The organism is Psychrobacter sp. DD43, from assembly GCF_904846555.1.
In the GTDB taxonomy this organism is placed as follows: domain Bacteria; phylum Pseudomonadota; class Gammaproteobacteria; order Pseudomonadales; family Moraxellaceae; genus Psychrobacter; species Psychrobacter cryohalolentis.
Genome location: NZ_CAJHBE010000003.1, coordinates 173,015 through 215,106, shown reverse-complemented (window position 1 = coordinate 215,106; position 42,092 = coordinate 173,015). Strand labels below are relative to the sequence as shown.

33 protein-coding genes and 1 pseudogene (1 of these 34 cut by a window edge) are annotated in these 42,092 nt (G+C 42.2%); 22 read left to right on the top strand and 12 right to left on the bottom strand.

Features of this window, described 5'->3' with window-relative positions; translation table 11 throughout:
* Positions 1-109: 109 nt before the first annotated feature.
* The gene (gene ppk2, locus JMX89_RS02895) at positions 110-1,123 is read right to left on the bottom strand and encodes a polyphosphate kinase 2 (protein WP_011513404.1); all 1,014 of its coding nucleotides are present in this window, start codon (positions 1,121-1,123) and stop codon (positions 110-112) included.
* A 281-nt stretch (positions 1,124-1,404) separates the two neighbouring features.
* Entirely contained in the window at positions 1,405-3,021 is a 1,617-nt protein-coding gene (locus JMX89_RS02890) for an acetyl-CoA C-acetyltransferase (protein ID WP_133104158.1), read from the bottom strand.
* A 642-nt stretch (positions 3,022-3,663) separates the two neighbouring features.
* Between JMX89_RS02890 and JMX89_RS02885 the strand changes: the two genes are divergently transcribed.
* The 4 genes from JMX89_RS02885 (at position 3,664) to JMX89_RS02870 (ending at position 8,526) form a co-directional block, all read left to right on the top strand.
* Complete coding sequence (locus tag JMX89_RS02885) at positions 3,664-5,064, top strand: 3-oxoacyl-ACP reductase (RefSeq protein WP_133104159.1); 1,401 nt, start codon at positions 3,664-3,666, stop codon at positions 5,062-5,064.
* Between the two features lie 298 nt (positions 5,065-5,362).
* Positions 5,363-6,280 carry a MaoC family dehydratase gene (locus JMX89_RS02880; RefSeq protein ID WP_201550810.1) on the top strand — a complete coding sequence of 306 codons (918 nt, stop codon included), beginning with the start codon at positions 5,363-5,365 and terminating at the stop codon, positions 6,278-6,280.
* 49 nt (positions 6,281-6,329) lie between these two features.
* Positions 6,330-6,887 carry a beta-lactamase hydrolase domain-containing protein gene (locus tag JMX89_RS02875; RefSeq protein ID WP_201550808.1) on the top strand — a complete coding sequence of 186 codons (558 nt, stop codon included), beginning with the start codon at positions 6,330-6,332 and terminating at the stop codon, positions 6,885-6,887.
* Positions 6,888-7,053: 166 nt separating this feature from the next.
* The gene (locus JMX89_RS02870) at positions 7,054-8,526 is read left to right on the top strand and encodes a serine hydrolase domain-containing protein (RefSeq protein WP_201550807.1); all 1,473 of its coding nucleotides are present in this window, start codon (positions 7,054-7,056) and stop codon (positions 8,524-8,526) included.
* Between the two features lie 57 nt (positions 8,527-8,583).
* Here the strand turns inward: JMX89_RS02870 and JMX89_RS02865 are convergent, their stop codons facing one another.
* The 3 genes from JMX89_RS02865 to JMX89_RS02855 form a co-directional block, all read right to left on the bottom strand.
* Positions 8,584-9,831 carry a cation:proton antiporter gene (locus tag JMX89_RS02865; RefSeq protein ID WP_201550806.1) on the bottom strand — a complete coding sequence of 416 codons (1,248 nt, stop codon included), beginning with the start codon at positions 9,829-9,831 and terminating at the stop codon, positions 8,584-8,586.
* Positions 9,832-10,044: 213 nt separating this feature from the next.
* On the bottom strand, positions 10,045-11,955 hold the full coding sequence (ilvD, locus tag JMX89_RS02860) for a dihydroxy-acid dehydratase (protein WP_011513411.1): 1,911 nt from the start codon (positions 11,953-11,955) through the stop codon (positions 10,045-10,047).
* 180 nt (positions 11,956-12,135) lie between these two features.
* Positions 12,136-12,909, bottom strand: a complete 774-nt coding sequence (locus JMX89_RS02855) for a hypothetical protein (protein WP_201550805.1) — start codon at positions 12,907-12,909, stop codon at positions 12,136-12,138.
* 238 nt (positions 12,910-13,147) lie between these two features.
* On the opposite strand from JMX89_RS02855, the gene JMX89_RS02850 reads away from it, so the two are divergent.
* The 4 genes from JMX89_RS02850 to JMX89_RS02835 all read left to right on the top strand — a co-directional run bounded on the left by JMX89_RS02850 (position 13,148) and on the right by JMX89_RS02835 (position 18,073).
* Positions 13,148-13,588 carry an HIT family protein gene (locus JMX89_RS02850; protein ID WP_201531298.1) on the top strand — a complete coding sequence of 147 codons (441 nt, stop codon included), beginning with the start codon at positions 13,148-13,150 and terminating at the stop codon, positions 13,586-13,588.
* A 220-nt stretch (positions 13,589-13,808) separates the two neighbouring features.
* Positions 13,809-15,857 (top strand): BCCT family transporter, encoded by a 2,049-nt coding sequence (locus JMX89_RS02845; protein ID WP_201531299.1) that lies wholly within the window; start codon positions 13,809-13,811, stop codon positions 15,855-15,857.
* Between the two features lie 131 nt (positions 15,858-15,988).
* Positions 15,989-17,020, top strand: coding sequence for a tRNA dihydrouridine synthase DusB (gene dusB / locus JMX89_RS02840; protein WP_133104166.1), 1,032 nt, complete (start codon positions 15,989-15,991; stop codon positions 17,018-17,020).
* A gap of 165 nt (positions 17,021-17,185) precedes the next feature.
* Positions 17,186-18,073, top strand: coding sequence for an SDR family NAD(P)-dependent oxidoreductase (locus JMX89_RS02835; protein ID WP_020443284.1), 888 nt, complete (start codon positions 17,186-17,188; stop codon positions 18,071-18,073).
* Between the two features lie 388 nt (positions 18,074-18,461).
* Here the strand turns inward: JMX89_RS02835 and JMX89_RS02830 are convergent, their stop codons facing one another.
* Positions 18,462-19,463: a TerC family protein gene (locus JMX89_RS02830; RefSeq protein ID WP_201550793.1), complete on the bottom strand. Its 1,002-nt coding sequence runs from the start codon at positions 19,461-19,463 to the stop codon at positions 18,462-18,464.
* A 384-nt stretch (positions 19,464-19,847) separates the two neighbouring features.
* Between JMX89_RS02830 and JMX89_RS02825 the strand changes: the two genes are divergently transcribed.
* Positions 19,848-20,477: a DedA family protein gene (locus JMX89_RS02825; RefSeq protein WP_133104168.1), complete on the top strand. Its 630-nt coding sequence runs from the start codon at positions 19,848-19,850 to the stop codon at positions 20,475-20,477.
* A 162-nt stretch (positions 20,478-20,639) separates the two neighbouring features.
* Here JMX89_RS02825 and JMX89_RS02820 read toward each other — a convergent pair whose 3' ends face one another.
* The 3 genes from JMX89_RS02820 to lipB all read right to left on the bottom strand — a co-directional run bounded on the left by JMX89_RS02820 (position 20,640) and on the right by lipB (position 22,814).
* The gene (locus JMX89_RS02820; protein ID WP_149492709.1) at positions 20,640-21,104 is read right to left on the bottom strand and encodes an LMBR1 domain-containing protein; all 465 of its coding nucleotides are present in this window, start codon (positions 21,102-21,104) and stop codon (positions 20,640-20,642) included.
* A gap of 135 nt (positions 21,105-21,239) precedes the next feature.
* Positions 21,240-21,770, bottom strand: coding sequence for an inorganic diphosphatase (locus JMX89_RS02815; protein WP_020443289.1), 531 nt, complete (start codon positions 21,768-21,770; stop codon positions 21,240-21,242).
* 186 nt (positions 21,771-21,956) lie between these two features.
* Positions 21,957-22,814, bottom strand: a complete 858-nt coding sequence (gene lipB, locus JMX89_RS02810; RefSeq protein WP_149492708.1) for a lipoyl(octanoyl) transferase LipB — start codon at positions 22,812-22,814, stop codon at positions 21,957-21,959.
* Positions 22,815-23,249: 435 nt separating this feature from the next.
* On the opposite strand from lipB, the gene JMX89_RS02805 reads away from it, so the two are divergent.
* The 5 genes and pseudogenes from JMX89_RS02805 to pncB all read left to right on the top strand — a co-directional run bounded on the left by JMX89_RS02805 (position 23,250) and on the right by pncB (position 32,002).
* A complete protein-coding gene (locus JMX89_RS02805; protein WP_201550792.1) occupies positions 23,250-24,722 on the top strand; it encodes a coniferyl aldehyde dehydrogenase in 1,473 nt (490 codons plus the stop codon).
* A gap of 263 nt (positions 24,723-24,985) precedes the next feature.
* Positions 24,986-26,926: a glycine betaine ABC transporter substrate-binding protein gene (locus JMX89_RS02800; RefSeq protein WP_201531305.1), complete on the top strand. Its 1,941-nt coding sequence runs from the start codon at positions 24,986-24,988 to the stop codon at positions 26,924-26,926.
* A gap of 109 nt (positions 26,927-27,035) precedes the next feature.
* Positions 27,036-27,950: an ATP-binding cassette domain-containing protein gene (locus JMX89_RS02795; RefSeq protein WP_201531306.1), complete on the top strand. Its 915-nt coding sequence runs from the start codon at positions 27,036-27,038 to the stop codon at positions 27,948-27,950.
* Positions 27,951-28,519: 569 nt separating this feature from the next.
* Positions 28,520-30,355 (top strand): annotated as a pseudogene (msrAB, locus tag JMX89_RS02790) (bifunctional peptide-methionine (S)-S-oxide reductase MsrA/peptide-methionine (R)-S-oxide reductase MsrB).
* A 405-nt stretch (positions 30,356-30,760) separates the two neighbouring features.
* Positions 30,761-32,002 carry a nicotinate phosphoribosyltransferase gene (gene pncB / locus JMX89_RS02785; RefSeq protein WP_149492704.1) on the top strand — a complete coding sequence of 414 codons (1,242 nt, stop codon included), beginning with the start codon at positions 30,761-30,763 and terminating at the stop codon, positions 32,000-32,002.
* Between the two features lie 39 nt (positions 32,003-32,041).
* Here the strand turns inward: pncB and xseB are convergent, their stop codons facing one another.
* The 3 genes from xseB to JMX89_RS02770 all read right to left on the bottom strand — a co-directional run bounded on the left by xseB (position 32,042) and on the right by JMX89_RS02770 (position 34,458).
* Positions 32,042-32,287, bottom strand: coding sequence for an exodeoxyribonuclease VII small subunit (gene xseB / locus JMX89_RS02780; protein ID WP_201531307.1), 246 nt, complete (start codon positions 32,285-32,287; stop codon positions 32,042-32,044).
* A 58-nt stretch (positions 32,288-32,345) separates the two neighbouring features.
* The gene (gene xseA / locus JMX89_RS02775) at positions 32,346-33,890 is read right to left on the bottom strand and encodes an exodeoxyribonuclease VII large subunit (RefSeq protein WP_201550790.1); all 1,545 of its coding nucleotides are present in this window, start codon (positions 33,888-33,890) and stop codon (positions 32,346-32,348) included.
* Between the two features lie 199 nt (positions 33,891-34,089).
* Positions 34,090-34,458 carry a hypothetical protein gene (locus JMX89_RS02770; protein WP_011513429.1) on the bottom strand — a complete coding sequence of 123 codons (369 nt, stop codon included), beginning with the start codon at positions 34,456-34,458 and terminating at the stop codon, positions 34,090-34,092.
* A gap of 366 nt (positions 34,459-34,824) precedes the next feature.
* Here JMX89_RS02770 and JMX89_RS02765 point away from each other — a divergent pair, with 366 nt between their 5' ends.
* The 8 genes from JMX89_RS02765 to JMX89_RS02730 form a co-directional block, all read left to right on the top strand.
* Complete coding sequence (locus JMX89_RS02765) at positions 34,825-35,484, top strand: alpha/beta hydrolase (RefSeq protein WP_201550784.1); 660 nt, start codon at positions 34,825-34,827, stop codon at positions 35,482-35,484.
* 240 nt (positions 35,485-35,724) lie between these two features.
* The gene (gene zapE / locus JMX89_RS02760; protein ID WP_020443299.1) at positions 35,725-36,831 is read left to right on the top strand and encodes a cell division protein ZapE; all 1,107 of its coding nucleotides are present in this window, start codon (positions 35,725-35,727) and stop codon (positions 36,829-36,831) included.
* A gap of 182 nt (positions 36,832-37,013) precedes the next feature.
* Positions 37,014-37,673, top strand: a complete 660-nt coding sequence (locus JMX89_RS02755) for a nitroreductase (protein ID WP_201531309.1) — start codon at positions 37,014-37,016, stop codon at positions 37,671-37,673.
* A gap of 198 nt (positions 37,674-37,871) precedes the next feature.
* The gene (locus JMX89_RS02750; RefSeq protein WP_201531310.1) at positions 37,872-39,167 is read left to right on the top strand and encodes an NAD(P)H-dependent glycerol-3-phosphate dehydrogenase; all 1,296 of its coding nucleotides are present in this window, start codon (positions 37,872-37,874) and stop codon (positions 39,165-39,167) included.
* 99 nt (positions 39,168-39,266) lie between these two features.
* A complete protein-coding gene (sixA, locus tag JMX89_RS02745) occupies positions 39,267-39,725 on the top strand; it encodes a phosphohistidine phosphatase SixA (protein WP_201531311.1) in 459 nt (152 codons plus the stop codon).
* Between the two features lie 117 nt (positions 39,726-39,842).
* Positions 39,843-41,156 carry a type II secretion system protein GspL gene (gene gspL / locus JMX89_RS02740; protein ID WP_201531312.1) on the top strand — a complete coding sequence of 438 codons (1,314 nt, stop codon included), beginning with the start codon at positions 39,843-39,845 and terminating at the stop codon, positions 41,154-41,156.
* Positions 41,157-41,158: 2 nt separating this feature from the next.
* Positions 41,159-41,719, top strand: a complete 561-nt coding sequence (gene gspM / locus JMX89_RS02735) for a type II secretion system protein GspM (protein WP_201531313.1) — start codon at positions 41,159-41,161, stop codon at positions 41,717-41,719.
* 252 nt (positions 41,720-41,971) lie between these two features.
* Positions 41,972-42,092: the 5' end (the start) of a DUF4870 family protein gene (locus JMX89_RS02730; RefSeq protein WP_227500764.1), read on the top strand. It continues 281 nt past the right edge of the window; the window shows 121 of its 402 coding nt (coding positions 1-121); it begins with the start codon at positions 41,972-41,974; its stop codon lies beyond the right edge, outside the window.

Genomic DNA, 42,092 nt, shown 5'->3' with positions numbered 1-42,092 from the left:
CCTGCTTAATACAAAAAAGCCAGATACTCAGGGTATCTGGCTTAGCAAAAACTATCAATCTATTTTAGGACGAGACACAATATTTTCTGGATAGTGTGAATGCTAATAATTAATAGCGCGGCGGCACATACATATCATCAGGAATAGGCTCGCGATAATATTCATCATCACGCTTACGATCAGGTAGCTCCACCTCATCGCGTGGCACTTCTTTATAAGGAATTTGCTCAAGTAAATGGGCAATACAATTGAGCCTTGCACGTTTTTTATTATTGCCCTCAACCACCCACCAAGGCGCTTCAGGAATGTGCGTACGCTCAAACATCGTCTCTTTTGCTTTTGTATAATCTTCCCAGCGTCGCCGTGATTGCAAATCCATCGCTGACAGCTTCCACTGTTTCAGTGGGTCATGAATCCGGCTCATAAAACGAGAATGCTGTTCATCATCAGTAATTGAAAACCAATATTTTACCAAACGTATGCCCGAACGTACCAGCATACGCTCAAACTCTGGTACTGATTGAAAAAACTCTTCGTACTGCGCATCCGTACAAAACCCCATGACACGCTCGACGCCCACGCGGTTATACCAGCTACGATCGAATAAGACAATCTCGCCTGCAGCAGGTAAATGCGCCACATAACGTTGAAAATACCACTGTGACTGTTCACGTTCAGTAGGTGCGGGTAGCGCAGCCACTCGACAAACACGGGGGTTTAATCGTTGGGTGATACGTTTAATCGCCCCACCTTTACCCGCAGAATCACGTCCTTCGAATATCACCACAATGCGCTCACCGCGATCAACGACCCAATCTTGCAGTTTAATCAGCTCACGTTGTAAACGTACCAGCTCTTGAAAGTAGGTACGTCGATCTAACCGCTCTTGCTCACTCATCTCGCGACCATCAAACCGGAAATCGCGTACATAATCGTCTATTTCATTCTCAAGCTCTTCATCGTAACTGTCAATTAAGTCTTGATGCATCTTGCGTTTTAACTCATCGTTCAAAAGATCTTTATCCATACGCTCTATGAATGTCACTTGCTCAGGTGTGGTTAATTTACTGCGTTCTTGCTCGGTTAAAGATGTCGGGTCAATTATTAAGGGTTTTTTACCCATGATGCGCTCCTGATAAATATTTTTATTATGCCGTTACTATCTTATAGTCCATTAAATCCAAAACTACGTCGATACAAGTGTTGTTTTGACAAATATTTTTATTCTGTTTTATACCCATCTTTACTTTAGCATAGCACGCTCAATTCTATGAGTAGAGAAGGCTTCATTATTGTGTTAATAAAGTAGCCAATATTTATTTAGATAAAAAAATACCCTCTAATCAATAGATTAAAGGGTATTTTTAAAACTGAATCAGTCTTACACGTTGTATTTACATATCACTATTTTTCTAGGATACAGGTCACACCTTGACCGCCAGCGGCGCAAATAGAGATAAGCGCACGACCTGAGCCTTTTTGATCTAATAGTTTGGCAGCAGTGGCTAGGATACGACCACCGGTTGCAGCAAATGGATGACCTGCAGCAAGTGATGAGCCGTTGACGTTTAGCTTACTACGATCGATAGAGCCTAATGGCGCGTCAAGACCTAGACGCTCTTCACAGAACTTCTCGTCTTCCCATGCAGCAAGCGTTGATAATACTTGTGAAGCAAAAGCTTCATGGATTTCATAAAAATCGAAATCTTGTAGCGTCAAACCAGCACGCTCAAGCATACGCGGTACGGCATAGGCCGGTGCCATGAGCAAGCCTTCTGTATCACCAGATTTACCGATGAAATCAACAGCCGCTGTTTCTTGATGGACGATATAAGCCAATGGTTTTAGACCATGTGCTGCCGCCCACTCATCAGTACCTAATAGGATACAAGATGCACCATCAGTCAATGGGGTAGAGTTAGCAGCAGTCATGGTTGGCTTAGCATTCTTCTTACCAAAAACAGGCTTGAGCTTAGCTAGCTTCTCTAAAGTGGTATCTGGACGCAAGTTGTTATCGCGGGTCAGACCTTTATATGGGGTAATTAAATCATCAAAGAAGCCTTCGTCATAAGCGCGTGCTAGGTTTTGATGACTATTGAAGGCAAGCTCATCTTGCGCTTCACGGCTGATGTTCCATTCAAGCGTAGTGATCGCTTGATGGTCGCCCATGGATAAACCAGTACGTGGCTCACCATTTTGCGGCGTATCAAGTAAATCTTTCGGGTTTAGACCCATCAATGCTTTTAGGCGTTGTTTATTGTCTTTAGCTGCGCCCAATTTAATCAATACTTTACGTAAGCCATCGCCGACTGCGATAGGCGCATCAGAAGTAGTGTCAACACCGCCAGTAATAGCTGAATCGATGATACCAAGCGCGATTTTATTGGCAGAAGCAAACGTCGCTTGCAAGCCAGTACCGCAAGCTTGAGAGATATCATACGTTGGGGTATGTGGGTTAAGTGCAGTATTTAATGTCGCTTCACGAGTCAAGTTGATATCGCGGCTCAGTTTCATAACTGCACCAGCAACGACTTCACCGATTTTTTCATCTTGTAAGTTAAAACGCTCGACCAAACCATCTAACGCAGCAGTGAGCATATCCGTGTTGCTAACATCAGCATATGAGCCGTTTGAGCGAGCAAATGGGATACGGTTGCCACCTAGGATAGCCACACGGTTCTGACCTGAGCTAAGCTTAGTCGTACTTGCTTTTTTAGCCACAGTATTTGTTTTCTTAGCAGGAGTCGCGTCAGCCTTTTTAGATGCTTCTTTTTTATCACTGTTACTTTTTGCCGCACTTTCTTTAGCTGCGTTATCATCTTTCGTAGCAGTGGTTTTACTATCTTTTGCTACGGTTTCTTTTTTAGCGCTATCAGCTTTTGGTTCTGCTGCTTTGGCATCTGTTTTTTTAGCATCAGTGATGTCTGATTTTACAGCAGTATCGGTGCTCTTAGCATCACTGGCTTTTACCACGGTGGTCTCAACAACAGGACTATCTGGGTGATTGCTTTTGTTACTCATAATATTATCCTTAAAAAATATGGGTAGAAATAGAAAAGGGAAGTTATCAAAAAAATATTTAAATAATAGAAGTCTTTATTCTAAAAACACCTAAAATACTTTAGATACGTATTACCATTTATTGCGATATATATTACACATTATTGTCATACAGCATAAGACGCTTTTTATAACCTTACTGTATATCTTTAGCAAACGATGTGACGCTTAACCATGGATATTGCAGTGTTTACAAGGATAAATACAAGCTTTATAAACTGGCTAGTACTGATTAAAAGCATTGCATAATCGTAGGTTTGATAATATATTGTTATCGATAAATGGATTTGCTATAACTTATAGGTCTTAGTTTAGCACAAACTAAAATCCTTTAACGGCAGAAAAATAGTCCATCTTGTATACTGGCTTGTCTACATATTGCTATGGACATTAGTGGTTTTTGGACTTATTCGGTATGAATGTGTATAGTTAAGACCGTTTCTAACCTATTTAATAAGTACTTATTATTTATAAATGATGATATTAATGCCGCTTTATACAGGTGTTTTTTATAATCAATGCACTTTAATAGCGCGCATTTCATCATAGATACATTTTATTCTTGTTTACTATTATTTTATTCATCAATTAAAGGATTATATTATGTCAGACCGTTATGGTGATTTTGTTCAGTCGTCTATTGGTAAAAAGGTTGCAAAGAATTTAGGCTTACCAATGCCAGTAGATCTTGACCGTTTTGATAGTGGTCAACCTTTGGTACGTGGCAGCGTGCTGGTTGGTCGTGCTAATGGTGGCGATAACGCAGTTAGTGCGTCAGTGGCTCGTATTTTGTCAGAGCTGCATACGGAAATCTTTGTAAATAGTGGTGATGACGTAAAAGATACCCTGTCGGATGCAGGCGTTAAAGCCAAAGCCAATACTGGCAGTGATGATAAGTTTAAAGTTTTATTGTTTGATGCCAGCAATATTAGCAGTGCTGAAGAGCTCAAACAAGTGTACGAGTTCTTTCATAGCGTTGCGCGCCGTGTCGAAAAATCAGGTCGAGTGATCGTCATTGGTCGTCCACCAGAAGCGTTGACTGATATCGAAGCCGCATTGGCGCAGCGTGCCCTTGAAGGTTTTGTAAAATCAGTTGGTAAAGAGTTTAAACGTGGTATTACCGCACAGCTTATCTATGTTGAAGCAGGCGCAGAGCAGAATTTAGACTCAACGCTACGTTTTTTTACGTCAGCGCGTTCAGCTTATGTGTCAGGACAGGTCGTACGTGTCAGTAATGGTTCTAATGTCGATGTCGATTGGAACCAACCACTAGGTGGCAAAACCATGCTAGTCACTGGCGCAAGTCGCGGTATCGGCGAAGCAATTGCCCGTGTATTGGCTCGTGAAGGGGCACATGTTATTTGTTTAGATGTACCACAGCAGCAAGCTGACTTGCAGAAAGTGGCAAATGAAATTAGTGGTTCGGCTTTGACAGTGGATATTACCAGTGCTGATGCTGGTAAAGAAATCGCAGAAGCTGCACAAAAACGGGGTGGTTTGGATTCAGTGATTCATAATGCTGGTATCACACGCGATAAAACACTAGCAAATATGGATGATAAACAGTGGGATATGGTGCTCAATATCAATTTGGGCAGCATCGCTAAGCTTAACCGTTATTTACTAGATAACGATGTACTAAAAGATGCTGCACGTATCGTTTGTGTGTCTTCAATCTCAGGTATCGCTGGCAACTTGGGTCAAACCAACTATGCGACTTCAAAATCTGGTGTCATTGGTTTAGTCAATGCAACCGCCAAGCAGCTAGAAGATAATGCAAAAGGCATGACCATCAATGCAGTTGCGCCAGGATTTATCGAAACGCAAATGACTGAAGCGATTCCATTTGCTATCCGTGAAGCAGGTCGTCGTATGAACTCGATGAGCCAAGGCGGTTTACCAGTCGATGTTGCAGAAACCATCGCATGGTTTGCCTCACCTGCTTCTGGTGGTCTAAATGGCAACGTTGTCCGCGTTTGCGGTCAAAGCTTATTAGGTGCATAATTGTTCTTATATCAGATGAAAATGCAGATGATAAAGAAGGCTATGTGAGCCATAAAGTTGGTCGCTGATTGCCTTTATTATACAAGGTATTGACGTTACTTCACATATGCTTACGAAAAAACTGCTCATAAATTGTAATAAAGCTGCCCAAGGGTGGCTTTTTTATGATAAAAACAAAGTGACAATAAGCCAAACACCGTTATGCCTATTTTAGGATTTCATCTTATATTTTAGTCAGCGAATTCATAGCATATTAAATGCCATCAAAAAACTACTCAATCCCAACTTAGGATGTATTATGTCAGACAAACATTATGATGCGTTGCCCAAAGCGCATACTACCTATGCAAATATTGTCAAAAGCCTATTGCCTATCGGCAATAATGGTAAAGTTAGCCGCGATGAGTTGCCGCAAGCAACGTATTTTGTAGATGATTTGCATGTCGATCAAAGTAATCTAAATGATTATCGTAAAATTTGCGGCTTTGCAGACGATGGCAATGTGCCAATTACGTATTTTTCGGTGCTTTCACAGGCGTTACAGATGAATATGATGGTCAAAGAGCCATTTCCATTTGCTATGCTAGGACTGGTTCACGTCGATAACAGCGTGACCCAGTATCGTGCCATTAAGCAGAGTGAAACGGTTGCTATGTCAGTGATGTTTGATAATTTGCGTGACCATGCCCAAGGTCAGCAGTTTGATTTTGTCACCACGGTAAAAGCAGCAGACGAAATCATTTGGGAAGGCACGTCGACTTATCTATCACGCAGCAAAAAACCTGCCAGCAGTAAGGACAAAAAGAGTACGCCGCGTCCAGTAGCCGTTAAGCCATCAATCAATGAAGAGGGTGTTCACAGTATTTTTGAAGTGCCAGAAGATATCGGTCGCCGTTATGCGTTTGTCTCTGGTGATTTTAACCTGATACATTTGCATCCATTATCAGCGCGTGCCTTTGGTTTTCCAAAAGCTATTGCTCATGGTATGTGGTCGAAAGCTAAGTGTTTGGCGATGATGGGCGAGCTGCCTGATGCTTGTACAGTTGAGGTGTCATTTAAGCTGCCTATTTTCTTACCATCTGAAGTAGAACTTATCGCTGATCCACTTGTTCAGTTAGAAGGCGCAGAAGATACTTGCCAGTTTGGTTTGTTTAGTGCAAAAAATGACAAGCCGCATCTTGCTGGTGTGATTACCTTGCAGGATGAAGCGAAGTAAAATATAATTTTTATATCAAAAATCATTACTATTGAACACATTTATCCTTATGACTTTACATGAAAATTCAAAAAGCATCGAATGCTCTACTCATTCAGCTGCGGTAGACAAAGCAGCAGTTGGTGATGCTAGCAGTGCCGACACTAGTAGCAACGATAATGGCATCCATCTTGCCACCATATTTGAGCCATATTTTCGTCCTGATGAAAATACCATCGTATGCGGTGCGCTTGATGATGAAAAGGTGGCCGCATTGGCAGCAGCTGGAGTTGAGTTGGTTATTAACTTGCAGCCTGATGAAGAGCTGAAATTCGATGAAAGTACAGCTGTAGAGCAGGCAGGCATGCAATACGAGCATTTACCTATCAATGGCGCTGCTGACTTGAAACAGCTTAAAATACTGGCGTTTGATAACATACTACGTCAGCATCATGGCAAAAAAATTGCCATGCATTGTGGCTCTGGCAATCGTGTTGGCGCTGCCATAGCCTTACGAGCTGGTTGGTTACGTGGACGTAAAATGGATACGGCTATGGAGCGTGGGCGTAGTCATGGTTTGACTAAACTTGCAGAAGAGGTTCATAATCGATTGCTAGTACCGCGTTAAATCATAAATATCCCTAACAATAAAAAAGGCGACCTTAGGGTTGCCTTTTTTATTGTGTGATACATTATAAAAATATTTTGGAGGATAGAGATTTTTTATCCTGATAAGATGTATGACAGGCTTTAAACTGAATAACTTCATAAATATAAAATAGAACAGGGCACTTATGAACAATAATAATGAAAGCATCTCTACAACTACCCATCAAAACGCTACCGTAGGTACATATACTGACAATCATATTCAACGTCGGCTTCAACAACTGCTAACAGATTTGCAGCTTGATGATGCGCCAGCAGGCGGTGCATTAGTGGTTTATAAAGCTGGCAAATGTATCGCACAGGTAAGTGTGGGACTGGCACGTGCTGATTTATCATGGAATCCAGATACTTTATCATTGAACTTTTCGACTGGCAAAGGCATCTTGGCGACACTGGTTCATGTATTGGTATCACAGAAAAAACTGGATTATGACCTACCGATTGCCCATTATTGGTCAGCATTTGGCGTGCAAAATAAAGAGAAAATCACTTTACGCAGTGTGATGTCGCATCAAGCCAATATTTTTTCGATTCAAAGTATTGACCTCGATAATGAAACCGTCCTTGATTGGAATATGATGCTAGAGAAAATTGCAGCAATGCCTGTGATTGCACCTGAGCAGGCGGAATTATACGACAGTGCTTACAGTGCCTTGGTCTATGGTTGGGTGCTGGGCGGCGTGATAGAAGCCGTTACTGCGATGCCACTGGCTCAAGCGTTACGCCATTATCTAACAGAGCCATTAGGTATTGCCAACAGCTGCTACTTTGGTGTACCAGAAAATCAGGTCGACAAGGTTGCGCGATTGGTTAAAAACTTTGAGTCAGTAGAAGAGGTGTCAGAAAATGCACAAGAAAGCTCACAACCGCAGCCACGTTCCCGCCGTCATAAACCAGTTTTAAAACCAGATTCAGTAGATACCTTGCAAACTTATAGCGATTTACCGAGCTATGCCTGCTGGCAACAACAAGCAGCCAATCAGTATGCAATCCAATCAGTAACAGCTGATAGTGAAGAGCAGATAGGGAAAGTATTGCCAACATTGGATACGGCACAAATCAACCGTTTATACTTTGATAACAGTCAGCTGAATCTTAAAAACTATAAAGCAGCTCTGCTACTTGCGAGCAAAGAACCGATTGACTATTACCATTCGCAGACTTTACAAGCTACTATCCCCGCTGCCAATGGCGTCGCATCAGCACATGCACTGGCGACGATTTATGCGATGTTGGCTAGTGGTGGTATGTGGCAAGGGAAAACACTCATTGATGAGGCAACTTTTAAGCAGCTATCAACGCCGCAAGTCACTGGTATGGATGCCGTTATGCCAGCCCATATGGATTGGCGCTTGGGTTATCATCGCCGCTTTAGTATTTGTAATAGCGATAATTTTGAGGTAAACACTCACGATACAAAATTTCATGCGCCACAAAGTTTTGGACACATGGGCTATAACGGTTCAGTTGCGTGGTGCGACCCTGAGCGGCAGCTATCGTTTGCCTTTGTCCATAATTTTGATGTGACCATGCTCAACGATATCCGCCAGTTTGCGCTGACGGAAGCCGTATTAGGTCTGATTGATGCTGAGATTTAATCAGTATTAGTGCTTTATAAATAGAATTTTTTAGTTAAAGAAATACTGTTCATCTTATTATTGCGCTTTGTTTGGTGTCATTTTAAGCAACTGTTTTGCTGTTAAACCATGTATAAAAATAGACGCTAAAATCACAATTGAGCACACTATCCAAAGTTTAAGGGCATCTTCATCATTAAAAAACCCTTGGTTGAGTGCATAAGATAAGTAGTACAGGGTACCGATGCCGCGGATACCTAGGGCTGATATGGCGTATTTTTCAGTGCGCGGTAGATTCAACCCTGATAAGGCAATAAAGCCGCCAAGCGGGCGAATCAATAATAAAAAAGTAAAGCTGACGATATAGACGCGCCATGTTAGCTCAACGCCAGCTTGTAGACCTTGTCCAAGGAACATGCCAAAGATGACAAGCACCAGTGACATGAGTAAACCTTCTGATTGCTCAGCAAAATCATGCAATTTATGGTGGTAAGTGTGTTCAGATTCTGAACGACGGAACGCAAATGCCGCGACAAATACAGCAATAAAACCATAACTATGGACGTATTCTGCCAATCCATATGCCACCAGAGTTAAGGCAATGACCACATAACCTTGAGACATAGTCGTCTCACGGCTATACTTTGAGAACACCAACTTTGCCATGACTTTGCCAACGACGATGCCGACCAGTAACCCTGCGCCAATCTTCCACAATACATCATGGGTAAACCAAGACCACAGCATATCCCCCGTAAAACGCTCTCCTTCGCTATAGGCTTCTGCGATCTTAATCGCAAGATATACAAAAGGGAATGCAAGCCCATCATTTAACCCTGCCTCTGAGGTTAAGGTAAAGCGTGGTGTATCTTCACCTCCGGTATTAGGCGGTCCAACTTGAATGCTAGAGGCCAATACCGGATCCGTTGGGGCAAGGACAGCGCCGAGTAAAATCGCAGCACCTATCGTCATACCAAAGGCATAGTAACCTAATACTGCCATCGCAAAGATACCGATGGGCATGGTAATCAGGAGTAGGCGCATCGTCGGACGCCATAATCGCCAAGACAGCTCAGTATCAATCTTGATACCCGCACCGACTAAAGAAACCAACACTACAATTTCAGTCAGTTTTTCGATAATCAGTCCATTATCGATAGGGTTCAAAAATGCCAAACTTGTCCAAAAATAGCCCATCAGCAAACCAAAGCTTAATTGCAGCATGGGCAAGGAGATAGGTGTACGTTTAAAGATAATCGGAAATAGCGCACCGAATACGAAGGCAATGCCGCAAACCAATAAGAATAAATTGTAATTTTCAATCATGAGGTTGGTGCACACTGTTATATTTGATTTAAAGTTTAAAAAAAGTCACACTTAGTAGCCATTTATAATGACGGTAAAAACATCTAAATATCGCAAAAAATCGTTATCAGATAGTGATTAAATAGACAGATACGTTGTTTTTTGGTGAAAAAAAAGCCTGCATTGCGCAGGCTTAATAAATTCAGTTCAAGAATGGTACTTAAATATTATTGTCTAACGTTCAACTTGGCTGACGTCACGTACAGCGCCCGTATCGGCACTGGTGGTCATTGCGGCATAGGCACGTAAAGCAGGAGAGACATGACGCTCACGGCTGACGGGTTTCCAAGCATCACGTCCACGACTTTCCATTTCTTCGCGGCGAGCAGCTAACTCTTCATCACTGACCTGCATATTGATGGTACGGTTTGGGATATCAATATGGATAGTATCGCCTTCTTGCACGAGGCCAATGGCGCCGCCTTCAGCGGCTTCTGGGCTGGCATGACCAATAGACAAGCCTGATGTCCCACCAGAGAAGCGACCATCTGTAAGCAGGGCACATTCTTTGCCTAGGCCTTTAGATTTTAGATAAGTCGTCGGGTAGAGCATCTCTTGCATACCAGGACCGCCTTTTGGACCCTCAAAACGGATGATAACCACATCGCCTGCGACGATTTGATCATCAAGCACTGCTGCTACTGCGTCATCTTGTGATTCAAAGATACGTGCACGTCCGGTGAAAACCAAGATGCTGTCATCAACGCCGGCAGTTTTGACCACACAGCCACGCTCAGCAATATTTCCGTATAGAACGGCAAGACCGCCATCAGTTGAATAAGCATGTTGGGCACTTCGGATACAGCCGGATTCACGGTTCACATCCAGATTTGACCATTCTTTTGATTGTGAGAAAGCCTCAGTTGTCCGTACGCCACCAGGGGCTGCGATATAGCGTGCACGTGCTTCAAGATTGTCAGGATTCATAATATCCCATTTATCAATCGCTTCTTTCATCGTGGCACTATGGATAGTTGGCAAATCGGTATGTAGCAAACCAGCACGGTCAAGCTCGGCCAATAGCGCAAAGACACCACCAGCACGATGCACATCTTCCATATGATACTTTTGTGAAGCAGGGGCAACTTTAGCCAAACAAGGGACGCCACGACTTAAACGGTCAATATCGTGCATTTTGAAGTCGACTTCGGCTTCATGTGCAGCAGCAAGCAAATGCAAAATAGTATTGGTAGAGCCGCCCATGGCGATGTCTAAAGTCATGGCATTTTCAAACGCAGCTTTAGTAGCGATAGAGCGTGGTAGGACTGAATCATCATCTTGCTCGTAGCGACGTTTGGCTAGTGACACAATAGTGCGACCCGCTTCTAGGAATAGCTCGCGGCGTAGCGAATGGGTTGCTAATAATGATCCATTACCCGGTAATGCCAAGCCTAAGGCTTCGGTTAAGCAGTTCATCGAGTTGGCAGTGAACATACCAGAGCACGACCCACAAGTCGGGCAAGCTGAGGCTTCAATAGCGGCGACATCTTCATCACTAATGCTATCATCAGCCGCGTCCATCATCGCATCGACGAGGTCAAGCTTACGAATGGCATTACCTTTACTGTCAGTGCTATGGACGTCGCTACTACCATCATTATTATGACTGTGTGCGACCGTGCTGGCGATAATTTTACCCGCTTCCATTGGGCCACCTGAAATAAAGACGACGGGAATATTGAGGCGCATGGCTGCCATCAACATACCCGGAGTGATTTTATCGCAGTTAGAAATACATACTAGCGCATCGGCGCAGTGGGCATTGACCATATATTCGACAGAATCAGCAATCAGATCTCGACTCGGTAGTGAATACAACATACCGCTATGACCCATGGCAATACCATCATCAACAGCAATGGTATTAAATTCTTTTGCCACGCCACCCGCTTTTTCAATTTCGCGTGCAACCATTTGTCCCAAATCTTTTAAATGCACATGGCCGGGTACAAACTGGGTAAAAGAGTTGGCAATGGCAATAATAGGTTTGCCAAAGTCGCCATCAGTCATGCCAGTTGCGCGCCACAGGGCACGAGCACCTGCCATATTACGACCGCCGGTAGAGGTTTTTGAATTGTAATCCATGTGGTATTCCTTACAAATGAGCGAGATTTATTAATATGTGCAGCATCCGCTGCAATGTTGATAGTGTGCTTTTTATACCGGGAGAGTACTAGTGAATAATACTAAGTCGTTACCATACCATTAGATATGAGTAACTGAAAATAATTAACCTATAACAAACAAGACTTAAGGGTCAATCATTTATGCAAGCCGCTCCAAAATAGCGGTTTCAAACCAAGGGAGCTCAGCTTTATCTGCTTCTAGCTTGGCAATGACGACTAAGGCATGAGTCGCTGGTAGGTATTGATACTCCATACTGGATTCTATTATTAATGGCAGCGGCTGATTGGTTTCTGTATCAATGCTCTGTTCGTCAATACTAATCAGCGCTTGTTTGTTGTTTTTATACAGGATATCAATACGACCAAAAAACTGCCATTCTTTAAAGGCTGCAATGATAGCATCATCTTTATCTTTAGTATAAATCTGCTGCGTCTCTTTACCCGTATTGGTCCAATGCAAACGCACAGCGAGTTGTAATGCTTCGCTAAATACCACCAATGAGCCAATCACCTTGACATGCCACGGATTGCATATGAGTGCTTCATCGATACCAATTAGCTTGGCAGCTTCTTGCGCTGTCATCGGTGTATTAAATTGTGCCAGTAGCTTTGGGGTTAAAGGATAGGTCTGCTTAACGACATCGTCCAAACTGTCATAATGATATAAAAATGGCAGCGGTAAGTCTTGAGTGAGGGTCTTTTGACTGATTTTACAGTTATGAATACGCCAACTGATGGCTTTATCAGTCAATGCTTGCGCTAATATAATGGCATTTGGGTCAGTAGCTGAAGGGTTATTTGACCCAAGCGTTTGCTTATGCTCATCATTGTTTATGATAGCGTCATTGATAGACTGCGTATGAGCGTCAGTATTATTAGATAATTGAGTTGGCAAGGCAGTCAAATCCATCATGGTAAGGTCATCAAGAGAGTAGATTAATATAACATTTATCGCGCATGGCTCGTCAATAATTTAATCATCAACGAGAGCAGCAAGTTAGTTCATGAAGATCAATCAGTGATTATCTGATACTTGTACTTAAGTGAGATTTCGTCCACTATATTTAATGGTGTAAGTATTCGTTTAATACTCGCTATCCAATCAATACTAACTTTGATTCAATAATAATACAGGTTAAAGGAATAAGATAATGAGCCAAGCCAATCCGCAAACTACTTATAAAGACGATAATATTTTTGCCAAAATGCTCGATGGCGATATCCCTTATCATAAAGTTTATGAAGATGATAAGACTCTTGCTTTTATGGATATCATGCCACAAGCAAAGGGGCATGTTTTGGTCATTCCTAAGCAAAAAGCGGTGGACTTAGCTGATCTTGAACCTGAATACGCGGCAGCTGTGTTGATGACGGCTAAAAAAGTTATGGAAGCCCAGCGTCAGGTACTTAATCGTGAAGGCATTATCCAAATGCAGCTAAATGGTGCAGAAGCAGGGCAAACGGTGTTTCATTATCATGTGCACCTGATTCCTTCTAGTATTCATGAGCTTGGTCGCCATGCCGTCACACAAGCAGATCATGCCGAGCTTGCAAAAACAGCTGAACAACTGGCAGCGATTATTACTGCGTAATTTTAAAAACGTCTATCGTTGTTATGAGTTAAAAGAACAGATAGTACTTACTCTTTAGGTAATAATAAAAGGGCAACTAACAAGTTGCCTTTTTTGTTTTTAGGTAATAGTGCTGTAACAATAGTTCAAGTAATGTGACAAATGAGCAGCAATACTGGGGTTAGTAATCGGTTTGTGGTAAACATTAAGTCTACTTGATCGTTAATATAAGAATCTGCTTATGAAGAACAAATCCTCCCGTTCCACTATTCTTTTGCCCGTCTTCGTACCGGCAGCAGCCATTATGCTGCTATTAGTGATTGGTACTGCCATTAATCCTGAGTCTGCTGGGGAACTATTTAGCACCGTTCTGAATTTTACCACTGAGACTTTCGGCTGGTTCTATATGCTAGCAGTCGCTATATTTTTGATGTTTATCATTGTCTTGGCGTTTTCGTCTTATGGCAGTATTAAACTGGGACCAGATCATGCTCAGGCTGAGTATAATTTTCTTGAGTGGTTTGCCATGCTGTTTTCTGCAGGGTATGGCATCGCTTTACTATTTTACGGCGTAGCAGAGCCAGTCATACACTTTGCCAGTCCACCGCTTTCAACGCCGCAGACTATTGAGGCCGCAAAAGAAGCGATGCAAATTGCCTATTTCCACTGGGGTTTTCATATTTGGGCGATCTATGGTGTGGTAGGTTTGTCGCTGGCATATTTCTCTTTTCGTCATGGCTTGCCCTTGTCAATGCGCTCAACACTATATCCACTCATTGGTGATAAAATTTATGGTCCGATTGGACATACTGTTGATGTGTTTGCCATTGTGGGCACGATGTTCGGTATTGCGACCAGTTTGGGGATTTCTGTATCACAGATCAATGCCGGTTTAAATTATCTATTACCAAATACGATACCTGTTAGTATTACAGTTCAGGTGATTATCATTGCGCTGGTGACACTAGCAGCTTTGGCATCTGTTCTCGCTGGCATGGATAAAGGGGTAAAGCGACTCTCAATTTTGAACATGATGTTAGCAACGGGGCTGATGCTGTTTGTTTTTATCGTGGGTCCAACCATCTTTATTCTAAACGCCTTTATGGAAAACACGGGCAGCTATTTAGGCAATATTGTTGAGCGTACTTTTAGTTTACAGGCTTATCAATCGAGTGATTGGATCGGCAGTTGGACACTCTTTATCTTTGCATGGACGATTGCTTGGGCACCCTTTGTCGGATTGTTTATTGCCAAGATTAGTCGGGGTCGTACTATCCGTGAGTTTGTATTAGGCGTGATGTTAGTACCAACCTTCTTTACATTTTTCTGGTTCGCAGTTTTTGGCGATACAGCGCTCCATATGATTATGGTTGATGGTTACGATGCACTCATTACTGAAGTGCAGAACAACCAAGCAATTGCTTTATTTAAGTTATTAGAGAAATTGCCTTTTACTCAGATAGTGTCGTCATTAACAGTACTATTAATTATTACTTTTTTTGTGACCTCATCGGATTCAGGGTCGCTAGTTATTGACTCTCTTGCAGCGGGTGGACGTAGTGATACGCCATGGTGGCAACGTACCTTTTGGGTAGTGACTGAAGGGGCAGTTGCCGCGGCTTTACTGGTCGCTGGTGGACTGACAGCATTGCAGACTGCCGCTATTGTCAGCGCCTTACCCTTTGCCGTTATTATATTGATTTCGATATTTGGCATGTGGCGAGCGCTACGTATTGAAGGTCATCGTAACCAGAGTTTAGGTAATGATAACCATTTGCCGCCGCATCTACTGAAACTAGAGGCTTGGCGCGAGCGTATTGATTATATGACTGAGCAGCCAACACGCGATAAAGTGCTTAGTTATATCAAAGGAACGATTTTATCTTCTATGAACGAAGTGGCTGAGAAGTTCGCCGATACAGGTTGGTTGCCTGACGTGAATTATGATGAAGTCAATAATCGCGCTGTATTAGAATTGAGAAGTGGCGATAATGTGGAGTTCTGGTACGAGGTTCGCTTATCAGAGCATGATATTCCTGATTATTATACGGAAGATATGGCAAACAAATTGCCACAAGAGCACCATTACCGTGCTGAAGTGTATTTGCGCCGTGGTGGTCAGACCTATGATTTATATGGTTATGAATCAGTGTCGATTATTAATGACATTATCGATCAGTTTGAGAAATATCTACACTTTGTCAATGTCTCACCAGATATTTTACCGTGGCGTATGCAAGAGCATGATGAAGATATAACGCTTGAGCAGGGCAGTGTGTTTGATAAATAGGTATATTAAACAGGACATTTAATGTTGATAAACTTTATGAGCTGAGCAAATGATTACGTAATCCCTTGCAATATGCTCACGAATCCTTAGAATAACGGCTTGTTTTCATTACCAATCAAGCCGTTTTTTTTATGTCTATTGATTCTCCAGTTTTACTTTCGTCTAATCCTACCTCAGACCATCCTTTATTGCAGCCACTCGTGATTGGCGGCTTGACGATTGAGAACCGTTTGATAGTTGCACCGATGGCTGGCGTGACAGACAATCCTTTTCGCAGATTGTGCAAATCCTTTGGTGCAGGTCATGCAGTCAGTGAAATGATTATCGCTGATACGGCGTTGTATGCGCGCAAAAAATCGCTCTATCGTGCCAATTTTGATAATGAAATCGCGCCAATTTCGGCACAAATTGCTGGAGCTGAACCTGATAAATTGGCAGAAGCGGCGCGTTATCAGATTGATAATGGTGCACAAATTATTGATATTAATATGGGTTGCCCTGCCAAAAAAGTTTGCCGTAAATTGGCAGGCTCTGCACTATTGCAAGATGAGGATTTAGTTGCTCGATTGCTAGATGCTGCGGTGAATGCCGTCGATGCGCCTGTTACTTTAAAAACGCGCTTGGGCTATGAAAATGGACGTGAAAACATTTTGCGTGTTGCAAAGCGAGCAGAGCAAGCGGGTATAGCTGCTATTGCCATCCATGGACGCACGCGTGAAGATATGTATACCGGAGAGGCGCGTTATGAGCTGATACGTGAGGTCAAAGAAAGTATTAGCATTCCAGTCATCGCAAATGGCGATATAGACAGCGCGCAAAAAGCGCAGCGTGTTTATGAGCTAACCGGCTGCGATGCGGTGATGATTGGACGCGCTGCCCAAGGACAACCATGGATATTTCGCGATATCGAGCATTTTTTGCGCACAGGTGAGACGCTGGCATCGCCCAGTGTTAGCGAGATAAAAGAAATTGTACTGACACATTTAGAAGAGCTATACGGTTTTTATGGTGAATACTCAGGCTGCCGTATTGCTCGCAAGCACATTGCTTGGTATACCACCGGTATTCCGAACTCTAACGCCTTTAGGCAAGCCATGTATGGTGAGGAAAGTACCGCCGGACAGTTCCGTGTGGTAGAGGATTTTTTGAATGCTCATGAATAAACAATGAAGAGCATATGTCGAGCACAAAGTGATCCATACTTCATCTAGTAAGAATGTCTATCCAGTTAAACTGGCTTTATTGCTTATTTATTTCCTTTAACCTATATTTCTTTGTTATGATTTAGGTAAATATTAACGGAAGTCTAATTTTTAAAAGGATGTTTCATGGCTAACCCTTCAAAAAAAGCAATCGGTAAAGCAGTTCAAGACAAGAATATTATTATAACGGGGGCATCAAGCGGTATTGGTGAGCGTACTGCTTTTTTGCTTAGTGAATGCGGTGCTCATGTCATTTTGTTGGCACGTACTGAAGAGAAGCTAAAAGCGGTTAAAGAAAGTATCGAAGAGCTTGGTGGTAAGGCAAGTTATTATCCTTGTGATTTGACCAATATGGATGCCATTGAAAAAGTTAGCACGCAAATTTTGGCGGACTTTGGTCACGTTGATGTCTTGGTAAATAATGCCGGTCGCTCGATACGACGCTCGGTTCACGAATCCACTGAACGTTTCCATGATTTTGAGCGTACCATGGATATTAATTACTTTGGCGCAGTCAAAATCATTCTTGGGTTTTTGCCGACGATGATTGAACGTCAAACGGGTCAAATTGTGAATATTTCATCAATTGGTGTATTGGCAAACAGTCCGCGTTTTGCCGCGTATGTCGCCTCAAAATCGGCCTTGGATGCCTTTAGCCGTTGTCTAGCTGCCGAAGTTAAAGGCGATAATGTGACGATAACTAATATCTTTATGCCATTGGTACGCACGCCGATGATTGAGCCAACTAAGCTTTATCGTTATATGCCAGCGCTTATGCCAGATGAGGCGGCAATGATGGTCGCCAAAGCGATCGTTCATAAGCCAAATAGTATTGCTAGTAACATGGGCAAGTTTGCGTCGGCTACTTATTCATTAGCACCAGCGATTAACGTTGGTATTCAATCGATGGGTTATCGTATTTTCCCAAGCACTCGTGCCGCTCAAACCACCGATAAAAAACCAAACCTTGCTCAACGTGCCTTTGCCAGAATCTTACCGGGTGAGCATCACTAGATTGTATTTATTATGTATGACCAAAAAAGGATACTTCGGTATCCTTTTTTAGTGCCTTAAAAGCATTGATAAGGATATATACGGGTAGGCAGTGGATTTCTATTTAACATAAGGCTCGTTATGGGAAGAAGGACGGTTTTTCCTAATGAGAACTTAAGCCTTTTGTTACAAGAGATATGTTGATGAACTAACTCATTAAAAAAATGCAGATGTGCTCTTAAGCATATACGTAATGGAAATTAAGACATGCATCATGACTATCTTAATTCCTATTACTGTAAGCTTTATTCCTTGCTTCAATTCTTAGTATTTAGAAAATATTAGAGGGACTTGATATATGTAGTACCAACTTGGCATCAAGCGCTTACCAAGTTAGTACTATATTGATTTATATCTGCGCCTGCGGATTATTTTTGGCATAACGCCATGACATCAATCCAGTAATAATTAGCACTACTGCAATAAAGCCTAAAGAAGCTGCTATTGGAACGTGATAAAGATCAAGTAGAAGCATTTTTATACCAATAAATGTCATTATCACGCCTAGCCCATATGGTAAGTAGTGCATTGTGGCTGCTGCGCCTGCTAATAGGAAGAACATAGCACGCAGACCTAAAATAGCGAATAAGTTAGCACTTAATACAATGAATGGGTCGGTGGTAATGGCAAAAATAGCAGGAATAGAATCAACTGCAAAAATAACATCAGAGATTTCGACTAAAATTAATACTACCAACATGGGTGTCGCCCACAATAGACCGTTTTCACGCACTAAAAACTTTTCGCCTCGTAGCGTGGACGTAATGCGCATGTGTCTACGTAGCCATTTTAATAGCTTCATTTCCTCAAGGTCGACAGGTTCGTCGTGGCCACCTTTTAAAAATTTATAACCGGTATAAACCAAGAACGCACCAAAGATATAAAGTACCCATGAAAACTCTTGGATTAGCCATGCGCCTGCAAGAATAAAAATAGTACGTAAAACGATAGCGCCTATCACGCCATACAATAGTATACGGCGCTGTAACGCAGGTGGAACAGCAAACGCGCCAAAAATCATAAGCCAAACAAATACGTTATCAATGGCTAGTGATTTTTCGATTAAATAACCAGTCACAAACTCTAAGGTTTTTTGATTGGCAACTGCTACACCCAATTCTGCGTTTAAATACCACCATAATCCGCCTGCGAATATAGCAGATACACTGACCCAAGCAATACTCCATACCGCAGCCAATTTAATAGAAACAGGTTGGTTCTCTTGTACTGCGTTTACATCAGAACTCTCTGGCGTATGTTTGTGCTTAAAACCTAAAAAGTCGATCAGTAACATGACTGCGACTATTACAAAAAAAATGGCATATAGCCAAGGGGTGCCGATGGTTTCCACAATGTTCCTCAAGTATAATAATAGGGGTCGCTATGATATTTAGCTGCAATTGATATGCCGTTATATCAGTGCCAAAGCCCTAAGAAGAAAATCTAATATACAGATTTTATTTCTTTTCATCTACACCAATTTTAGTTTAGAAAAGCTAGGGCGTGTCCTCATTTCAAAAATGGTGATAAAAATGAGATAAATTGCAGTCAAACAAGGAAAATAGCGCAGATAATATCGGGATATTAACCAGCTATTTAACGATGTTTGGCAAAATTTAGCCATTTTTAGCCCGTTTAGATATGATCAATTGAATTGAGGACACGCCCTAATGACATATTACTATTTGAACCTATTTAAATGATAAATAAATCACTAACAAGATAAGGTAAACCAATGCATCAAATGAGTGAATGGGTGCTAGTTATCATGGCAAAGTTTGGCTATCTTGGCATTATATTTGCCATGTTTGCTGAAAATGTTTTTCCACCTATACCTTCTGAGCTAATTATGCCAGCAGCAGGTTTTGCGTCAGCTAAAGGTGATTTAAATATACTATTGGTCATAGCAGCAGGTACATTTGGCAGCGTTTTAGGCGCTCTACCTCTCTACTATCTAGGATCTTTATTCAATGAAGAGCGACTAGTGATTTTTACTAAAAGGTACGGCAAATACGTGTTTATTAAGCCTGAGGATATTTTATCGTCCAATGTTTGGTTCGATAAACATGGTAAAAAAGCGGTTTTTTTTGGTCGCATGGTGCCTGGTATTCGTTCACTAATTTCCATTCCTGCAGGGATGAATAAAATGTCGCTGGTTTCTTTTGTAATATTAACGGCTTTAGGGGCAAGTATTTGGACGACAATATTGACTCTTTCAGGATTTTACTTGGGTAGAAACTATGAGGTCATTGCAGCTATGCTAGCGCCTTACTCTAAGGTTTTCTTATTACTTGCCATAGTCATGATTGTTGTTTGGCTTATTAGACGTCGACTATCTGATCAGCATAATAGTAAAACTGTTTAAAACAAAATCGATTTATGGGGAAAATGACGGTTCTTTACTTTACCGATAGATTCCTCAATATTTTATTTTAGGCATACCCCAAGGGAACCAACTGTTTCACCCTTCAAACCTATTAACAGACTACTTAAAACAGACTGCTATAATGGAACCACTTATAAAAGACTAGCCAAACACACGCCACATTATCCAAAATAACCCAGCCATAATGATAGCAATGATGAGTAGTCGCTTTGCCCAGTAGGGCAGTAGGGGTTTTTTATAGCCTAAATCATTGAGCTGACTGTCAACGCCTTCTTGTAGGCTTTGGAAGCTTTGCTCCGTTGGTGTGCTTTTTACTTTACTCTTAATCAAGCGCTCAGTATCATCTTCGACTGTTTCTCTATCAAAGCTCATGGCTTGACTAGGAATGCCTTGTTTATTAGCGATACTGTTTAATTTTTGCTGCTGCTGATTTTTGAGAGCAAGCTCGTATGCATCGATGCGAGATTTTGCAGCATCCATACTGATATTTTCGTCGGCGGCTAACGTCTTAATTGCCATGACCAGATTGCCTTTTTCGACCATCATAACAACCGTTTTCGGTAATTTTACTTTGGCAGGTTTTGAGCCTGAATCAGAATCAAACATGACTGTCCTTATTTGAGCATGATAATAAGTAGATTGGGGTATTATAACCTTGTTGTACAGTCAAAATTCAAGCAAAAAAATACCGCAGTTATCATTATATCTGCGGTACTGTTATCAATTTTATTTCATTTTAATTTATAAATCTTTCCAGCGTTGGATAGACTCTTTAATGACTTCTTTGGCTTCTTCTACGTCACCCCAAGATTCAACCACCGTTGTACCTGCTTTTTTGAGGTCTTTATAGTGACTGAAATGGAATTCTAGCTGATTGATCAGCTGCTTTGGTAAGTCCGCTAGACTGTTATAAGCATTGCCTGTATCACGGTCGTCAGCAGGTACGACGACGATTTTGTCATCGACTTCGCCATCATCAACGAACTTCATCACACCGATGACTTTCGCTTTTAAGAAAATACCAGTCGGTAAAGGCTGTTCTGTGATGATAAGCGCATCTAGCTCGTCGCCATCTTCATCAAGAGTTTGTGGGATAAAACCATAGTTGCAAGGCTTGGCAAAAATCTGTGGGTCAACACGATCAAGCTCAAATACGGCCAATTCGCGATTCCACTCAATTTTATGGCTACTACCAGCTGGGATTTCTATTACGACATTAATAATGCCGCCGTCGACGTCGCCTGCGTCCAAAATTTTGTTAAAATCTGCCATAAAATACTCCAATATGCTTTTGTTATGAATGTTTGAATCGTAAAGGGTTAAAGTCGGCGTATAAGGTTTGTTACTGCGCCCAATTTGTACCGTGTGCGATTATAACAAGTTTGAATCAAATTTTCTCAAAATGCTTAAGTCTAAGCGCGCACGATATTATGCAAAAAAGGATTATGCAAAAAATACCTATTTTGGTGCTAATTCACGCAGTGGTATCTGTCCTGTATGACGTTTTGCAATATTTTCGATGAGCTGTTGCGTAAATTGCTCGTAGGTAAGTGTTTTTTTGTCATCGGTAAGCGGTAGGTTATTTGGCTGTATATTGGTCGCTTGGTTCATGTTAACAAAATCCGCCAAACGCAACATTTGCATGCCAGCATAACCACAAGGGTTGATAGCATTAAATGCTGATAAATCACAATCTAAATTAATGGCAATACCATGGTAGCTAAAGCCATGCTTGATTTTAAAGCCAAGCGACGCGATTTTGCCAATCATAATGGTATTATCAACTTCTATCTCATCACTAGTAGGAGCGCTGTCCGTTTCTGTAGCCATATCAGCATATAGATAGACACCTGGGGCATCACGGCGGGCACGGGCGCTGATATGGTTGGTGTCAGTTGATGCTGTGCTCTTGAGACAGTCATTGACCACATCCTCAATCGCTTGCTCAGCGTGTGAGACCATATTGCGCACACTCCAGCTGATACTGTCCAAATCAAACAGCCAATACATAACCAGCTGACCATGTCCATGCCATGTTACCTGACCACCGCGATCCGTCTTGATGATAGGCGTATTAGTACGTTGCAGGATATGCTCTTCTTTACCTGCTTGCCCAAGAGTATAAACGTCATTGTGATCGACAATCCATAACTCGTCAGGCGTACGCAGTCCTTGCTCTTTTTTAAGAGAGATACGCTCTAACGTGCGTGATAGCATGGCATCAAGAGTAGCCACATAGTCAGCAGCAGTGAGTGACTTTGTGATGAGATTTTCATTAAGTGGTTGCGTATTAAGCGCCTGCATAGTATTTGGCATGAGAGTGGCTGTCTTATGTTTTTGTTATGTAAAATGGGCTATCTATTTTTAATATTACTGTCATTGAGTGTAGCAGTTTTCATATTGTCGCCCAAATTTTAATTTTAATTATATTGAACTGGAAAAATATAAAAGAATAAAATAGCCACAAAAGGCCACCTTGTAGTGAGCAGATACGCATCGTATACAAACCCATGGGTGCATTAAAGATGCTGTTCATTCAGGGATCAATGGGCTACATTAAATGGTACTAAATAAAAGTAATATCTAAGAAAATGATGTTTTAGCTTTATTCACTATTAGGCTGTGTTACATAGATAACACGTTTACAAGGATAATAGAGTCATATCAGTGATTCTTAGTGTCTAATACTAGCTATAGAGTCTTAAATTTGACAAAACGTGCTGACTCTCACGTATACGACAAGGAAGATATATGACAGACAGCGATCAAAACAATCAGCTTCAAGCGATGCATCCTAAATACGATGAGCACGAAGGGCTTAGTATTATCAAAACCGTGGCAGATATGCAGTCACAGTTTTCACGCATGCAAAATCTAAGCCGTACTCAGCCTATCAATGATTGGGCAACGCGTAGAGACCAACTCGATAATCTAGAGCTGATGCTGAGTGACAATCAACAGCTACTTGCTAATGCTATCAGTGCTGATTTTGGCTATCGTAGTGAATCAGAAACTCAATTTGCCGAGCTGTTTCCGAGCTTTACGGGTATCAGTCATGCCAAAAAGCACGGTAAGAGGTGGATGAAGGCGCAGCGAGTATCGATTTCAGCACTATATATGCCAGCCCATAATGAGATTTTGCCACAGCCATTAGGTGTGGTTGGTATCATGGTACCTTGGAACTATCCTTTATTCTTGGCGATAGGACCGATGATTGATGCGATTACCGCTGGTAACCGCATCATGATTAAAATGAGTGAAGCGGCGCCGCAATTTGCGCAAACGTTTGCAGAAACCATTTCACGTTATTTTTCAGCAGATATGGTTTGTGTGGTCATCGGTGAAGTTGAGATTGCAGCGGCTTTTAGTGAGCTGCCTTTTGATCACCTGCTCTATACCGGCTCTACTGCTGTTGGCAAAAAGGTAATGGCAGCGGCAGCACCAAATCTAACACCCGTCACGCTTGAGCTCGGTGGCAAGTCGCCAGTCATAGTACTAGAGGGTGCTAACTTAGAAAATGCTGTCAATCGCGTGATGATGGGTAAGACCTTAAATGCTGGTCAAACGTGTATCGCGCCTGACTATGTACTGATTCAGCGCCAATATCATGATGAATTCGTGCGTCTGGCAAGAGAGTGGATGGAGAAACACTATCCCAATATTGAAAGCAATCCTGATTACTCACGCATTATTAATGTTCAGCAGTTCAAGCGTGTTAAAGGCTATTTAGAGAATTTATCCAGTGAAGGTGTCTATAGACTCACTGATGCGACGTCTAATCTTGAAACGCGTCTCATGCCACCAGTTATTGTCAGCGAGCCTGCGCCTGAGAGTGATTTGATGCAAAACGAGATATTTGCACCCGTTTTACCACTCATGCACTATGACACTCTTGATAATGCGATTGCATTTATTAACGCCCGTCCACGACCGTTAGCGCTATATGTCTTCGGTGATAATAGCCGTGATATCGATAAAGTACGCACCAATACGGTATCGGGCGGACTATGTATCAACGAAGTGATTATGCATGTAGCGCAGCATGACTTGCCGTTTGGCGGTGTTGGCGATTCAGGTACAGGCGCTTACCATGGTAAAGCTGGATTTGATCGTTTGAGTCATATGAAACCTATCTTTGTACAATCCAAATTGAATGGGCTAAATATATTGTTACCGCCCTATGGTGGCTTATTTAAAAAGGCAATGGCGCTGTTTTTGAAATAGTAGTTTAAAATAGTTGCCTTATTGAATAGATAGTATTTATTCACATTCATCCATCAATAGCATCTACTACGGTAGGTGCTATTTTTTTTGTCTAAAGAATCATTTGTTATCAGTGTTATAAATCGCTACACTTTGTGGTAACACTAAACGATAGTTTTGTTTGTTTTAGATAAAAATCAGTAGTAGATGATAGGCTTATTAATTGCTCAAATTAGGATAATGACAGCTATTTTCATAATAAAGATAATGAATAGGATAACGCCGTGCGCCAATGGATTGCATTTAGCTTATTGCTTATAAGCTCGCTCTTACTGTCTTTGCCAGTATCAGCTGCTGTGCCAACATGCCAAGCACCGATTAAATTTGGGGCATTGACATGGGAGAGTGGTCAGTTTACAAGCGGTGTTTTAAAATACATCATTGAGAGCGGCTATGGCTGTCAGGTAGAAGAGGTGCCGGGAGCAGGTCCTGCACTTGAAACGGCATTGTCGCAAGATGATATCCAAGTCATTGGAGAGCAGTGGGTAGGGCGCTCACCCATCATGACACAAGCTATTGAGCAGAATAAAGTCGCTGTCATTGGTGACACGCTTAAGGGCGGTGCAACCCAAGGTTGGTATGTTCCTAAATATGTACTGGACGAAAACCCGGGTCTACGCCGTTATCAAGATCTGCCTAAATACGCTGAGCTGTTTAAAGACCCTGAAAACCCCAGTAAATCACGCTTTATGAACTGTCCATCTGGTTGGACGTGTGAGATTTTTAATACGCGATTGCTCAAAAATACTGGCTTGGAGAGTGATTTTAATAATGCCCATCCCGGCACAGGTGCAGCCCTTGATGCCGAAATTGCCTCCGCTTTTGAGCAGCATAAGCCACTCTTATTTTATTACTGGCAGCCGACAGGTTTGATGGCAAAATACGATTTTGCCGCATTAGAATTTCCTGCCCATGATGACGCCTGCTGGCAAGACTTATTGCTTGCTGATGGCACAGCTGATTGCGTGTCTGGATTCCCTGTATCGCCCTTAGGTATCGCTGTATCTACCCCGTTTATTAATGCCAATCCTGAGCTTGCAGATGTTTTCAAAAAAATCCAATTTAGCCCCGCTGAGCTTAATGGTGCTATTTTAGAGATGAGTGAAAGCAAACGTAGCGGAGAAGAGCAAGCCTTTGTTTTTCTGCGTGATAACCCCCAAGTTTGGCAGAAGTGGTTATCGGACGAGGCAGCTACCAACCTTGCAGCTAAATTAGGTATTAGCTTAACGGGTGCTGCTATCGTGACTGATAAAACAGCATCTAGTACGAACCTAGCAGACCCGTCATCTATCTTCCCTTCATGGTCACTTGAATCTCCACTGAATAACACCTTAGCCAGCGTTGTTCGCAATCATGGCGACGTATTCCGTACGATCAGTACTGTCGCCTTAACGTATTTATTGCTTCCTATTGAGCGCCTATTAACGCTTATCCCACCATGGCTAATTATTGCCCTTGTGACGGTATTGGCATGGTTTGCTGTACGCAAGATTTGGTTTGCCTTAGGATGTGGTGCTGGGTTGTTCTTGATTGGGGCATTTGGATTATGGGGGGCGTTAATTGATACCTTGGCACTGCTCATCGTTTCAGTATGGGTGACGGTGGTTATTGGTATTCCTATCGGCATTGCCATGTCAGGAAGTAAGCTATTGCGTAAGGTTGTGACGCCTATATTAGATGTGATGCAAACCATGCCAAGCTTTGTTTATCTGATACCGGTACTGATGCTGTTTGGAATCGGTAAAGTCCCAGCGCTGTTTGCCACCATTATTTATGCATTACCGCCGCTTATTCGTCTGACGACCTTGGGTATTACTCAAGTGAATCATGAAATGGTGGAAGCAGGGCGCTCGTTTGGCAGTACGCATCTGCAATTGCTTATTTGGATTAAGCTACCACAAGCGCTGCCCAGTATCATGGCAGGGGTGAATCAAGCTGTCATGATGTCACTGTCCATGGTGGTATTGGCGTCCATGATCGGAGCGCCAGGTCTTGGTGAAGATGTATTGCAATCTATTCAAACGCTCAATATTGGTCAAGGCTTACAAGCAGGTACGGCGATTGTCATTGTGGCGATTATCATTGACCGCATTACTCAGGCGTTTGGGCAAGGTAAGCGTGCGCGCCAAAAAACCATTGAAGCTGGTAGACGCCCGATTGGTTAGCAGTTATTTGCAGACATAATAATGCCTTGTGTCGGTTTTAAAATAACTCAACTACATGAATCAATCTTAATAAATAACAACTCTAAAAATAAAAACAAAGAGAACGACAATGAATCATATTCAGCTAGAAAATATCAGTAAGATATATAACGCCAGTCACGCACAAGCAAAAATGGCATTGGCATTGCTGGCTGAGGGTATGGATAGTATTGCGGTAAAAGAGCAAACCGGCTATTCGGTCGGGCTTTATGATATTAATTTGGCGGTCAAAGCAGGCGAGCTGCATTGTATTATGGGGTTGTCAGGCTCCGGCAAGTCAACCTTGATACGTCATATCAATCGTCTGATTGATCCAACCAGTGGCAAGATATTGGTAAATACAGATATCAATGCTAAAAACTCTGTGACTAAAATAGTATCTAACTCAGTAGTTACAAATAAAGATGTCTTGCCAGTAGAGAAAGGAGAACCATCTTCTGCTATTAATATCTTAGCGCTCAATGATAAAGAGCTTCAGCACTATCGTCAGCAAACGGTCAGTATGGTGTTTCAGCATTTTGGTCTGGTACCTCATATGACCGTCATTCAAAACGTCGCCTATGGCTTGCGGGTGCGAAAACTGAGTCTCAAGGAGCGGCATGAGATAGCTCGGCACTGGCTGAATGAAGTTGGTCTATCCAATCTAGAGCGTAGCTATCCCGATGAGCTGTCAGGAGGCATGCAGCAACGCGTTGGGCTGGCACGTGCTTTGGCAATGGACAATCCTATATTGCTCATGGATGAAGCCTTTTCGGCGCTCGATCCTTTGATTCGCGCTCAACTACAGGATCAATTATTAGAGCTACAAGCACGATTGAATAAGACGATTGTGTTTATTACCCATGATATTGACGAAGCCATCAAGGTAGGTCAGCGTATTAGTATTTTGAATGGTGGACGTTTGGTGCAAACAGGCACATCAAGCGACTTACGTCATAATCCCACTGATGAGTATGTCGCTAGATTTATGGGTGCTAAGCAGTAGGTGTATATAGTCGATTCATTTTAAAAAAGATACAGTGCTATTGGCTATAATTTTTTCTTGCTTGCTGTTCGCAGGCGTGACAGAGGCTGCAAAAAATTTATAGCCAATAGCACGTTATTACAATCGTATCGCTTTTATTTTGAACTGACTATATAGCGACTTATGTTATCGTTATTATTTTCTAAAAGGTAGGTTTTTGCTAAAGTAATCTATCACTCTACTATTTCCATGCTGTTAAAAAAGTGTAGCAGCATCTCTTTTACTATTAAAAAAAACTCCATTATCAGTATATACTATTAAGATACTCTAATATGGAAGTCATACTTAAAGCATGTCATATCTTTATCTAAGCTAAAGCCACTACAGATACAGCATTAGGTTTCAACTCTAGCCTCACACTCTATTTATATTTTGTCTTATAGCTTTTACTAAGCCTGACTCACCCTTTTACAGTATGTTTATCGCTCCAAAACCTTTACTCATTTACTTTAACTAATAGCGCAAGAAGACCATAAGCTGCCCTACAGCATGTAGCTTATAGTCGTAAGACTTCGTCAAAAGGATATCTCATGCCACATAAGAAAAACCATCATGATGCGAATAATCATAACACTAATAGTCATGAAAATAAGAACGCTAATAATTCTGCGATAGCCTCACCGCAGGCTGCGTCACGTTGGTTAAAGAATATCAGTGCGTTTGGCGTCACGACGGTCTTGAGTGCAGGCATATTGGTAGCGTGTGGACAGATGAGTAGTGCAGAGAATAACGTCAGTAGTAGCACGAGCAAGCAAAATAGTGGCGTGAAAAGCTCACGTGATATGTTGCCATCTGATATGCTCAAAACAATGCAAGCATTACCGCAGTTGACTAAAGGTTTGGGTAAAAATGGCGCTGCTGTGATTGACCCTAATAAACCCACCTTGGTTAAGTTTTGGGCGAGCTGGTGCCCATTATGCTTAGGGACGCTAGCAGAAACTGAAGAATGGCGCACGGATCCTAAATTTTCTGGTTTAAATGTCGTCACTGTGGCAAGTCCCGGTCATCTGAATGAAAAAGCCGATGGCGAATTCAGCACTTGGTATGCTGGCGTGCAAGCCGATTACCCTAAGCTTCCTGTATTGATTGATGCCTCAGGTGAGCTGATTAATACGCTTGGCGTACAGGTTTATCCAAGCTGGGCAATACTCGATAAAAACGGTAATTTGGTGCATTTGGTCAAAGGTAATATGTCAGCAGAGCAAGCCTACGCCCTTGCTGAAAATGCGAATAATGATTTTGCTGAACTCAAAGCTGGTAGTGCTAAGCCTGCAAATGTCCAAACATTAGATAACAACAGTAAAATTGAGACTATTAAGCAAAAAGATGGCGTTTATTATAATGACAAAGGTAAGGCGATTAACACCCGCTCAATCTACCTAGCAGGTGGCTGTTTCTGGGGCGTAGAAGCCTATATGGAGCGAGTCGCTGGTGTCGTAGATGCTGTGTCAGGCTATGCCAATGGCGACACAGTCAACCCAAGCTATGAGCAAGTAATCCGTGGTTCAGGGCATGCCGAAGCAGTCAAAGTCACCTATGATGCTGATAAAACGGATCTGGATACGATTTTAAAGTATTATTTCCGCGTGGTTGATCCAACCAGTTTAAACAAGCAAGGTAATGATCGCGGCGTACAGTATCGTTCAGGGGTTTATTACACCGACAAAGCAGATAAAGCAGTAGTTGATGCTGCAATCAAGCGTGTGCAAAGTCAATATAAGCAAAAGATAGTCGTTGAAAACAAAATATTGGACAACTTTTACTTAGCTGAGATGTATCATCAAGATTATCTAGCGAAAAATCCGAATGGCTATTGTCATGTGGATTTAAGCCTTGCTGATGACAAGCCTGAAGACACGGCACGTACTAAGCTTTCACCAGTCACTACTGTCGCTGAGACGTTAGATCCTAAGCGTTATGCTGGGTTTGATAAAGGCGCGCTAAAAAACACTTTGACCAAAGCACAATATGATATCACTTAAGATGCAGGCACCGAGCGGGCGTTCAGTCATGAATATGATAACTTGTTTGCACCCGGTGTCTATGTCGATGTGGTCAGCGGTGAGCCTTTATTCTTATCAACCGATAAATATGCCTCAGGCTGTGGTTGGCCAAGTTTTACCAAGCCAATTGATAAGCAAGTGATTACGCAACATGACGATATGGCATTTAACATGGTACGTACTGAGATTCGTTCACGAGTAGCGGATTCGCATCTGGGTCATGTGTTCCCTGATGGTCCAAAAGACCGTGGCGGTCTGCGTTATTGCATCAATGGCGGTGCATTGCAATTTATCCCAGTTAATGTGATGCCTCAGTCAGGCTATGCGCCACTGGTGAAGTTGGTTAAACCTGCGAAATCTTAGTAAATAACATGGTTTAATAATTTTATAAAAAGACGTTAAGAATATTCTTAGCGTCTTTTTTATAGGTGATAGGCAGCTAATAATGTGATGAATACTGCTATGAATCGTAGTAATTTTGCTGCAATCCATAGTGAACTCTGAAAAATAATCTAAAGTTCGTTATACTCAAACGCTTATGATTGTTCTATCAGTAATATATATAGTCAAAATACTCTAGAAACGCTACGGTACTGCTGGTACAAATTTTTTGCAGCCTCTGTCTGCGTAGGCACAGCAAGCAAGAAAAATTGATATCAGCAGTACATAATGTGTCGATATTACTTTTCATTTACTATATCGTTATGTCCACCTATTTATCGCTTGCTTCGTTTAGCGATTTTTCATTTTTGTATTTAAGGCTGTAACATGACCGTTACCCATACTTCTACTACTTTTGAGCCTATTATTACCTCGTTACTTGATAACGACTTGTACAAATTTACTATGCTACAAGCCATGCTACATCAGTTTCCTCAAACCCATGGTGTCTACCGCTTTCGCTGCCGTAATAATAAAGATGCGGCTTATCCACTTGCTGATATTAAAGAGCAATTAGAGCAGCAACTAGACAGCTTATGTGAATTGCGATTTTTAGAAGATGAACTAGAATACTTACGTGGCTTACGCTTTATGCGTTCAGACTTCGTTGATTACTTGGAATTGTTTAAATTAAAACGTCGTTTTATCACGGTGACTACCGACGACAAAGGTCGTCTATTTATCGATATCGAAGGTCCGATGATTCAGGCGATGTTCTTCGAAGTATTCGTACTAGCCATTGTCAATGAGCTATATTTTAAAGTATTAACGGATGCAAGTGTGCTTGAAGAAGGGCAGCGCCGCTTAGAGAAGAAAGTGGAGTTGTTACATCGTTATGCTGCCGAACAAGCAGGCAATAGCCGTGATATTCCTCCTTTTATCGTTGCTGATTTTGGTACACGTAGACGGTTTAATAAAGACTGGCAAGCTCATGTGGTTGAGACTTTGCACAAAGCTGAGCCAAATATAGTGGGCGGCACGTCCAACGTTTATTTGGCAAAAAAGCTTGGCATGACGCCCATTGGTACCATGGCGCATGAGTTTATGCAGGCATTTCAGGCACTGGATGTGCGTTTGCGTGATTCGCAAAAAGCGGCGCTTGAAGCTTGGGTACACGAGTATCGCGGTGATTTGGGTATTGCGCTGACTGACGTCGTTGGCATGGATGCGTTCTTACGCGATTTTGACTTGTATTTTGCCAAGCTCTTTGATGGTTTGCGTCATGATAGCGGCGACCCGTATCTTTGGGGTGATAAGGCGATTGCTCATTATCAAAAGCTAAAAATAGATCCAAGAACCAAAGTGTTAACTTTTAGTGATGGCTTAGATCTGAATAAGGCGTGGGATTTGCATCAGTATTTTAAAGGTCAAATCAAAACCAGCTTTGGTATTGGCACCAATCTCACCAACGATATGGGCATCACGCCATTGAATATTGTTCTGAAATTGGTTGAATGCAACGGTCAGCCAGTGGCTAAACTGTCTGATAGTCCAGGCAAGACAATGATCAATAATGATACCTATCTTGCCTATCTGCGCCAAGTGTTTGAAGTTGACGAGCCTGAATAGCTTTCATTAAAAGCCATTTAGGCACGACAAAACGGCTGTTTAGCTCTCGCTTGCAACCGTTTTGTTTTCTTCAGAAAATGCGGCATCTAAAGCTTGTTGTACTGCGTTGATACGAGTCTCGCAAATGCGATAAGCGGCAATTGATTCTTCAACAGTGGTCATGAGATTATCAATATCAGGCTCATCTTGTTGCTGCAATTCAGCAGCATTGGTTTTTAAGATATCGTAGGCCGCCTTAAAAGTTTTTGGGGCGGCTTTTTTGCGTTTGCGAGTAGGGGTAGTCATAAGGTTTCCTAATATCTAAAGTAAAAGTAATAAATAATCGTGAAATATTATTATGGGGTTAAGTTGAAGCTTCTGTAAATTCTGTGGGCTTCTTATCCATTTTAATGTCAATGATTTGTGCTTTTGCTTTACCGTCTTTTAGGACGATATGAATGGTCTGCTCCGGGTAAAGTTGGTTGCTACTGGTCAGTATTCGTTGGTCCTGTTCATCAGTCAGCATGCTATAGCCCTGCTTAAGTACGCGTGACGGTCGATGCAAGAGTACAATATCACGCAGATGTGCGCTATCACGCTGCGCTTGTATTAACTGCTGCTGAGCACTTTGCATAATAATTTTCTGATGATTTTTACTATAAGTAGAGGCGAGTGAAAGTTGTTGATAAGCAGAGGCTTGAGTCTGTATATGCAGCTGGCTTGCTTGTCTGGCAGCTTGTTTCACTTGACGATGTGCACTTTGTTGGATACTACGCCACGCATAAGCACTGTCTTTTTGTAGTGCCGTTAATTGACCAATGGTTTGCGATTGTATTTGGCTCAATTGGCGCGCAGTTTGTTGTTCAGCTGTATTTAATTGACGCTGAGCAGCTTGTTTGATCTGCATTTGATATTGCAGTGTCTGAGTGACCAGCTGTGCTAAATGGGCCATGATAGCCGCAATGACTTTTGATGGCGTATCAAAGCTAGTATGAGCCACTTCATCTAAGATAACTTTGTCACGCTCATGACCAATCCCAACCCAAACAGGGATAGGTTGCTCAGCAACCAAAGCGGCAAGCTCATAATCGTTAAGATAAGCCAAGTCACCGACAGCGCCACCACCACGGATAATTACTAATAAATCTGGTAGGCGCTGATAAGTATTTTCAAATTGCTGCTGAGCACTGATGATTGCTTGACGAATCTCCGCTGGGGCATGATTGCCTTGAAAAGTGGCGTTATGATAATGGAAATGACAAGCGCCTGTACTAGCGAGTCTATTGGCGTCCGCTTGAAAATCGCCTAGCCCTGCGGCTTTTTCAGGAGCGATGACCAACACATGCTCGATATCAAACGGAGTTGGCAACTGCTGATTCAGGTTTAATAATCCTTCACCTGCCAAGCGGTCAACCATCTCAGCATATTGACGCGCTAAATCGCCTAACGTATAGCTTGGGTCAATGTCTTCAATGGTGAGAGAGAAGCCGTATTGCGCATGGAAACCTGCCGATACCTTTAATAAAACCGTCAAATCACGGTCAAGTGGCATACCCGTTGCGCGCTCAAACTTGGCTAAAACCCGCGCCGCTTTAAAGCGCCATAGATTGCCACGGCAGCTGGCAATGACTTTGCCGTCGTCATCTTTTTCTGCCAATTCAAAATAATAATGCCCACCTTTACTGGATAAATTTCGTATCTCAGCTTTGACCCAAACACGGTGATTAAAAGTTTGCTTGATCACCATATCGACCGCTGATAAGTAATCACTAAGGCGCAGGACAGTATCTTCTAAGTTACCTTCTAGACTGTTTTCTTGTTCCGCCAACTCCGCCTCCAAGGTCGCTAAATCTTTGGCAGGCGCTAATACTTTAGTGTGCTTGGTATTTGACAGGTTGGGTTTGCGCATAATAATAGACCAAAGATAGTGAGGGCTTAGAGACGGGTTAGGTGACGTAAAAGATAAGATAGGGTAGTTTAACCTAAAAGCCTCTACACAAAAAGCAAAGCCAACAAGCAGCGATTGATATTGTATCTTTATCGCAAGCTTATTGGCTCTAAGTTATCGCTAATACACTACATATATAACTGCAGCTTTATGACATGACTTACTGACAGCGGAAACTGATCATATACTCATAGTCATCATCACGTGATAAATTTGGTGAGCCTGTGCCAAGGATGGTACCGAGCACGGCACTCGCTTGACCAATCATACGCCCTGTACTCTCATTTAAGATGCCATTATATTTCACTTGATCCTCAACGATAATCACCTGTTTGCCTCGGCAAGTAGTCTTAGCACTATCTAGTGCGTTTTGCTGAGCTTTTATCTTGGTCTTGGCAATACCAGTTGTTTCATAAATAGAGTTGGCACGTTGAATAACCGGCGATGAAGGCGTGGTCTGACAGGCACTCAAAGTGAGGGCAGCGACTAAGGTGGCTGCTAAGGTAGCCGTTTTATTAAAAGTCTTCATAAGTATTTCCTAATTCCAGTAAAGTAAAAATGAAAGCATGAACCTAAAAGTGACACACAAATACGTTAAAGCTTTTATCAAACGATGAATTTACCCTATTGATATATTGAGTGTCTAGACGGTTATTGTGTTCGATATTGCGCTTGTATTACCTACCGAAATAGACAGCTATAAAGGTGCGCTAAGTTTGCCCAAAAATCATAATTAATGTCTGTCTGAAGCAATATCTGTCTGCTATATTTTTTGACAATTTTCTATGATTAATAGTAAAAATTCGACAGATAGCGGCAATACACAGCAAATCACTTGAAATATAAACCATATCTAGGATAATTGAGCTATTCATTCTTAACTAATAAGTATTATATGCAATTGATTCCCGCTCCTGCTGGCGTGTTAGAAGTTGACGCGCTTTGGCAACAAGACAATTCTAATGATCCAAATACGGATACCGTTGCGCTGCTTTGCCATCCCAATCCGTTGTTCGATGGCACGATGAATAATAAAGTGGTGACGACCATGTACCGCTTTGCTCGTGATAATGGCATGCACGTGGTACGTTTTAACTTTCGCGGTGTTGGACAATCAACAGGTGAGCATGATTATGCAGACGGAGAAGTAGTTGATGCATTGACCGTGCTACAATGGATTGCTGAGCAAACTCCTGCACGAAAATTATGGCTTGGTGGTTTTTCATTCGGCGGTTATGTGACAGCGCGAGTGGCTGAGCAAGTGCTGGTGTCGCCGCACATATGGGGATTGGATGATTTTGAGATATCTAAGATTGCTCTCATTGCTCCCTCAGTCGAAAAAAATGACAGCAGTGATATAGACTTACCCGCTGATAAAACCTTTGAGATTTATGGTAATGCGGATGAGGTTATCAACCCAAGCAATATGCAAGATTTTGCTGAGCGCTTGGGGATTGATGTCAGTATCGTTGATGGCGCAGGACACTTTTTCCATGGGCGTTTGTCTGAGCTGAAAAAGCTTTTGGAGCAGCATACGTATAACGGCGATATATAGTATTTAGAGAGCGCTTAATACTCTTTAAGCTACCTAAAATAGCTTTGCGCTAATCAGTATTGTTAAGAGTTAACGGATTATTTTTACAACCTTAAGCTGTGTTAACCTAAAGAATGGTTGTGATAAGCCATTCTGATAAACCAGTTGCTACTATCTCAGTGTAAAAATCATAAGTTAGTAGCGATTGTCGGTATTAATACTTTATTCTGATATTTATTTTGTTTAATGATGAGTCGTATTATGAGTTTATCTCCCTTACAGCGTTATGAGCAAGCCATCAGCACGGATGAGTTTACTCGTGATGAGCAGCAGTATTTGGCGATGAGTTACTTGGATGGTCTTTACCATCAGCTCAATGATAACGCGGTACAGAAAAAAGGCTTTTTTAGTTTTTTAAAAGCAAAGCCTGTTGCACCCAAAGGTTTGTATATGTGGGGCGGGGTAGGACGTGGTAAAACATGGATGATGGACATGTTTTATGATTCATTGACCATTGAGCGCAAGATGCGTCAACATTTTCATCATTTTATGCAGCGGGTACATCAAGAGCTACATAAGCTGCAAGGCGAGAGCGACCCGTTAGAAAAAGTCGCTGATATCATCTATGCTGAAGCGGTGATTATCTGTTTTGATGAGTTTTTTGTCTCTAACGTCTCTGATGCGATGATTTTGGGTGATTTGTTCACCATGCTATTTAATCGCGGTATTACATTGGTAGCGACATCAAATATTGAGCCATCTGGACTCTATAAAGATGGCTTGCATCGAGATCGCTTTATGCCAGCTATTGCCGAAGTTGAGAAGCATACCAGCGTTATGAATATCGACTCCGGTATTGATTATCGCTTGCGTGTGCTGCAACAAGCCGAGCTATACGAGTCGCCCATGACCAAAGCCAATCATCACTGGCTCGCCAACCGTTTTGCTAGCTTGTCTAACAATCAAAAATTCAGCAATGAGCCTATCACTGTTAATGGTCGTGAAATCAGGATTAATGCGCGTACCGATGACATCTTATTCTGCGACTTCCGTCATTTATGCATGGAGCCGCGGTCGGCATCTGATTTTATTGAAATCGCTAAGCAGTTCAGCACCGTACTTATCAATGCAGTGCCAGCGCTCGATGATGATTTGCGGGATCCCACACGACGTTTTATTTATTTAGTCGATGAGTTTTATGATCGCCGTGTCAAATTATTGGTGCGCGCGCAACAGCCGATTCTTGAATTATATCAAGGACAAAAACTGGCGTTCGAGATTGAACGTACACGTTCGCGCCTGCTTGAGATGCAGTCAGAAGACTATCTGAAAATGGAGCATCGTACTGAAGATTCGGACGCAGCATAGATTTTATTCAATGCTTTAAATATTAAAAACCAGTTGTTGTCCAATACTGTTGGCTACTCTATAACAATATAGCAGCAGCTGGTTTGTTTCTACTTATATCCCATAAAACTATAATAATATTACCTATAATGGGCAAATGTGCCTAACCGCTAAACACTTATAATAATGAATAAGGATAGACCATGAGTACCTCTGAAAAGAGTCACAACCATAATAATGATGAGCCAAACAATACCGAAAGTCCGATAGTAACCAACTCACAAGTGACCGATGAACAACTGATCAATTGGATTAAATCGAGGCGCAGTATCGGTAATCTGAGTATCCCTGCACCGACAGAGAGCCAGATAAAAGCCGCTATTGATTGTGCAGTGACTGCCCCAGATCATAAGAAACTACAGCCGTGGCGCTTTATCGTCACACAGGGTAATGCTCGTCATGAGCTAGGTCGTGCATTTTTGGTGGCAGCTGAAGCCAAAGCAGCACAAGAAGGCGATACCCTATCTGAAAAAGATCGGCAAAAAACTTATAATATGCCATTACGTGCACCCGTTATTATTACTGTCGTCACACAAATGCAAGCGCATAAAAAAGTACCACCCTTTGAACAGATGCTTAGTGCGGGTGCGGCGGTTCAAAACCTCATCTTAGCGCTAAAGGCACAAGGTTTTAGTACGGTGTGGCGTACTGGGTTACTCTGTAATGAGCCTGCTGTTAAAGCATATTTTGATGTAAGTGCAGATGATTATGTCACGGCTTTTGTTTATACCGGCAGCAGCCCTTGTGATATGCCAACGCGTAAGCCGATTGATATTGAACCACTGATGCGCTTTGATCAATAAAAGTCTTTATTGCATAATATAGTGGGCAACCAAGAGCATAGCTAAGTAATGACTTAACGAGAATGGCTGTTTGGCTGAGCTAGTAGCCTAAAAAATACTGTTAATTTGTACAAATAATTGTTCATACATTTTGCTGCGCTCACTGTATACTCAGCATAAATCAATTTATCACAAAGTCAGTCAATTCGGATAAAACATATGATAAGCGCTAATGACAAAAGCACAGATACCAACGTAGACAGCACACAAGCTGAGCAAAAAATGGCTGAAAAACAAAATAAATTGTTGTCTGGTATCATTGAGCGTGCTACCAAATCTAGTCTTGGACGTAAAAAGTTAAATCCAAGTGTGGTAGAATCTGCCGTAGCAAAAAAAATGGAAGAGATACATAAAAATCCGACCAAGCTGCGTTTAGTGGTATTAGGCGGCGGTAGCTTTGGCACCGCCATGGCAAACTTAGCGGCACGCAATGGCTGCGATACCACGCTGTGGGTGCGTAACAAGCGTACGGTCAAAGCGATGGCAAAATCGCAAATGAATAAAAAATACCTGCCAGGCTATAAGCTTGATGACCGCCTAAAATACAGTCATGAGCTGCAAGCCGCAGTCAAAGATACGGATATTATCTTCATTGCCGTACCGGGATTGGCGTTTCGCGAAACGCTTAAAAGTATCGCCCCTTTTATTAGTGGGCAGTCTATTGTTTCTTTGACCAAAGGGATGGAAAAAGACACTTTTTCCCTGATGAGTGACATCATCAAAGACGAGCTACCTGAAGTAAATTTTGGCGTGATGTCTGGTCCAAATCTTGCTATAGAAATCATGAAAAATATGCCATCTGCTACGGTAATCGCTAGTGAATCTGAACCATTACGTCATGCCGTACAAGCGGCATTACATAGTGCATTCTTTAGAGTATTTGCTAGTGATGATATCCGCGGTGTTGAGCTTGGCGGCGCGCTAAAAAATATTTATGCCATTGCTATGGGTATGGCAGCTGCTTACGAGGTTGGTGAAAATACCAAAGCCATGATATTGACCCGTGGCTTAGCGGAAATGAGTCGCTTTGGTGTACATGCCGGTGCCAATCCGCTGACCTTTTTAGGGCTATCAGGTGTCGGGGATTTGTATGCCACTTGTAGCTCGGAGTTAAGTCGTAATTATCGTATCGGTAATATGCTTGGTCGCGGGATGACGATTGATGCAGCGGTCAAAAAATTGGGACAAACTGCTGAAGGGGTGAATACCATTCAGCAAGTACATGAAAAAGCCACTAAAGAAGGCATTTATATGCCTATTACTCATGCGTTATATGCCGTCATTTATGAAGACAAAGCGGCGCTTGGTGTTGCCCTGCATTTGATGGAAGCAGGCTTTCGTAGTGATGTTGAATTTGTCATGGAGCACGACCACAGTAATGCTTCGCTGACCGCGCAAATGCAAACTGCAAACAGTCAATCAAAAGAGGATAAAAGTAAGCAGGGTAATAAATAGTAAGAAGTTGTTAGCGCAATAGCAATAGCGTGTCATTAAAAGAGAGTTACTTATAATTTGCACTGGCGATATAACAACAATAAAAAAGGCTGATAACTTATGAAAATTATTTTGATGCGCCATGGTCAAGCAGAAGACGAGACGCGTCCCGATAGCGCCCGCCAGCTGACGGATTTTGGTCAGCAGCAAGCAAAGCAGACCGCAAAATATATCACTACGCATTATCATCCCGATTATTTTTTGGTCAGTCCTTATGCGAGGGCACAGCAAACACTGGTAGAACTCCAGGCACAACTGCCTATTGTTCCATCGAGCATACAAGACAATCTCACGCCGTCTGACGATGCGCGTCAAGCGTTGAATGAGATTGCTGACATTGAAGCTAAGTGTCTGGTGGTGGTTTGTCATATGTCTATCGTTGCTTATATCGCAGGGTTGCTAACCAATGACTATCCTGAGTCTTTTTCTTTGGCAGAAGCACGTGTGTTTGAGATGGATTTTGTGATGGCAGGTATGGCACGCGAGATTGCCCGCTTTGTACCGGATCAGCCTTATTAATATAAGTTATTATTGATGGTTAATAATAGTGCTGCTGTTGATGGTCCTAGATCATCTGCATTTTAGCTAAACGATAGCTTTGATATATTATGGCTTTAATAATTGAGGACACATTTGGTGTTACATGTTTGGTTAAGAGCGCAGCACAGTCCACTAGCGGTCTGGCATGAAGACAATCAACACTGGCAGTTGGTCGAGGGTTGGCAGCAGCTACAGGATATCTATAGTCGCTATAAAGCAAATAGCCAAAAAGCCATTTGTCTTTATTTTCCATCTACCCATATGTTACAGGTCGATACGGAGCTAAACAGCACTCAGCTTAAGCAGTTAGGCAGTAGTGGCAAGCAGTACTTATTTGAAGAGACTTCTTTAACGCCTGTTGAGCAATTGGCTATTCGGCAAATGAGTCATAATAACACCCATCATCTATATGCGCTGGCACAAACTGATATCGAATTATGGCAACAGAGCGCAAAGCTTGCTGGCATGAATATCGTTGCTTTATTGCCTGATTTTCTATTATTGCCACTACCAGAAGAAGGGGCTGGGCAGCAAATCACCCTATATCAAGACAAAGAAACTGTGTTGCTTCGCCAATCTTTATATCAAGGTATGGCAGTCAGCTATTTACCGCTAATCTTTGAGCGTTTTCCGCATTTAAGCGAGGTCTTGATAGTACCTGCCATTGAGGACACTGTTTACGATACCGGCTACGTTTCTGACATTATTGCTACTGATATCATTACGACTGATAATGAGCTTGCTAATCGAACTGAGATTGAAAACTCTATAGCAGCAGGCAGCTTTACCGCGATTACAGCTGACATGATAGCTGAGCATCAACTGTTGTTAATCACACTAGTGACGACGCCAAAACCACTTGATAACGCAGAGCGTCATGCGCTGAACTTTTTTGTTAAGTCAACGGATTCGCAGTTGTCACCTTATCTTCGTGTGGCGCTGATGGTGGCGTTATCGGCACTGGTATTACAGATGGCGACCGATGCGGTGCAGTGGTATCAATATAATGAGGCAACAACTGCGACTAAGACTGAGATTGCGACACAATATCAGTCTTGGTTTCCAAATGAGCCACTCAGTACGCGTACCAAACTACAAGTTCAACTACAACCAAAATTGCGCAGCGATAGCCAAGCACCAGCGTCACACATGGCAGTGCTTTCGCGTATATCCCCTTTGATTAAACAGTCGTCATTAAAGGCGCAAGCATTGGTTATGCAGTCTTCGGCACTTAGCTTTACGTTGATTGCTCCTGATCGCGGCAGTCTTGATCAGTTTACTGCTACACTCGTCGCGCAAGGTCTAACGGCAAAACTAGAGCAAGTGAATGGCAATGAGCAAGGGCAGTTTAGCGGTCAAGTAACGGTCAATGTCGTAGACAACAACAGCAGTGTCGGCAATAAAGGGTAATGATGAAAATACTACAGCGCCGTACCAAACGTAGCACAACGATGCTGCAGACAAGTGCATTATCAGCGCGAATGACAAGCTATCAAAACCTGCTATTTGTACGCTGGCAAGCATTGTCTTCTCGTGACCAGTTGGCTTTGCTATTATTGTCTGCTTTTTTACTACTGTTTATTGGCGGTTATGGCGGTTATAGTATTCATCAGGCAGCCAATCATAGCAAAAGCGAGTACCAAGAGCAGGTTGCTGATTATTTTTGGTTGCGTGCTCAAGCAGGTAATATCGATAGTAATGCGTTAGCGGCTGCCAATACTGCTGATGGTGCAGAGCTGATACCTGCTGCTAGTAGTGTCAACGCGCTGCTAACTAACTCAGGTATTGTAGATGCGCAAGTGATTGCTAATGGTGATACGGTACAACTAAGCTTTAACAATCCGAGTCAAGCAGTGGTGAGTGCTGCCCTTGGTAAGCTTGAACAACAAGGCTGGCAATTCACTCAGTTGTCTATGCAGCAAGATTTACTCACTAAAGCGATTCAGGTTCAGGCTACCGTGACCTCATTATAAAGGGGCAAGGGGTAAGGGGCTAGGAGCATTGGGATAAAGTTTACTCAGAAGTAGCCAATAGCTTTTATGCTAACAAACCCATTTATACAGCAGACCTTATTGAAAAAGTACTTCTTAGACACTATAAAATAGCTATAACAAATGTTTCACTTTAAAATTCATGCCTCATTTATGTGTAGGGTTTTATAATCAGCACTATATGCTATGTATGCCATGACAGGTGATCATATAAATAATCCGATGAGTGATAATATGAACAATAAACAAAGCCGCTCTTTAGTAACGTATAACCACATTACGTATTTATTATATGTACTCAGTTATTTTACTGCCGGTTTGCTGTGGATTGTGCCTATCTTTATGAATTATGCCA

What these genes read in the sequence shown, in the direction of transcription:
- ppk2 (WP_011513404.1), bottom strand. Translation starts at nt 1,123, where the DNA reads ATGGGTAAAAAACCCTTAATAATTGACCCGACATCTTTAACCGAGCAA.
- JMX89_RS02890 (WP_133104158.1), bottom strand. Translation starts at nt 3,021, where the DNA reads ATGAGTAACAAAAGCAATCACCCAGATAGTCCTGTTGTTGAGACCACC.
- JMX89_RS02885 (WP_133104159.1), top strand. Translation starts at nt 3,664, where the DNA reads ATGTCAGACCGTTATGGTGATTTTGTTCAGTCGTCTATTGGTAAAAAG.
- JMX89_RS02880 (WP_201550810.1), top strand. Translation starts at nt 5,363, where the DNA reads ATGTCAGACAAACATTATGATGCGTTGCCCAAAGCGCATACTACCTAT.
- JMX89_RS02875 (WP_201550808.1), top strand. Translation starts at nt 6,330, where the DNA reads ATGACTTTACATGAAAATTCAAAAAGCATCGAATGCTCTACTCATTCA.
- JMX89_RS02870 (WP_201550807.1), top strand. Translation starts at nt 7,054, where the DNA reads ATGAACAATAATAATGAAAGCATCTCTACAACTACCCATCAAAACGCT.
- JMX89_RS02865 (WP_201550806.1), bottom strand. Translation starts at nt 9,831, where the DNA reads ATGATTGAAAATTACAATTTATTCTTATTGGTTTGCGGCATTGCCTTC.
- ilvD (WP_011513411.1), bottom strand. Translation starts at nt 11,955, where the DNA reads ATGGATTACAATTCAAAAACCTCTACCGGCGGTCGTAATATGGCAGGT.
- JMX89_RS02855 (WP_201550805.1), bottom strand. Translation starts at nt 12,909, where the DNA reads ATGATGGATTTGACTGCCTTGCCAACTCAATTATCTAATAATACTGAC.
- JMX89_RS02850 (WP_201531298.1), top strand. Translation starts at nt 13,148, where the DNA reads ATGAGCCAAGCCAATCCGCAAACTACTTATAAAGACGATAATATTTTT.
- JMX89_RS02845 (WP_201531299.1), top strand. Translation starts at nt 13,809, where the DNA reads ATGAAGAACAAATCCTCCCGTTCCACTATTCTTTTGCCCGTCTTCGTA.
- dusB (WP_133104166.1), top strand. Translation starts at nt 15,989, where the DNA reads ATGTCTATTGATTCTCCAGTTTTACTTTCGTCTAATCCTACCTCAGAC.
- JMX89_RS02835 (WP_020443284.1), top strand. Translation starts at nt 17,186, where the DNA reads ATGGCTAACCCTTCAAAAAAAGCAATCGGTAAAGCAGTTCAAGACAAG.
- JMX89_RS02825 (WP_133104168.1), top strand. Translation starts at nt 19,848, where the DNA reads ATGCATCAAATGAGTGAATGGGTGCTAGTTATCATGGCAAAGTTTGGC.
- JMX89_RS02820 (WP_149492709.1), bottom strand. Translation starts at nt 21,104, where the DNA reads ATGTTTGATTCTGATTCAGGCTCAAAACCTGCCAAAGTAAAATTACCG.
- JMX89_RS02815 (WP_020443289.1), bottom strand. Translation starts at nt 21,770, where the DNA reads ATGGCAGATTTTAACAAAATTTTGGACGCAGGCGACGTCGACGGCGGC.
- lipB (WP_149492708.1), bottom strand. Translation starts at nt 22,814, where the DNA reads ATGCCAAATACTATGCAGGCGCTTAATACGCAACCACTTAATGAAAAT.
- JMX89_RS02805 (WP_201550792.1), top strand. Translation starts at nt 23,250, where the DNA reads ATGACAGACAGCGATCAAAACAATCAGCTTCAAGCGATGCATCCTAAA.
- JMX89_RS02795 (WP_201531306.1), top strand. Translation starts at nt 27,036, where the DNA reads ATGAATCATATTCAGCTAGAAAATATCAGTAAGATATATAACGCCAGT.
- pncB (WP_149492704.1), top strand. Translation starts at nt 30,761, where the DNA reads ATGACCGTTACCCATACTTCTACTACTTTTGAGCCTATTATTACCTCG.
- xseB (WP_201531307.1), bottom strand. Translation starts at nt 32,287, where the DNA reads ATGACTACCCCTACTCGCAAACGCAAAAAAGCCGCCCCAAAAACTTTT.
- xseA (WP_201550790.1), bottom strand. Translation starts at nt 33,890, where the DNA reads ATGCGCAAACCCAACCTGTCAAATACCAAGCACACTAAAGTATTAGCG.
- JMX89_RS02770 (WP_011513429.1), bottom strand. Translation starts at nt 34,458, where the DNA reads ATGAAGACTTTTAATAAAACGGCTACCTTAGCAGCCACCTTAGTCGCT.
- JMX89_RS02765 (WP_201550784.1), top strand. Translation starts at nt 34,825, where the DNA reads ATGCAATTGATTCCCGCTCCTGCTGGCGTGTTAGAAGTTGACGCGCTT.
- zapE (WP_020443299.1), top strand. Translation starts at nt 35,725, where the DNA reads ATGAGTTTATCTCCCTTACAGCGTTATGAGCAAGCCATCAGCACGGAT.
- JMX89_RS02755 (WP_201531309.1), top strand. Translation starts at nt 37,014, where the DNA reads ATGAGTACCTCTGAAAAGAGTCACAACCATAATAATGATGAGCCAAAC.
- JMX89_RS02750 (WP_201531310.1), top strand. Translation starts at nt 37,872, where the DNA reads ATGATAAGCGCTAATGACAAAAGCACAGATACCAACGTAGACAGCACA.
- sixA (WP_201531311.1), top strand. Translation starts at nt 39,267, where the DNA reads ATGAAAATTATTTTGATGCGCCATGGTCAAGCAGAAGACGAGACGCGT.
- gspM (WP_201531313.1), top strand. Translation starts at nt 41,159, where the DNA reads ATGAAAATACTACAGCGCCGTACCAAACGTAGCACAACGATGCTGCAG.